Origin of the sequence: Enterobacter cloacae complex sp. IR53041 (assembly GCF_049238285.1) — a bacterium.
GTDB lineage: Bacteria > Pseudomonadota > Gammaproteobacteria > Enterobacterales > Enterobacteriaceae > Enterobacter > Enterobacter roggenkampii.
This window is the reverse complement of sequence record NZ_JBMKHB010000025.1, coordinates 1-55,723: the sequence shown is the minus strand read 5'-3', so window position 1 is coordinate 55,723 and position 55,723 is coordinate 1. Positions and strand designations below refer to the sequence as shown.

Annotated in this window: 56 protein-coding genes, 5 tRNA genes and 1 pseudogene (1 of these 62 cut by a window edge); 29 read left to right on the top strand and 33 right to left on the bottom strand. The window is 57.9% G+C overall.

The features are described from left to right. The 3 genes from ACOTXF_RS17360 to ACOTXF_RS17350 all read right to left on the bottom strand — a co-directional run. A protein-coding gene (locus ACOTXF_RS17360; protein ID WP_032675373.1) for a DUF6622 family protein crosses the window boundary here: on the bottom strand, window positions 1-458 show its 5' portion. The gene continues 52 nt to the left of window position 1, outside the view; the window shows 458 of its 510 coding nt (coding positions 1-458); it begins with the start codon at window positions 456-458; the stop codon falls past the left edge of the window. Between the two features lie 85 nt (window positions 459-543). Then, window positions 544-1,725: a PLP-dependent aminotransferase family protein gene (locus ACOTXF_RS17355; RefSeq protein ID WP_008502551.1), complete on the bottom strand. Its 1,182-nt coding sequence runs from the start codon at window positions 1,723-1,725 to the stop codon at window positions 544-546. A 19-nt stretch (window positions 1,726-1,744) separates the two neighbouring features. Continuing rightward, entirely contained in the window at window positions 1,745-2,632 is an 888-nt protein-coding gene (locus ACOTXF_RS17350) for a LysR family transcriptional regulator (protein ID WP_044597760.1), read from the bottom strand. A 97-nt stretch (window positions 2,633-2,729) separates the two neighbouring features. On the opposite strand from ACOTXF_RS17350, the gene ACOTXF_RS17345 reads away from it, so the two are divergent. Beyond that, on the top strand, window positions 2,730-3,332 hold the full coding sequence (locus ACOTXF_RS17345) for a short chain dehydrogenase (RefSeq protein WP_008502553.1): 603 nt from the start codon (window positions 2,730-2,732) through the stop codon (window positions 3,330-3,332). On the opposite strand, the gene ACOTXF_RS17340 is transcribed toward ACOTXF_RS17345, so the two are convergent. The 7 genes and pseudogenes from ACOTXF_RS17340 to ACOTXF_RS17310 all read right to left on the bottom strand — a co-directional run bounded on the left by ACOTXF_RS17340 (window position 3,326) and on the right by ACOTXF_RS17310 (window position 11,756). Next, the gene (locus ACOTXF_RS17340; protein WP_047746936.1) at window positions 3,326-4,060 is read right to left on the bottom strand and encodes a class I SAM-dependent methyltransferase; all 735 of its coding nucleotides are present in this window, start codon (window positions 4,058-4,060) and stop codon (window positions 3,326-3,328) included. The two genes, ACOTXF_RS17345 and ACOTXF_RS17340, sit on opposite strands and share 7 nt — an antisense overlap. 126 nt (window positions 4,061-4,186) lie before the next feature. Further along, window positions 4,187-5,566: an amidohydrolase family protein gene (locus ACOTXF_RS17335; protein WP_032653113.1), complete on the bottom strand. Its 1,380-nt coding sequence runs from the start codon at window positions 5,564-5,566 to the stop codon at window positions 4,187-4,189. Between the two features lies 1 nt (window position 5,567). After that, window positions 5,568-6,524 (bottom strand): annotated as a pseudogene (locus tag ACOTXF_RS17330) (carbamate kinase family protein). Then, window positions 6,521-8,074 carry a hypothetical protein gene (locus tag ACOTXF_RS17325; RefSeq protein ID WP_021241971.1) on the bottom strand — a complete coding sequence of 518 codons (1,554 nt, stop codon included), beginning with the start codon at window positions 8,072-8,074 and terminating at the stop codon, window positions 6,521-6,523. Before ACOTXF_RS17325 ends, ACOTXF_RS17330 begins: the two are co-directional and overlap by 4 nt. A gap of 11 nt (window positions 8,075-8,085) precedes the next feature. Beyond that, entirely contained in the window at window positions 8,086-9,501 is a 1,416-nt protein-coding gene (locus ACOTXF_RS17320) for a DUF1116 domain-containing protein (protein ID WP_047746932.1), read from the bottom strand. Continuing rightward, a complete protein-coding gene (gene fdrA / locus ACOTXF_RS17315; RefSeq protein WP_047746931.1) occupies window positions 9,501-11,042 on the bottom strand; it encodes an acyl-CoA synthetase FdrA in 1,542 nt (513 codons plus the stop codon). The genes ACOTXF_RS17320 and fdrA overlap by 1 nt, the downstream gene beginning before the upstream one ends. 108 nt (window positions 11,043-11,150) lie before the next feature. Then, window positions 11,151-11,756, bottom strand: coding sequence for an ankyrin repeat domain-containing protein (locus tag ACOTXF_RS17310; RefSeq protein ID WP_021241968.1), 606 nt, complete (start codon window positions 11,754-11,756; stop codon window positions 11,151-11,153). Window positions 11,757-12,075: 319 nt separating this feature from the next. On the opposite strand from ACOTXF_RS17310, the gene ACOTXF_RS17305 reads away from it, so the two are divergent. Then, window positions 12,076-13,005 carry a LysR substrate-binding domain-containing protein gene (locus tag ACOTXF_RS17305; RefSeq protein ID WP_047746930.1) on the top strand — a complete coding sequence of 310 codons (930 nt, stop codon included), beginning with the start codon at window positions 12,076-12,078 and terminating at the stop codon, window positions 13,003-13,005. Here ACOTXF_RS17305 and ACOTXF_RS17300 read toward each other — a convergent pair. After that, window positions 13,002-13,160, bottom strand: coding sequence for a YqaE/Pmp3 family membrane protein (locus tag ACOTXF_RS17300; RefSeq protein ID WP_008502562.1), 159 nt, complete (start codon window positions 13,158-13,160; stop codon window positions 13,002-13,004). The genes ACOTXF_RS17305 and ACOTXF_RS17300 overlap by 4 nt on opposite strands. A gap of 181 nt (window positions 13,161-13,341) precedes the next feature. Between ACOTXF_RS17300 and ACOTXF_RS17295 the strand changes: the two genes are divergently transcribed. The 3 genes from ACOTXF_RS17295 (at window position 13,342) to ACOTXF_RS17285 (ending at window position 14,431) form a co-directional block, all read left to right on the top strand. After that, window positions 13,342-13,641 carry an ArsR/SmtB family transcription factor gene (locus ACOTXF_RS17295; protein WP_008502563.1) on the top strand — a complete coding sequence of 100 codons (300 nt, stop codon included), beginning with the start codon at window positions 13,342-13,344 and terminating at the stop codon, window positions 13,639-13,641. A 9-nt stretch (window positions 13,642-13,650) separates the two neighbouring features. Further along, window positions 13,651-14,172: a rhodanese family protein gene (locus ACOTXF_RS17290; RefSeq protein WP_047746928.1), complete on the top strand. Its 522-nt coding sequence runs from the start codon at window positions 13,651-13,653 to the stop codon at window positions 14,170-14,172. 79 nt (window positions 14,173-14,251) lie between these two features. Further along, the gene (locus ACOTXF_RS17285) at window positions 14,252-14,431 is read left to right on the top strand and encodes a hypothetical protein (protein ID WP_008502565.1); all 180 of its coding nucleotides are present in this window, start codon (window positions 14,252-14,254) and stop codon (window positions 14,429-14,431) included. A 38-nt stretch (window positions 14,432-14,469) separates the two neighbouring features. Here the strand turns inward: ACOTXF_RS17285 and stpA are convergent, their stop codons facing one another. Beyond that, complete coding sequence (gene stpA, locus ACOTXF_RS17280; RefSeq protein WP_008502566.1) at window positions 14,470-14,874, bottom strand: DNA-binding protein StpA; 405 nt, start codon at window positions 14,872-14,874, stop codon at window positions 14,470-14,472. Window positions 14,875-15,367: 493 nt separating this feature from the next. Between stpA and alaE the strand changes: the two genes are divergently transcribed. Next, entirely contained in the window at window positions 15,368-15,817 is a 450-nt protein-coding gene (alaE, locus tag ACOTXF_RS17275) for an L-alanine exporter AlaE (protein WP_023294397.1), read from the top strand. A 32-nt stretch (window positions 15,818-15,849) separates the two neighbouring features. On the opposite strand, the gene ACOTXF_RS17270 is transcribed toward alaE, so the two are convergent. Then, a complete protein-coding gene (locus tag ACOTXF_RS17270) occupies window positions 15,850-16,194 on the bottom strand; it encodes a DUF2002 family protein (RefSeq protein ID WP_008502568.1) in 345 nt (114 codons plus the stop codon). A gap of 160 nt (window positions 16,195-16,354) precedes the next feature. Between ACOTXF_RS17270 and ACOTXF_RS17265 the strand changes: the two genes are divergently transcribed. From ACOTXF_RS17265 to leuA, 13 genes are all read left to right on the top strand, one after another. Further along, the gene (locus tag ACOTXF_RS17265) at window positions 16,355-16,681 is read left to right on the top strand and encodes a DUF883 domain-containing protein (RefSeq protein WP_234115349.1); all 327 of its coding nucleotides are present in this window, start codon (window positions 16,355-16,357) and stop codon (window positions 16,679-16,681) included. A 242-nt stretch (window positions 16,682-16,923) separates the two neighbouring features. After that, entirely contained in the window at window positions 16,924-17,163 is a 240-nt protein-coding gene (nrdH, locus tag ACOTXF_RS17260; RefSeq protein ID WP_008502570.1) for a glutaredoxin-like protein NrdH, read from the top strand. Further along, window positions 17,160-17,570, top strand: coding sequence for a class Ib ribonucleoside-diphosphate reductase assembly flavoprotein NrdI (nrdI, locus tag ACOTXF_RS17255; RefSeq protein WP_045353541.1), 411 nt, complete (start codon window positions 17,160-17,162; stop codon window positions 17,568-17,570). The genes nrdH and nrdI overlap by 4 nt, the downstream gene beginning before the upstream one ends. Then, window positions 17,543-19,687 (top strand): class 1b ribonucleoside-diphosphate reductase subunit alpha, encoded by a 2,145-nt coding sequence (nrdE, locus tag ACOTXF_RS17250; protein ID WP_048962284.1) that lies wholly within the window; start codon window positions 17,543-17,545, stop codon window positions 19,685-19,687. The genes nrdI and nrdE overlap by 28 nt, the downstream gene beginning before the upstream one ends. A gap of 9 nt (window positions 19,688-19,696) precedes the next feature. Beyond that, window positions 19,697-20,656 (top strand): class 1b ribonucleoside-diphosphate reductase subunit beta, encoded by a 960-nt coding sequence (gene nrdF, locus ACOTXF_RS17245; RefSeq protein ID WP_008502573.1) that lies wholly within the window; start codon window positions 19,697-19,699, stop codon window positions 20,654-20,656. Between the two features lie 330 nt (window positions 20,657-20,986). Beyond that, entirely contained in the window at window positions 20,987-22,189 is a 1,203-nt protein-coding gene (proV, locus tag ACOTXF_RS17240) for a glycine betaine/L-proline ABC transporter ATP-binding protein ProV (RefSeq protein ID WP_008502574.1), read from the top strand. Then, entirely contained in the window at window positions 22,182-23,246 is a 1,065-nt protein-coding gene (proW, locus tag ACOTXF_RS17235) for a glycine betaine/L-proline ABC transporter permease ProW (protein ID WP_047746955.1), read from the top strand. The genes proV and proW overlap by 8 nt, the downstream gene beginning before the upstream one ends. A 9-nt stretch (window positions 23,247-23,255) precedes the next feature. Continuing rightward, the gene (gene proX, locus ACOTXF_RS17230; RefSeq protein ID WP_047746958.1) at window positions 23,256-24,251 is read left to right on the top strand and encodes a glycine betaine/L-proline ABC transporter substrate-binding protein ProX; all 996 of its coding nucleotides are present in this window, start codon (window positions 23,256-23,258) and stop codon (window positions 24,249-24,251) included. A gap of 184 nt (window positions 24,252-24,435) precedes the next feature. Then, on the top strand, window positions 24,436-25,620 hold the full coding sequence (locus ACOTXF_RS17225; protein WP_008502577.1) for an MFS transporter: 1,185 nt from the start codon (window positions 24,436-24,438) through the stop codon (window positions 25,618-25,620). A gap of 314 nt (window positions 25,621-25,934) precedes the next feature. Next, on the top strand, window positions 25,935-26,465 hold the full coding sequence (gene mprA, locus ACOTXF_RS17220) for a transcriptional repressor MprA (RefSeq protein ID WP_008502578.1): 531 nt from the start codon (window positions 25,935-25,937) through the stop codon (window positions 26,463-26,465). A gap of 126 nt (window positions 26,466-26,591) precedes the next feature. Next, window positions 26,592-27,764: a multidrug efflux MFS transporter periplasmic adaptor subunit EmrA gene (emrA, locus tag ACOTXF_RS17215; RefSeq protein ID WP_021241959.1), complete on the top strand. Its 1,173-nt coding sequence runs from the start codon at window positions 26,592-26,594 to the stop codon at window positions 27,762-27,764. Window positions 27,765-27,780: 16 nt separating this feature from the next. Then, window positions 27,781-29,328 carry a multidrug efflux MFS transporter permease subunit EmrB gene (emrB, locus tag ACOTXF_RS17210; protein ID WP_028014182.1) on the top strand — a complete coding sequence of 516 codons (1,548 nt, stop codon included), beginning with the start codon at window positions 27,781-27,783 and terminating at the stop codon, window positions 29,326-29,328. Window positions 29,329-29,532: 204 nt separating this feature from the next. Then, window positions 29,533-31,188 carry a 2-isopropylmalate synthase gene (gene leuA / locus ACOTXF_RS17205; protein ID WP_047746960.1) on the top strand — a complete coding sequence of 552 codons (1,656 nt, stop codon included), beginning with the start codon at window positions 29,533-29,535 and terminating at the stop codon, window positions 31,186-31,188. On the opposite strand, the gene ACOTXF_RS17200 is transcribed toward leuA, so the two are convergent. The 19 genes from ACOTXF_RS17200 to mltB all read right to left on the bottom strand — a co-directional run bounded on the left by ACOTXF_RS17200 (window position 31,175) and on the right by mltB (window position 45,608). Then, entirely contained in the window at window positions 31,175-31,939 is a 765-nt protein-coding gene (locus ACOTXF_RS17200; protein ID WP_047746962.1) for an AraC family transcriptional regulator, read from the bottom strand. The two genes, leuA and ACOTXF_RS17200, sit on opposite strands and share 14 nt — an antisense overlap. Window positions 31,940-31,993: 54 nt before the next feature. Continuing rightward, the gene (gene luxS / locus ACOTXF_RS17195) at window positions 31,994-32,509 is read right to left on the bottom strand and encodes an S-ribosylhomocysteine lyase (protein WP_008499539.1); all 516 of its coding nucleotides are present in this window, start codon (window positions 32,507-32,509) and stop codon (window positions 31,994-31,996) included. A 153-nt stretch (window positions 32,510-32,662) separates the two neighbouring features. Next, complete coding sequence (gshA, locus tag ACOTXF_RS17190) at window positions 32,663-34,207, bottom strand: glutamate--cysteine ligase (protein ID WP_008499540.1); 1,545 nt, start codon at window positions 34,205-34,207, stop codon at window positions 32,663-32,665. Window positions 34,208-34,290: 83 nt separating this feature from the next. Beyond that, window positions 34,291-34,719 (bottom strand): YqaA family protein, encoded by a 429-nt coding sequence (locus tag ACOTXF_RS17185; protein ID WP_008499541.1) that lies wholly within the window; start codon window positions 34,717-34,719, stop codon window positions 34,291-34,293. Beyond that, complete coding sequence (yqaB, locus tag ACOTXF_RS17180; RefSeq protein WP_008499542.1) at window positions 34,716-35,282, bottom strand: fructose-1-phosphate/6-phosphogluconate phosphatase; 567 nt, start codon at window positions 35,280-35,282, stop codon at window positions 34,716-34,718. The genes ACOTXF_RS17185 and yqaB overlap by 4 nt, the downstream gene beginning before the upstream one ends. A gap of 117 nt (window positions 35,283-35,399) precedes the next feature. Then, window positions 35,400-35,476: transfer RNA gene (locus ACOTXF_RS17175), tRNA-Arg, on the bottom strand. Window positions 35,477-35,503: 27 nt separating this feature from the next. Next, window positions 35,504-35,580: transfer RNA gene (locus ACOTXF_RS17170), tRNA-Arg, on the bottom strand. Between the two features lie 29 nt (window positions 35,581-35,609). After that, window positions 35,610-35,686: transfer RNA gene (locus tag ACOTXF_RS17165), tRNA-Arg, on the bottom strand. A 64-nt stretch (window positions 35,687-35,750) separates the two neighbouring features. After that, a tRNA-Arg gene (locus ACOTXF_RS17160) sits at window positions 35,751-35,827 on the bottom strand. A 4-nt stretch (window positions 35,828-35,831) separates the two neighbouring features. After that, a tRNA-Ser gene (locus ACOTXF_RS17155) sits at window positions 35,832-35,924 on the bottom strand. A 342-nt stretch (window positions 35,925-36,266) separates the two neighbouring features. Next, a complete protein-coding gene (gene csrA, locus ACOTXF_RS17150) occupies window positions 36,267-36,452 on the bottom strand; it encodes a carbon storage regulator CsrA (RefSeq protein WP_000906486.1) in 186 nt (61 codons plus the stop codon). Window positions 36,453-36,693: 241 nt separating this feature from the next. Beyond that, window positions 36,694-39,321 carry an alanine--tRNA ligase gene (gene alaS / locus ACOTXF_RS17145; RefSeq protein ID WP_025912372.1) on the bottom strand — a complete coding sequence of 876 codons (2,628 nt, stop codon included), beginning with the start codon at window positions 39,319-39,321 and terminating at the stop codon, window positions 36,694-36,696. Window positions 39,322-39,452: 131 nt separating this feature from the next. Next, entirely contained in the window at window positions 39,453-39,953 is a 501-nt protein-coding gene (recX, locus tag ACOTXF_RS17140; protein ID WP_048962862.1) for a recombination regulator RecX, read from the bottom strand. A gap of 68 nt (window positions 39,954-40,021) precedes the next feature. Then, window positions 40,022-41,080, bottom strand: a complete 1,059-nt coding sequence (recA, locus tag ACOTXF_RS17135; protein WP_008499546.1) for a recombinase RecA — start codon at window positions 41,078-41,080, stop codon at window positions 40,022-40,024. A gap of 89 nt (window positions 41,081-41,169) precedes the next feature. Then, window positions 41,170-41,667 (bottom strand): nicotinamide-nucleotide amidase, encoded by a 498-nt coding sequence (gene pncC, locus ACOTXF_RS17130; RefSeq protein ID WP_048962863.1) that lies wholly within the window; start codon window positions 41,665-41,667, stop codon window positions 41,170-41,172. A 130-nt stretch (window positions 41,668-41,797) separates the two neighbouring features. Beyond that, window positions 41,798-42,682 (bottom strand): metal ABC transporter substrate-binding protein, encoded by an 885-nt coding sequence (locus tag ACOTXF_RS17125; protein WP_196343388.1) that lies wholly within the window; start codon window positions 42,680-42,682, stop codon window positions 41,798-41,800. Between the two features lie 14 nt (window positions 42,683-42,696). Beyond that, window positions 42,697-43,557 carry a metal ABC transporter permease gene (locus ACOTXF_RS17120; RefSeq protein WP_008499549.1) on the bottom strand — a complete coding sequence of 287 codons (861 nt, stop codon included), beginning with the start codon at window positions 43,555-43,557 and terminating at the stop codon, window positions 42,697-42,699. Further along, window positions 43,554-44,207: a metal ABC transporter ATP-binding protein gene (locus ACOTXF_RS17115; protein ID WP_048962864.1), complete on the bottom strand. Its 654-nt coding sequence runs from the start codon at window positions 44,205-44,207 to the stop codon at window positions 43,554-43,556. The genes ACOTXF_RS17120 and ACOTXF_RS17115 overlap by 4 nt, the downstream gene beginning before the upstream one ends. Before the next feature lie 300 nt (window positions 44,208-44,507). Further along, on the bottom strand, window positions 44,508-45,608 hold the full coding sequence (gene mltB / locus ACOTXF_RS17110) for a lytic murein transglycosylase B (RefSeq protein WP_232927274.1): 1,101 nt from the start codon (window positions 45,606-45,608) through the stop codon (window positions 44,508-44,510). A 251-nt stretch (window positions 45,609-45,859) separates the two neighbouring features. Between mltB and srlA the strand changes: the two genes are divergently transcribed. The 7 genes from srlA (at window position 45,860) to gutQ (ending at window position 50,794) form a co-directional block, all read left to right on the top strand. Then, the gene (gene srlA / locus ACOTXF_RS17105) at window positions 45,860-46,423 is read left to right on the top strand and encodes a PTS glucitol/sorbitol transporter subunit IIC (protein WP_045354347.1); all 564 of its coding nucleotides are present in this window, start codon (window positions 45,860-45,862) and stop codon (window positions 46,421-46,423) included. Continuing rightward, complete coding sequence (srlE, locus tag ACOTXF_RS17100) at window positions 46,420-47,379, top strand: PTS glucitol/sorbitol transporter subunit IIB (protein ID WP_232927276.1); 960 nt, start codon at window positions 46,420-46,422, stop codon at window positions 47,377-47,379. Before srlA ends, srlE begins: the two co-directional genes overlap by 4 nt. A 12-nt stretch (window positions 47,380-47,391) precedes the next feature. Next, on the top strand, window positions 47,392-47,754 hold the full coding sequence (gene srlB, locus ACOTXF_RS17095; RefSeq protein ID WP_008499554.1) for a PTS glucitol/sorbitol transporter subunit IIA: 363 nt from the start codon (window positions 47,392-47,394) through the stop codon (window positions 47,752-47,754). Between the two features lie 14 nt (window positions 47,755-47,768). After that, the gene (srlD, locus tag ACOTXF_RS17090; RefSeq protein ID WP_048962865.1) at window positions 47,769-48,548 is read left to right on the top strand and encodes a sorbitol-6-phosphate dehydrogenase; all 780 of its coding nucleotides are present in this window, start codon (window positions 47,769-47,771) and stop codon (window positions 48,546-48,548) included. Window positions 48,549-48,639: 91 nt separating this feature from the next. Then, window positions 48,640-48,999, top strand: a complete 360-nt coding sequence (gene gutM / locus ACOTXF_RS17085; RefSeq protein ID WP_008499556.1) for a transcriptional regulator GutM — start codon at window positions 48,640-48,642, stop codon at window positions 48,997-48,999. A 63-nt stretch (window positions 49,000-49,062) separates the two neighbouring features. Continuing rightward, window positions 49,063-49,836: a glucitol operon DNA-binding transcriptional repressor SrlR gene (srlR, locus tag ACOTXF_RS17080; RefSeq protein WP_008499558.1), complete on the top strand. Its 774-nt coding sequence runs from the start codon at window positions 49,063-49,065 to the stop codon at window positions 49,834-49,836. Beyond that, window positions 49,829-50,794 (top strand): arabinose-5-phosphate isomerase GutQ, encoded by a 966-nt coding sequence (gene gutQ, locus ACOTXF_RS17075; protein WP_048962866.1) that lies wholly within the window; start codon window positions 49,829-49,831, stop codon window positions 50,792-50,794. The genes srlR and gutQ overlap by 8 nt, the downstream gene beginning before the upstream one ends. Here the strand turns inward: gutQ and norR are convergent. Continuing rightward, window positions 50,791-52,302 (bottom strand): nitric oxide reductase transcriptional regulator NorR, encoded by a 1,512-nt coding sequence (gene norR / locus ACOTXF_RS17070; protein ID WP_047746981.1) that lies wholly within the window; start codon window positions 52,300-52,302, stop codon window positions 50,791-50,793. The two genes, gutQ and norR, sit on opposite strands and share 4 nt — an antisense overlap. A 188-nt stretch (window positions 52,303-52,490) precedes the next feature. On the opposite strand from norR, the gene norV reads away from it, so the two are divergent. The 3 genes from norV to ACOTXF_RS17055 all read left to right on the top strand — a co-directional run. Continuing rightward, window positions 52,491-53,933, top strand: a complete 1,443-nt coding sequence (norV, locus tag ACOTXF_RS17065; RefSeq protein ID WP_047746983.1) for an anaerobic nitric oxide reductase flavorubredoxin — start codon at window positions 52,491-52,493, stop codon at window positions 53,931-53,933. Next, window positions 53,930-55,063, top strand: a complete 1,134-nt coding sequence (gene norW, locus ACOTXF_RS17060) for an NADH:flavorubredoxin reductase NorW (protein WP_047746985.1) — start codon at window positions 53,930-53,932, stop codon at window positions 55,061-55,063. Before norV ends, norW begins: the two co-directional genes overlap by 4 nt. Window positions 55,064-55,170: 107 nt before the next feature. Continuing rightward, window positions 55,171-55,723 (top strand): helix-turn-helix domain-containing protein (locus ACOTXF_RS17055; protein ID WP_421635289.1); only part of this gene is annotated, 553 nt, incomplete at its 3' end.

The window sequence follows — 55,723 nt, the reverse complement described above, 5'->3', positions numbered from 1 at the left end:
ATAAAGACGCCGGCAAACACGCCGCCGGAGACGATCGCCAGCGCGCTCATGGCGGGCTGCTGCATCGTCTGGGGAGAGACCGCGCTCATCACGCCCAGCACATACTTCACCCCGAACGCCAGCATCATAAACGGCAGCGCGGTGTAGTCGGCCTGGCGGTAAAAGCTGCGCGGCGCCTCTGCGCGGGTAATCACAGCCTGCTTAATCAGGACATACCCCAGCGCGGCACCGGCAAGGATCCCCGCCGTCCACAATGCAACAGTCCCGGGAGTCAGCGTGCGATAGACTATCAGATCGTAAATATCCCAGATAAGAAAGATGCCCGGAATAATGGCAAGCCGCTCCAGCGTCACGGTGGCGGGCCGTCGGGCTTTAATGCCGCGGGAGATAAGGAAGATAAACAGCACCCACACCCAGACGGGCGTGTGCGTCACAACACCGATCAGAAATTCAAACATGGAGATCTCCATGGACGATTGCGGCCCGTGCCGCCCTGAACGCGTATTGCGCATAACGGCAAAACCACCGTTATGCGCAGGTCTTTTACAGCGATTTTTTCAGGCGTCGAACCGCTTCTATCAGCTGCTCATCCGTTGGGGTGACGAATGACATGCGCAGCGTTGTCTGGTCCGGCTCGTTGCAGTAGAAAAATTCGCCCGGTACAAAGACTACGCCGTTACTTAAGGTTTTTTCCAGCCAGCGGGTAGTGTTCATGCCGTTGTTCATTTTCGCCCACAGGAACATGCCCCCCTTCGGCTTGTGGAACGACATCACGTCGCCCAGCTCGGCTTCCAGCTCCGTGGCGAACGTCCGGTATTTCTGGCGATAGGCCTCGCGGATCGTTTTAATCTGATCGGCCAGACGGCCGGTCTTCAGGTACTCGTATGTCATCAGCTGCGACAGCGTGCTGGTGTGCAGATCGGTGGTTTGCTTAAGGTTCACCACCGCGCGCTTCAGCCACTCCGGTACCACCACCCAGCCCACGCGGGTACCCGGCGCGAGGATTTTAGAGAAGGTGGAGGTATACACCACGTTCTCTTCGTTGCCGATATCTTTGGCATGGGCAATTAACGGGCGGAAGACGTCATCGGTATAGTTAATTTCGCTGTACGGATCGTCTTCGATAATCACGAAGTCATAGCGCTTCGAGAGTGCCACCAGCTGTTTACGGCGCGCCTCAGACAGCGTAACGCCACCTGGGTTACCAAAGGTTGGAACGATATAGACCGCTTTGATGGTTTTCTTTGCCACCAACGCCTCAAGTTCATCGACCTTCATGCCGTCACCGTCGGTGCCGACGGATTCAAAGTTGGCCTGCGCCAGGCCAAAGACCTGCAGCGCAGCAAGATAGGTTGGACGCTCAACGACAACCGTATCGCCCGGATTCATTAACGCGCGGGCCAGCACGTCCAGAGATTGTTGAGAGCCGGAGGTAATGACGACATCATCGGCCTTACAGGTGATGCCGCGCCCCTCGCAGATGCGTTTAATTTCCTCGCGCAGCCCCGGCACGCCTTCCGTCAGGCCATACTGGAATGCTTCCCCAAAATGCTGCGATAAGACGGCATCAGAGGCAATTTTCAGCCCTTCGCGATCGAACAGGTCCGGGTTTGGGATCCCCCCACCCAGCGAAATCACGCCCGCCATTTTGCTATGTTTTAATAATTCACGGATGGCAGAGGATTGCAGGCCCTGCGCGCTGCGGGCGAGTTTGTTTGCAGACATTCTTTGATTACCTTCTTTTTTATATTGTGCCCAATCTTAGCAGAATATGGGCAATAAATTCCGTCAGCTTAGGCAGCGGCCGCAAATCCTGACGCCACAGTAAATGCACCGGCCTCGGCGCGGGCGTGAACGGTTCCATTACCCGAACCAGCCTGCCGCTTGCCAGCTCTTCCGCCACCAGCACCTCCGGCTGCAGCAACAGCCCCGCCCCCGCGCGCGCCGCCATGCGTAAGCCATAGCCGTCGTTACACCTTAATACAGCATCGCGTTTCCAGCGCACCTCCCCTTCCACGCCCGGCAGCCGCCACTCGTTGCGCGCGGTCCACACCGTGTGCGAAAGACAGAGGTGATCCACCAGATCGTCTGGCGTTTGCGGCGTGCCGTGTTGCGCTAAATAGTCCGGCGCGGCACAGATCACCATGTTGTAGGGGCACAGGTATTTCGCCACCAGATCGTCGTTGTGAATGTCGCCAATGCGAATGGCCAGATCGACGCCCTCTTCCACCAGATCGACCATCCGGTTAGTCAGATCCAGCTCGATGCGTACCTCCGGGTAGCGCTGCAAAAAGGTTGCCGTCAGCGGGGCGATCGCGCAGCCGCCAAACGACGTAGGCGCCGTGACGCGCAGGGTGCCTGACGGCGTGGCGCGCAGCCGTTCTACCGCGCTTTCGGCAATCGACACCTGCTCCAGAACCCGTCGGGCCTCTTCAAAATAGACGCGTCCGGCATCCGTCAGGCTCTGGCGGCGCGTGTTACGCTCCAGCAGTCGGGTGCCCAGCTGTGCTTCCAGCAGCGCAACGTATTTGCCCACCATCACCGCCGACATCTCCAGCCGCGCCGCCGCGCCGGTGAAGCTGCCGCTTTCCACCACGGCAATAAACGTCTCCATGCTGCGAAGCTTATCCATATTACAAACCTCTGGTTAGCAATCTTCTAACTTTAGCCCAGTTTATCCGACTTTTAATTTATTAAAGAATGAAGGCTCACAACATAAGGAGTCGGCTATGAAAATCGTCATTATTGGTGCCAGCGGTACGGTCGGTCGTGCGGTAACGGATGAGCTGAGTCGTCGCCACGAGGTCATCCGCGTGGGCCGCACGCAGGGCGACGAGCAGGTAGATATCACCTCGCAGGCGAGCGTTCAGGCGCTGTTTGAGAAAATCGGCCCGGTGGATGCCATTGTGTCCGCCAGCGGCGGCCTCTACTTCGGCCCGCTCGCGACCATGAAGGACAGCGACTTTAACCAGGGGCTGCAGGATAAGCTGCTCGGGCAGGTGCGCCTGGCGCTGACCGGCCAGCACTACCTGAACGAAGGCGGCTCGATTACGTTGATAAGCGGGATCGTGGCGCACGAGCCGATTGCGCAGGGGGTAAATGCCACCACGGTGAATGCCGCGCTGGAAGGGTTTGTTCGCGCCGCAGCCTGCGAACTGCCGCGCGGGATCCGCATCAACCTGATTAGCCCAACGGTGCTCACCGAATCGGTCGACACGTACGATGGCTTCTTCCCGGGCTTCGAAAGCGTGCCTGCCGCCACGGTGGCGCAAGCCTATCGTCGCAGCGTGGAAGGCGTGCAGACCGGGCGGGTGTACAAGGTCGGCTACTGAGCCTTGCGGGCGGCGATCAGCACCAGCATCGGGCGCTCCGCCTCTTCGGCCAGCGCGGGCCAGGCGTCAATCTGCGCCTGCGTTGGCCCCCATTCGTTGACGTTGCTTATCGTTAATCCGGCTTTAATCAGCGCGTTAAGCGTGGTGCCCAGCGTACGATGGTATTTGATCACCCCGTCCGCCAGCCAGTTGCTGACGCGCTGGCCTTCGTCCTGATAATGGTTCACGCCCCAGAACCGCTCGCCGTTATCGTCGGTCAGCCAGCCCTGACGCGAGGCGCAGGTGTATATCGGGTGCTCCATGGAAAAGACCAGGCTGCCGCCGGGCTTGAGCGCGCGCTGAACCCTGGCAAATAACGTGTCCAGTTCCGGAAGGTAATGCAGCGCCAGCGAGCTGTAGACGAGGTCGAGGCTGCTTTCGTCGAGCTTGAGAGCGTCCAGATCGCTGCGCTGATAGTGAATCTGTGGGTCCACCGTAAGCTCCGCTGCGCGGGCGAGCATCTTTTCGGAGATATCAACGCCCGTGACCTCAGAGGCGCCCAGTTCGCGCGCGGCGCGGCAGAACCAGCCGTAGCCGCAGCCGAGATCGACAACCGATTTGCCGGTTAAATCCGGCAGCATGGCCTTAAGCGCGGGCCACTCCGGCGCACCGTCCAGCCCCTGCACCGAGCGCGGAAGCTGGGCGTAGCCTTCGAAAAACGCCGGGTTGTCGTAGATGTTTTGTGCCATGGCAGATCCCTCTTTAATAATGTGACGCCCAGTATAAAACATTGCCGGGTGGCGCTGCGCTTACCCGGCCTACGATTTGAGGGTTTCAGTAGGCCGGGTAAGGCGAAGCCGCCACCCGGCTCGCTTCTAGCCCACCGTACCCCAGACCAGATTGCCCTTATGGAACGTCGCGGTGCGCGGGGAGATGCGCGCCACGGCTTCGGCGGAACAGGAGGCGTCCACCAGCACAAAGCTGGCGTCGTCCTGCGCTTTCGGCCACACGCGTTCGCCTTTGTCGTTCAGCGGCAGCACGTCGCCGGTGGCGATGCCGAGCGCGCGGGAGAGCGTCTGCTCGTTCGGGCGAATATAGAGCTGGGCGTAGAGATTCGCTTTTTCCAGCATGTCCCCCAGACCGTACGGCGACCAGTGGTCGATTACGCTGTCGGTGCCGGTCATCACAAACACGCCTTTATCGCGCAGCTGCTTCAGCGGCATGTGCAGGGTGCCAATCGGCACGGTGGAGGCGATGGTCACCTGCTGCGCCGCCATGCGGGTAGCAATCTCATCCACCTGCTGTTCGTTAAGCGTCGCCAGCGCGAAAGCGTGGCTGATGGTCAGCTTCCCCTTCAGCGCCGGCGTTTTCTCCACGGTTTCTACCATGTAGTTCACCGCCGCCACGCCCGCCGGGCTGGTTTCGTGCAGGTGAATATCCACTCCTTTGTCGTAATCCAGCGCAATCTGGAACATCAGATCGAGAGATTTCTCCATCGCCCCGTCGACGTTGGTCGGGTCCAGCCCGCCCACGTAGTGCGCCCCGGCCTGCATCGCCTCGCGCATCAGCTTTTCGGAATTCGACAGCAGCAGCCCGTGCTGCGGGAAGGCGACGATTTCGCAGTCAAATCCGGGCTTGCGGCGCGCCAGCACCGCCTGCAGGTTTTCGAGATTCTTCAGGCCGGAAACCGGCTCAATATTGCAGTGGCTGCGGGCGAGGGTGGAGCCTTTTGACTGGATCAGGTCGATCAGCTTTTCCGCACGCTCCTGGGTGTAGGGCTGCAGCTCAGGCAGGAGCTTCTGTTCCAGACGAATCATATCCTGAATCGTGGTGCCCGCCGGGCGGTTGAGGGAACGCCACGGGCCGCCGTAGAAGGTTTTATCCAGGTGAATGTGCATGTCGCGCATCGCCGGAAGCATCAGCTTTTTACCCGCGTCGTAGTGCGGCAGGGTCGCGTCGGCGTGGCTGCCGTTATCGCGCAGGGCGACAATTTTCCCGTCTTTGATCTCCAGCGTTTTCAGCTCGGTGCGGGTGCTCGTCGCCACGCTGCCGTCAAAATTAAACCCGGCTTCGAGCAGCACGTTGTCCAGATAGTAATGTTTCGCGGTGATGGTCATCGGTTTACCCGTCTCGCAGGTTGGTTTTGCGGAGTCGGCAGCATACGCGACGGAACCGGTCGCGCCAAACAGCGCGCAGGCGGTCACCATTTTGCCGCTCTGGCTGATGAATTCACGGCGGCTTTTATTTTCACTCATCTTATCTTCCTTCAGTCACAATATGGGTACCGGTTTCTCCGCGCAGCGCGGCGGGCAGGCAGTCCGGCGAGGTGATAATCACGCGCTTGCCGCCGTGGTGTAAAAACGCCAGCGAGGCGACGATTTTGGGCAGCATGCTGCCCGCCGGGAAGTGGCCCTCGTCTTTGTAGCGCGTCATCTGCGCCACGCTCACCGTGTCCAGCGCCTGCTGGTTTGGCTTGCCGAAGTTGACGCACACCTTCTCCACGCCGGTGGTAATCACCAGCACGTCGGCGCGGATCTCGCGCGCCAGCAGCGCGGTGGAGAGATCTTTATCAATCACCGCGTCGACGCTCTGGTAATCGCCCTGCTCAGTGCGCACCACCGGAATACCGCCGCCGCCCGCGCCAATCACCACAAACCCTTTTTGCGTCAATGTCTTGATCGCATCGGCCTCGACAATGCGCAGCGGCTGTGGGGAGGCCACCACGCGACGATAGCCCCGGCCCGAATCCTCAACAAAGTGCCAGTCCGGATGCGCACGCTGCAGCTCGTCGCGCTGCGCCTCGCTGAAGAACGCGCCGATCGGTTTTGTCGGATGCGTAAAGCCGGGATCGTTTTTATCCACCTCCACCTGCGTGACGACCGTGACCGCTTTTTGCTCCCCGCGTGCGGCCAGACGGTTGTTCAGCGCCTGCTGGATGAGGTAGCCGATGCCGCCCTAGGTGTCCGCCACGCAGTTTGCCAGCGGGGTCAGCGGGAGCCCTTCCCGCTCGTGGGCGATTTCGGCGCGGCGCAGATCCAGCCCCACCTGCGGACCGTTGCCGTGGGTGAGCACGATGTCATAGTCGGAGGCCAGCATTTCGAGCACCGACTCTGCCACCGCTTTAACCGCCTGCGCCTGATGTTCAATCGACTGGCTGGCGTTGTCTTTGATAATGCTGTTGCCGCCGATGGCAACGACCATAAGCTCTTTCATACGTGCTCCTTCGCAACAGTACCCGACGCAGCGCTCGTCACTTCCCGGCTGTCGAGAAAATGCTTCACCACAAACATGCCGCCCATCATCAGATACGCGGTGACGAACATCAGCGAACTGCCTTCGGCAAAGCCCACGACCGGCGCGTGGATCACCCCGAACAGCGCCAGCAGTGCCCCGCCCGCGGCAGCCACGGCGCCGCGCAGCGGTTTATTGATGATGGCGAAAATGGCGATACAGCCCCAGAGCATACTGGCGAGCGGTGCCCCGTTCCCCAGATGGACGAGTCCTTCGTAGTAGATCCCTTTGCTGTGCAGCACGTCGGTACCGATTTTGGCGGCATTCGTGCCCGCCGCCCCCATCACGCTGTTCATCATGGTCAACGCCCAGTTGGCGATCCACGGGAACAGGCAGATGAAGATCACCGGCACTTCCACTTTCGGCGTCTCTCTCACCACCTGGTTGGCGGTGACGACGCCGATAAACACCAGAATCGGCACGATGGCGGTCATCGGGATGATGGCGAGCATAAAGGCTCCCAGCCCGAACAGCGGCACGATGAACATGGTCACGCCGGATGCCAGGGTGTAGCCGATGCTGGCCCCCATCGCTTTCCAGCCGGGATGGCCGACGTAGACCGTCACCGGGAACGGGTTGCCCATCAGGCAGCCGAGCATGGAGGCCAGACCGTTCGCCAGCATCACCTTGCGCGTCGGGTATTCATCCCCCGCCGCGTGAGCGCTTTCGATGTTCTCCAGGTCAAAGATGTAGTTCGCCAGCCCCAGCGGCACGGCAGAGGCCAGATACGGCAGCGCGTGCGGCAAGCCCTGCAGGAAACCTTCCACGTGCACCTGCGGCGGGTTAAAGCCGAACGATGACATGGAGGCTTTGATCGCTTCCGGGCTCTGCAGGCCGGAGATCCACGCCAGGACCGTACCGGCAATCAGCAATAGCAAACCGGTCGGGATTTTGGCGAAAATCGGCTTTTTACCGAACCAGTTGATGAAGATCAGCAGCAGCACGATAAACGACACGGTGGGTGCTTCGAACGCTTGCAGCATCGGGTTCATCGCCAGCAGCAGCAGGCCCAGGCCGGAGAGGCACGACAGCAGCACGGTGCGCGGGATCATCTTGCGGATGGTTTCACCGAGGAACGAACCGCCCGCCAGGATCATCGCCTCAACAAAGCACCACACCAGGCCAATCTGAATCGCGAACTCCGCATCGCCCGTTTGCTGATAGACCGGCATCAGCACCAGGAAGGTCACGGTAAAAATGGACGGCGCGCTGGGGCCGGACGGCAGCGCGGTGACGTCCGTGCGCCCGGTGTGGCGCGCCATCTGCATGCCGAACCACGCATAGCAAATACTCGCGGCCAATACCGCCAGCCCGAAGGCTGGCGCAATGCGTCCATAAACAATCTCCTTCGGGATGCCGACGACAAAAATGAGCAACCCCATCATGGTCAGCAGATTGGTCAGGTTGTTGGTCATCAACCCGAAATACGCCGCCCAGTCACCTCTTTTCCACTCCAGTTTCATGTTTTTCATGGATGCATGCCTTATAAAAAGTAGCGATCGCGGAAGGTCAACAGCGCCTTTTCAAAACAGCTAAACGGCGGGTGAACGATGCCCGCCCCTATCATGCCGATGCCCGCGTCTTTGTGGGCAATGGCGGTATTAATGACCGGCAGAATGCCGCTGCCCGCGACCTTCGTGATGTCGATGGCGGTCGGGATCCCCATAAAGGAGAGCAGCGGAATGGTGACGTTCGGGTTTTCGCCAAGAGTGATTTCGCGCATCTGACGGGAGAAGTCGATGGCTTCCTCCACCGTGCCGCCCACCAGGGCGACAATCGCCGGGGCCGTCGCCATCGCAAAGCCGCCGATGCCGTAGGTTTCGGTGATCGCGCTGTCGCCGATGTCCAGCCCGGAATCCTCCGGCTTATAGCCCGCGAACATCGGGCCAATCACCTGCTGCGCCGGGCCGGTGAACCACTGCCCCGGCAGGCCGGAGACGCGCAGGCCGAACTCGTAGCCGTTGCGCGCCATGGTGGTAACCACGGTGCTGTATTCAATGCCGTGGGCAGCGTCCAGCGCGGCTTTACACATCGCCATCCACGTCGGGCCGGAGAAGTAGTCGCTGCTGGCGACAAACTCGAACACCTCGCGCTGCTGCGCCACCGGATAGCCCGCCTGAATTAGCCCCGGCGTCAGCGCCTGGATCAGCAGCGTGGTGCCCGCATTGTTGCGGTTGTGGCACTCGTCGCCCATGTGCAGCGCCTGGGCCAGCATCAGGCGCAGGTCGATTTCGCCGATAATGTTCATGGCGTCGCGCAGCATCGGGCCGAGCACGTCGCGCATCCAGTTCAGACGATCGATCACGCTCTGGTCGTTGGCCCCCATGCGCAGGATCTTCGCCATCTGCTCGCTGAGGTTGGTGAAGGCGCGGTTGCCGTAGGTTTTGTTCTCCACGATGTGCATAAACATCGACGCAGAGGTGACGCCCGCCATCGAGCCCACGCAGTCGTGCTCGTGGCACGGCGAGAAGGCGATCTCCCCGGAGGCGGCAAGCCTGGCCGCATCCTCCAGATCCGTCGCCAGCCCTTCAAACACCAGCGCCCCGGTGACCGCGCCCTTCATCGCGCCGCACATGTTTTCCCAGGAGACAGGCGGACCGGCGTGCAGAATGGTGGTGCGGGTCATCCCCGGCACAACGTTAATCGCCTGGTCATAGCCCACCAGCACCGGATGGGACTGAATAATGCGCTCAAGGGCGATTTGGTTAGCGGCGGCGATCTTCTCCGCCAGCGTTTTTTTCGCCAGCTGGTCGAGCGCTTCCACCACCTGCATATTGCCCTGCCCCGGCGGCGTCCAGTCGAGCGGGGTCACGGGTACGTGCTGCTTTTTAAGATCGTCGCTGAACATCGCAATGCCGACGTTAATGACGTTCAGCGGCTGGTTGAATAAGGTGGTCATTATGCGTTCTCCCCTTTGCAGACAAATTCGCGTGCCAGTAATCCGGTATTGGTGCTGCTGCTGGCCCAAATGACGCCTGCGTCGGTCAGCATCTGGCACTGCTGCGCCAGCGACTGCGGATCCTGGTCGGTGCCGAGCACGTAGCCGAGGATCTCCAGCGGACGGTTATCGGCCTTCGCGATGGCCTGCGCCTCTTTGATCGCCTCGATCATCACCCCTACCGGATCTTCGTGCGCGCCGAAGCCCAGCACGAAGTCCATCACGATGACGCCCACTTCCGGATCGCGCGCCTCCTGCAGCAGGCGGCTGATGCGGTTGGTCGGGTCGATCATCGGGTGCGGCTTGCCGTTGGTGAACTCATCGTCGCCAAAGTCGAGGAAGGTGTGGGCTTTACTGACGCTGACGTCCGGCAGGCGTTTAGCGGGATCCGGCTGGATATTGCTGTACACGTCGTCGAACTTCTCCAGCGCGGCAAACATCGCTTCGTCGCACAGGGTGCCGCCGCAGAACAGGCCGCGAATGTACTTCTGCTGCGGGGTCAGGCGGGCGCGCACCTCTTCGATCAATGGCCAGTTGAGCGGGTGCAGATCGAGGGACTCTTTTTTGATGCCGGTGAGCAGAACGGCCTTCAGCGCCGCCTCTTTGGTGCCGCGCGCAAACTGCAGTCCGTCCTCATCGGCGGGCGGTTCATTGCGCCCGAGGAAGCAAACAACCACCGGCTTGCGGCAGGCTTTGGCGCGAGCCAGCACCTTCTCTGCCACGGCTGGCGCAGGCGGCTTGGAGATCAGCGCAATCACCTCTGTGCCCTCGTCGGCTTCCAGCATGTCGATGGCGTCGAGCATCATCAGGCCGCCGATCTTCTCGCTAAGATCGCGCCCGCCGGTGCCAATCAGCTGCGACACGCCACCGCCGAATTCATGGATGCGCACGCTTAGCTCCTGGCTGCCGGTGCCGGACGCGCCGACGATGCCAATCGGCCCGCGACGCACCGCGTTGGCGAAGCACAATCCCGCGCCGTTGATGATGGCGGTGCCGCAGTCCGGCCCCATCATCAGCAGCCCTTTCTGGTGCGCCAGCTGCTTCAGCGCCAGCTCGTCGTCGAGCGACACGTTATCGGAGAAGAGCATCACGTTGAGATCGTGTTCCAGCGCCTGGCGCGCTTCGCGGGCAGCGAAGGTGCCGTTGACGGAAATCACCGCGAGGTTGCTCTCCGGGCGATGTTTTTTGGCGCTGGCAATCGTCGCGTAGCGCGCTTCATGGGAACCCGCGCTCTCTTTACGCGTAAACAGCGCTTCGATGGCCGCCAGGGTTTCATCATTTGCCGCATCGCCTTTAATGACGATCATCAGGTCGCCGTTTTTGGCCTCATTTAATTCCGGCGTTAACAGCCCGAGGTTTTTTAATACGCCCTTATTCATTTCCGTCGCCATGGCGACAAAGGCCTGCTCGACGCCCGGCAATTTATTGGCTTTGGTGGAAACGGACATTAATGACACGGAGTCAAAATACGTATTCTTTTTAATCACGATTTTCGTTGGCATTATTTGCACCTGTTTACGGATAAAAGGGGGCCGCCGTCGTGCAAAATGCACGTCGGTAAAAATGCTTTTTTAAATTAGCGGCCAGCCGGAACGGGCTGACCGGTCGTCTTACGCGCCCGCCGCAAGCAGCAGGTCGGCAATCTCAGAGAAGCCTTTCTCTCGCGCCAGTTCGAGCGGGGTTTTGCCGTATTTGTCGGTCATGTGCGGGTTCGCGCCGTGATCCAGCAGCAGCTTCACAATCTCTTGCTGTTTCGCACCGCCGTCGTTTAACACAATGGCTTCCAGCAGCGGCGTCCAGCCGACAAAGTTGGTGTGGTTAACGTTAATGTCGGTTTTTTCCAGCAGCTCGCGCACGATCTCCACGTGCCCTTTTTCACTGGCAGGGGTAATGCCCACGCCGCCGAAGCGGGTAAGGCGGTCGAGATCCGGATTCGCGGGTAATACCAGCCGCAGGAGGGTTAAATCGTTCGTCAGGCAGCTGATCAGGAAGGGGTTAAAACAGGTCTGGTCCTGTTTATCAATATCTGCCCCGGCGGCAATTAATAACGCCACGCAGGAATAGTGTTTTTTCAGGCTGGCAATCGTAACGGCGGTTCTTTTCTGGCGGTTAGTGGCGTTAATATCCACGCCTTTTTCCAGACAGGCTTTTAGCGCATCGCTATTTCCCTCTTCTGCCGCCAGCAGAAATTCCGTAACCAGTTCAGTTGCAGACATATTCAGACTCCCGATGTTTTATTGCTCTTGACCCGAGAATAGCAACAGCCTGGTCATAAAAGAATCCGCTTAAAAATGATTCATCGACAGTGAATTCATTGTTGAGATAAATTCAACAGTCGGGATAAAACGTGCGTCCGTGCAACCTTTTTCTTATGTTTAACCGCTTTTTAGCGCCTCAGGCTGCATTATTCTTATGGTTGAAAAAGCCTTGCATGACGGGGCTCTGCGTAAAGAGTCAGAACTGTGATCGGCTTCAAATGTGTTGTAAAGGCGTTGTTAAAATATGTTCAAAACTGATGACTGAGGAAGCTGTGATATGAATTCCATCTTTACCGAAGAGAACCTGCTGGCCTTCACCACCGCCGCACGCTTCGGCAGCTTCAGCAAGGCGGCTGCCGAGCTGGGGGTCACCACCTCCGCCATCAGTTACACCATCAAGCGGATGGAAACCGGGCTGGACGTGGTGCTGTTTGTGCGTAACACGCGCAGCATTGAGCTGACCGAGTCCGGGTTCTACTTTTACCGCAAAGCCACCGACCTGCTTAACGACTTCCACGCCATCAAGCGCGGGATTGATACCATTTCACAGGGCATCGAGGCGCAGGTGCGCATCTGTATCAACCAGCTGTTATATACGCCGCGCCATACCGCGCGGCTGCTGCAGGTGCTGAAAAAGCAGTTTCCTACCTGCCAGATCACCGTCACTACCGAGGTCTATAACGGAGTGTGGGATTCGATCATCAACAATCAGGCCAATATCGCCATTGGCGCGCCGGACACGCTGCTCGACGGCGGTGGGATTGACTACACCGAGATCGGCGCCATCCGCTGGGTGTTTGCCATTGCGCCGGCGCATCCGCTGGCGTTCGTTCCGGAACCGATAGCGGAGAGCCAGCTGCGCCTGTATCCCAACATCATGGTGGAAGATACCGCACACACCATTAACAAGAAGGTGGGCTGGCTGCTGCACGGTCAGGAGGCGATTCTGGTGCCGGACTTTAATACCAAATGCCAGTGTCAGATCCTGGGCGAAGGGATAGGTTTTTTACCGGAGTATATGGCGCGGGACGCGGTGGAAGACGGGCTGCTGGTGACGCGACGTATCAATAACCCGCGTCAGGACTCGCGCATGCTGCTCGCCACGCAGCATGCCGCGACAGGCCAGGTCACGCGCTGGATCAAACAGCAGTTTGGTCCAGCGGGTGTGCTGACCGATATCTACAGCGATTTACTGTGGCGCGCTTAGCTTTTGCTCTGTACCCAAAACGCGTGAATGAGGCCGGGGAAGTAGCCCAGCAGCGTCAGAAGAATGTTGATGATAAACGCCCAGCCAAGCCCTTTGCCCAACAGCACGCCCAACGGCGGCAGCAGGATAGTAAAAACAATACGCCAAAAACCCATATTAACACTCCGTGCAAGCTAATCCATTGAAAATAATAGAGAGAACCATTTCTAAGCATAGCCAGTTTACCTGTCTGCGCCAGATCCCTGCTCCGCGTTTACCCTCTTTTACGCTTTTTACGCTGGCGTAAGGCGCACAATTACTTTAGCATTGCCTTAATTAAGTAAACGCTAAAGTACTATGACTGAACTCGAACAGCTTCAGGCCAGCGCAGAGCAGGCCGCAACGCTTTTAAAAGCGATGAGCAACCCGCGTCGGCTGCTGATCCTCTGCACGCTGTGCGGCGCCCCCGGCACCAGCGCGGGGGAGCTGGCCCGCGCGACGGGCCTGAGTCCTTCCGCCACGTCGCAGCATCTGGCGCGCATGCGTGAGGAAGGCCTGATCGCCAGCACCCGCGAGGCGCAGCGCATTCTCTATTTCATTAAAAACGACGCGGTTCATCAGCTCATCAGCACCCTGAAAACCCTTTATTGCCCGTAAGGAGCCGCCATGTCACTTCCCCTTCTTTCGCCGCGCGAGGCCAATGCCCGCATCGCCGATGGCGCAAAACTGATTGATATTCGTGATGCCGACGAGTACGCCCGCGAGCATATTCCCGCCGCGCAGTCCGTGCCGCTGAATACCTTACCCGGCGGACTTAAAACGCAGGCGGGCGAAACGGTGATTTTTCACTGCCATTCTGGCGCCCGCACCTCAGGCAATGCCGATCGCCTTGCGCAGGCTGCCGCCCCCGCTCAGGCATTTGTGGTCGAAGGAGGCATTCAGGGCTGGAAGCAGGCGGGTCTGCAGACAGTCGAAGACAAAACCCAGCCGCTGCCGCTGATGCGTCAGGTGCAAATCGCTGCCGGGCTGCTCATTCTCTGCGGCGTAGTGCTGGGCTATAGCGTCTCAGACGGCTTTTTCCTGCTCAGCGGCTTCGTGGGGGCCGGGCTGCTGTTCGCCGGTGTAACCGGTTTTTGCGGCATGGCGCGGCTGCTGAAGGTGATGCCCTGGAACCGGCGTACCTCATAAGCAGTAATCGGTGAAATACGCTGTACCCGGTGTCATACGTGGGCTAAGGTGAAGATCGCTAAAACGATGAGGAGGTAATATGTTTTCTGTCGGTGATTATGTACAACCGCGTAAAGGCGGCCCGAAGCTGAAAGTGCTCGAAGTGAACGGTGAAAGCGTGGTGGCGGTACAGGCCAGCAATGAACAAGGCGAGAAATATACCCTGAAAGCCGCCGAGCTGGCGCCGTATACCGAAGACGGTGATTTCGGCGTCTGCTGAAAAGAGTGCCGGGCGGTATGTTCCGCCCGGTTCACGCATTAGATCAGAAAATCATCCAGTGATTTCCCCTCTGCCAGCGCGCTGGCAATAGGCTTCGGCGTACGGCCCTGGCCGGTCCATGTTTTCTCTTCACCATTCTGGTCAATAAAGCGGTATTTCGCTTCACGCGGCTTACGCTTTTTCGTGGATTTACCCGTCTGCGCCAGTTCAGAGCCCAGCAGATCGGTCGGTGAAATACCATCGGCTTTCATCCGCTCCAGCAGAGCATTAATTTTCTCCTGCTGCTCGGCTCTCTGCTGTTCTAATTCCGCCAGCTCACTACGTTTCTCTTCAGCAACGACCCTGACTTTTTCCAGCATTTCCTCAAGAACGTCCAGGGATAATTCGCGTGCCATGGCGCGCAGAGTTCGGATATTATTAAGATTCTGTAACGTCAAAGACATATTATTTGAAAACCTTTTGTTTAGGGTAAATAGATAAATCACCGACAGAATAATTCATTTGCGCTGAAATATCTACCCGCGGGCTGCCCTGCCAATAGCGTAAATATGTTTAACTGTCGCCGTTAATATTATCTTATAACGTCTGAGCGATACGCAGGGATTCAATCATCACTGCAATATAAATGGTCAACCTTAATCAAAATTTCAGCATTCTGCGCTCCCCACAAAAGCACTGACTCACCTTTCAACATCAAGATAGTTAAACTCATGATTTAAAACCAAAAACCCTCGAACGAGACAGATTATAACGAAGCGAACAAAAAACCATCAATTTTAGAGAATTTTGTGGACAAGACGCGATTAAATAAAAATTAATCACTAGTTGTTAGTTCAAACGTAGAGATATACGCTATACACGTCAAACAAACCAACCTAAAGCACTAACCGCTTCGGGAAAATCGTTTCTTTTGTGTTCTTCTCAAGGAGTTCAGACATGTTCTCACCGCAATCACGCCTTCGCCATGCTGTGGCGGATACTTTCGCGATGGTTGTCTACTGTTCCGTTGTGAACATGTTGATCGAAATATTCCTCTCCGGAATGTCCTTCGAGCAGTCACTTTCTTCTCGTCTGGTGGCGATTCCGGTCAATATTATTATTGCCTGGCCTTACGGTTTATACCGCGATGCCGTCATGCGCTTCGCGCGGCGTGTCAGCCCCGCAGGCTGGGTGAAAAACCTGGCAGACGTTCTGGCCTATGTGACGTTCCAGTCGCCGGTTTACGTGGCCATTCTGTTGACGGTGGGCGCGGACTGGCACCAGATCGCGGCGGCGGTCAGTTCGAATATTGTGATTTCAATGCTGATGGGGGCGGTGTATGGCTATTTCCTCGACTACTGTCGCCGCCTGTTTAAGGTCAGCCAGTACAGCCAGGCTAAAGCGTGATGTGAAGCGACTGGCGCAGGCCAGTCGCAAATTTACTGTACGTCGCCAAACAGTCCCTTCAAAAACCGTTCCAGCGCCATGCGTGAACTGAAACCATGCGGAATACCGTAATGCTCATGCGTCTCTCCGCCTAAATAGAGCGGAAATTGCTGATAATGATCGCAGGTTTTAATATCCGAGGCAGGCTCAGCAAATGACAGACTTCTGTCTTTCAGCGTCGGGTGAATAATGAGAGCGGTACGTCCCATTCTTGCTTCACGATTAACGTAAACATAATTCTCGCCACGGCGATATCCATACGCTTTTGGCGTCACCTCATCCATGGTGAATCCCTCTTTTTCAAGAACGCGTGCCACCTCGTCAGGTCGTAAATACATATCTTTTCCTCGTTATCTTTTCCTGCCCGGCAACCTTACAGTATTCAGCATTAGCAGGGCTTTCAGAATAGTCCATAAACTGGCGGATATCGCGTGATGCGCTTCAGATATTAAATTTCTGAACTAAACTGAACGGGAACACAAAATTACGGAGGATCGTATGTTTAACAGACCGAACCGAAACGATATTAACGACGACGCTCAGGATATTCGTAATGATGTCAGCCAATTAGCAGACACGCTGGAAGAGGTGCTGAAATCCTGGGGAAGTGACGCGAAGGACGAAGCGGATGCCGCAAAACGTAAGGCTCTGTCTCTGCTCCGTGAAACCCGCGCACGCCTAAATGGCCGCACGCGTACCACACAGGCTGCCTGCGATGCGGTCAGCTGCGCAACGACCTTCGTGCGCGAAAAACCGCTCTGCACGCTCGGCACGGTAGCGGCAGTCGGGATCTTCGTCGGCGCTCTGCTTAGCCTGCGTAAGTAAGCGCGAGCCATTAGCCCCGGTCGCCGCTGGCGCCGGGGCTTTTTAATGCCCGCAAGCCTGAAAACCCGTACAACACCCCCTGCCCCGCTGTGCTCATCATCAGGGCATCATCAATCTAAATTTCCCATATCTTGTATGGTTGAAACTCAAGACAACTACATCTAGTATTCCTTTTAGCAAGATACACACAACCTGACGCGATGATTCGCGCCGCTCTCTCATTTTAAATGGAAATACGAATCATGAGCATTATTATTTACACTCGTAACGATTGTGTTCAGTGCCACGCGACCAAACGGGCGATGGAAAGCCGCGGCGTGGCGTTTGAGATGGTGAATATTGACCAGCAGCCCGAGGCCGCCGATACCCTTCGCGCGCAGGGTTTCCGTCAGCTTCCGGTGGTGGTGGCCGGGGAGACCAGCTGGTCTGGCTTCCGCCCGGACATGATCAACCGCATCGCCGCGCAGGCCGCACGGGCATGAGTCGGCTGGTCTTCTTCTCCAGCAGCTCGGAAAACACGCTCCGTTTTATGGAGCGCGTCGGGCTGCCTGCGGTGCGCATTCCCCTCAACGAGCGGGAGCGCATCCGGGTAGAAGAACCGTACATTCTGGTGGTGCCCAGCTACGGCGGCGGCGGTACGGCGGGCGCAGTGCCTCGTCAGGTGATCCGCTTTCTGAACGATCCGCATAACCGCGGGCTAATCCGAGGCGTGATCGCGGCGGGTAATCGCAATTTCGGCGATGCCTTTGGCCGCGCCGGAGATGTCATCTCTCAAAAATGCGGCGTGCCGTATCTCTATCGCTTTGAGCTGATGGGGACGCAGCAGGACGTCGAAAACGTGCGTAAAGGAGTGAACGAATTTTGGCAACGACAACCGCAGAACGGGTAATACAGGCGACGCCGGATTACCACGCATTAAACGCGATGCTTAACCTCTATGACCGGGAGGGACGCATTCAGTTTGATAAAGACCGTGAGGCGGTGGACGCCTTTTTTGCCGCCCACGTGCGGCCCAACAGCGTGACCTTCGCGAGCCAGGATGAACGTCTCGACCACCTGGTTAACGAAGGTTACTACGACGCCCGCGTCCTCACCCGCTACGCACGCGCCTTCGTCGTGAAGCTGTTTGAACGCGCCCACGCCAGCGGCTTTCGTTTCCAGACGTTCCTTGGCGCGTGGAAGTTCTACACCAGCTACACCCTGAAGACCTTCGACGGTAAGCGCTACTTAGAAAGCTTTGAAGATCGCGTGGTGATGGTCGCGCTGACTCTGGCGCAGGGCGATGAAGCGCTGGCGCAACAGCTCACCGACGAGATCCTCTCCGGCCGCTTCCAGCCTGCCACGCCGACCTTTCTCAACTGCGGCAAAGCCCAGCGCGGCGAGCTGGTCTCCTGCTTCCTGCTGCGCATTGAAGATAATATGGAGTCGATAGGCCGCGCGGTGAACTCGGCGCTGCAGCTCTCCAAACGCGGCGGCGGCGTGGCGTTTCTGCTCTCGAACCTGCGTGAAGCGGGTGCGCCGATTAAGCGCATCGAAAACCAGTCCTCCGGCGTGATCCCGGTCATGAAGATGCTGGAAGATGCCTTCTCCTACGCCAACCAGCTTGGCGCGCGTCAGGGCGCGGGTGCGGTTTATCTGCACGCGCACCACCCCGACATTCTGCGTTTCCTCGATACCAAGCGCGAAAACGCCGATGAAAAAATCCGCATCAAAACCCTGTCGCTGGGCGTGGTGATCCCGGATATCACCTTTAAGCTCGCCAAAGAGAATGCCGAGATGGCGCTTTTCTCGCCGTATGACGTTGAGCGAATTTACGGCAAAGCCTTTGGCGACGTGGCGATAAGCGAGCTGTACGACGAGCTGCTGGCCGACGATCGCATCCGCAAAAAAACCATCAACGCCCGCGATTTCTTCCAGACGCTTGCCGAAATTCAGTTTGAGTCCGGCTATCCGTACATCATGTACGAGGACACGGTGAACCGCGCAAACCCAATTGCCGGGCGCATCAACATGAGCAACCTGTGCTCGGAGATTTTGCAGGTCAACAGCGCCTCCCGCTATGACGAGAATCTGGACTACGCGGAGATCGGCAAAGACATCTCCTGCAACCTCGGGTCGCTGAATATCGCCCACACCATGGATTCCCCCGACTTTGGCCGCACGATAGAAACCGCCATTCGCGGGCTGACGGCGGTGTCGGACATGAGCCACATCCGCAGCGTGCCGTCCATCGAGGCGGGCAACGCCGCGTCGCACGCCATTGGCCTTGGGCAGATGAACCTGCACGGCTACCTGGCGCGGGAAGGCATCGCCTACGGCAGCCCGGAAGGGCTGGACTTCACCAACCTCTATTTTTACACCGTCACCTGGCACGCGCTGCATACCTCAATGATGCTGGCGCGCGAGCGCAACCAGCGTTTCTCGGGCTTTGAACAGTCGCGCTATGCCAGCGGAGAGTATTTCAGCCAGTATCTGGAAGGCGACTGGCAGCCGAAAACGGCGCGAGTAAGGGAGCTGTTTGCCCGCGCCGGGATCGTCCTGCCGACGCGCGAGATGTGGCAGCGGCTGCGTGATGACGTGATGCGCTACGGCATTTACAACCAGAACCTGCAGGCGGTGCCGCCAACCGGCTCTATCTCCTACATCAACCACGCCACGTCGAGCATTCACCCGATCGTGTCGAAGATTGAAATTCGCAAAGAAGGCAAAACCGGACGCGTTTACTACCCTGCCCCGTTTATGACCAACGAGAACCTGGCGCTGTATCAGGACGCATACGAGATTGGCCCGGAAAAAATCATCGATACCTACGCCGAGGCGACGAAACACGTGGATCAGGGGCTGTCGCTGACGCTGTTCTTCCCGGATACCGCCACCACGCGGGACATCAACAAAGCGCAAATCTACGCCTGGAAGAAAGGTATCAAGACGCTCTACTACATTCGCCTGCGCCAGCTTGCGCTGGAAGGCACCGAAATCGAAGGCTGCGTGTCCTGCGCGCTGTAAGGAGAAAGGATGAAACTGTCACGCGTGAGCGCCGTTAACTGGAACAAGATCCAGGACGAGAAAGATCTGGAAGTGTGGAACCGCCTGACCAGCAACTTCTGGCTGCCGGAAAAGGTCCCGCTCTCCAACGATATTCCGGCCTGGCAAACCCTGAGCCACACCGAGCAGCAGCTGACGATCCGCGTCTTTACCGGCCTGACGCTGCTGGACACCATTCAGAATACCGTTGGCGCACCGGCTCTGATGGGTGACGCGCTGACGCCGCACGAAGAGGCGGTGATGTCGAACATCAGCTTTATGGAGGCGGTGCACGCCCGCTCCTACAGCTCGATTTTCTCCACGCTGTGCCAGACCAAAGACGTGGACGCGGCCTACGCCTGGAGCGAAGCGAGCGAGTCGTTACAAAGAAAGGCGGAGCTGGTACTGGCGTATTATCGGGCCGACGAGCCGCTGAAGAAGAAGATCGCCAGCGTGTTTCTGGAATCATTCCTCTTCTATTCTGGCTTCTGGCTGCCCATGTACTGGTCGAGCCGGGGCAAGCTGACCAACACCGCCGATTTGATTCGCCTCATCATCCGGGATGAAGCGGTACATGGGTATTACATCGGCTATAAGTATCAGAAAGGGCTGGAAAAGGTCAGCGACGCGGAGCGCGAGGAGCTTAAAGGGTTTGCGCTCGATTTGCTGATGGATCTGTACGACAACGAGCTGAGCTATACCGAGGAACTCTATGCCGGCACCGGCTGGGAGGAAGACGTCAACGCTTTCCTTTGCTACAACGCCAACAAGGCGCTGATGAACCTGGGTTACGAGGCGCTGTTCCCGCCGGAGATGGCGGAGGTTAACCCGGCGATTCTCTCCGCGCTGTCGCCCAACGCCGACGAAAACCACGATTTCTTCTCCGGGTCGGGTTCATCATATGTGATGGGCAAAGCGGTGGAAACCGAGGATGAAGACTGGGATTTTTAATGAACGTTAACGTTCGTTAATTTAATATAAACCCAACAATTTCCTCTCCAATATTTACAAAACAACTACACTGTCATTTCCGCGCCCTATTCGCCTGAATCAGCCGATTCAGGCGAAATTCCCCGATGCCGCAGCAAAAAATTGAGAAAAATTCAAATCCCGCTCAGCCCTTTACTCATGGGAAATTCAGCCGTTTCGCCTCCCTGTAAATTTACATCATAAGCAAACCCAGGGTTGTCTCAGATTCTCAGTATGTTAGGGTTATGCCCGTTAACAATTTACCATGGTAATCATATCGACATAAACAAATAACAGGACACTCTCTATTGCATGGCAATTAAATTAGAAGTGAAAAATCTTTATAAAGTATTTGGCGAGCATCCTCAGCGCGCATTCAAATATATTGAGAAAGGCCTTTCGAAAGAGCAAATTCTGGAAAAAACCGGGCTATCGCTTGGCGTTAAAGACGCCAGTCTGGCCATTGAAGAAGGCGAGATTTTTGTCATCATGGGATTATCCGGTTCGGGTAAATCCACTATGGTTCGCCTTCTCAATCGCCTGATTGAACCCACCCGCGGACAGGTGCTGATTGACGGCGTGGATATCGCCAGAATATCAGACGCCGAGCTTCGCGAGGTGCGCAGAAAGAAGATTGCGATGGTATTCCAGTCATTCGCGCTGATGCCGCACATGACGGTGCTGGATAATACCGCTTTCGGCATGGAATTAGCCGGTACACCCGCGCAGGAACGTCAGGAAAAAGCCCTTGATGCCCTGCGTCAGGTTGGGCTGGAAAATTATGCGCATGCGTACCCGGATGAACTTTCCGGCGGTATGCGTCAGCGCGTGGGATTAGCCCGCGCATTAGCCATTAATCCAGACATTTTATTAATGGACGAAGCTTTCTCCGCCCTCGATCCGTTAATTCGCACCGAGATGCAGGATGAGCTGGTAAAATTACAGGCGAAACATCAGCGAACCATTGTCTTTATTTCCCACGATTTGGATGAAGCCATGCGTATTGGCGACCGTATTGCCATTATGCAAAACGGTGAAGTGGTGCAGGTCGGCACGCCGGATGAAATACTCAATAATCCGGCAAATGATTATGTGCGCACCTTCTTCCGCGGCGTGGATATTAGCCAGGTCTTTAGCGCCAAAGATATTGCCCGTCGAACGCCAAACGGCATTATCCGTAAAACGCCTGGCTTCGGCCCGCGCTCCGCGCTGAAGCTCCTGCAGGACGAAGACCGTGAATACGGTTATCTGGTTGAACGCGGCAATAAATTTGTCGGCGTTGTCTCCATCGATTCTCTGAAAACCGCGCTCAGCGAAAACCAGGGCATCGATGCGGCGTTAATTGACGCTCCGCTTGCCGTGGACGCCGAAACGCCGCTCAGCGAGTTGCTGTCTCACGTGGGGCAGGCGCCGTGCGCCGTACCGGTCGTGGGTGAGGAACAACAGTACGTCGGCATCATCTCCAAACGGATGCTGCTGCAGGCTTTAGATCGCGAGGGGGCAAATAATGGCTGATCAAACTAACCCGTGGGGCACCACTGAAGCGGCGGACAACGCAGCGCAATCCGCCGACGCGTGGGGTTCCACGCCAGCACCCGCCGACGGTGGCGGTGCGGCAGTCTGGCTGAACAGCGCACCCGCGTCTGCGCCAGAGCACTTCAATATTATGGATCCGTTCCACAAAACGCTGATCCCGCTGGACAGCTGGGTCACGGAGGGGATCGACTGGGTGGTCACGCACTTCCGCCCGGTTTTCCAGGGGATCCGCATCCCGGTGGATTACATCCTGAACGGCTTCCAGCAGCTGATGCTGGGCATGCCGGCCCCGGTGGCGATTATCCTGTTCTCCCTGATCGCCTGGCAGTTTGGCAGCGCCGGGATGGGTGTCGCCACGCTGATTTCGCTGATTGCCATCGGCGCGATTGGAGCCTGGTCGCAGGCGATGATCACCCTGGCGCTGGTGCTGACCGCCCTGCTCTTCTGCATCGTCATCGGCCTGCCGATGGGGATCTGGCTGGCGCGCAGCCCGCGGGCCGCGAAGATTATTCGCCCGCTGCTGGATGCAATGCAGACCACCCCGGCGTTCGTCTATCTGGTGCCGATCGTCATGCTGTTCGGCATCGGCAACGTGCCGGGCGTGGTGGTCACCATTATCTTTGCCCTGCCGCCGATTATTCGTCTGACCATTCTCGGGATCAATCAGGTGCCTGCGGACCTGATCGAAGCGTCACGCTCGTTCGGCGCCAGCCCGCGCCAGATGCTGTTTAAGGTTCAGCTCCCGCTGGCGATGCCGACCATCATGGCGGGCGTTAACCAGACGCTGATGCTGGCCCTTTCGATGGTGGTGATTGCCTCGATGATCGCCGTTGGCGGTCTCGGTCAGATGGTGCTGCGCGGCATTGGCCGTCTCGACATGGGGCTGGCTACCGTCGGCGGCGTCGGGATTGTGATCCTCGCCATTATTCTTGACCGCCTGACCCAGGCCGTCGGTCGCGATTCACGCAGTCGCGGCAACCGTCGCTGGTATTCCACCGGCCCCGTCGGGTTACTCACCCGCCCCTTTAGAAAATAAGGAACAACGATGCGACATAACGTACTTTTTGCCACAGCGTTTGCCACCCTTGTCTCCACCAGCACGTTCGCGGCTGACCTGCCGGGCAAAGGCATTACCGTGCAGCCGGTGCAGAGCACTATTTCGGAAGAGAGCTTCCAGACCCTGCTGGTCAGCCGCGCGCTGGAAAAACTGGGCTATACGGTTAACACGCCGAGCGAAGTGGATTACAACGTGGGCTACACCTCGATTGCCTCCGGTGACGCCACCTTTACCGCCGTAAACTGGCAGCCGCTGCATGACGATATGTATGCCGCCGCCGGTGGCGATAAGAAATTCTACCGTGAAGGCACCTTTGTCAACGGCGCGGCGCAGGGGTACCTGATCGACAAGAAAACCGCCGACCAGTACCACATCACCAACATCGAACAGCTGAAGGACCCGAAGATCGCCAGACTGTTTGACACCAACGGTGACGGCAAGGCCGACATGATGGGCTGCTCGCCGGGCTGGGGCTGCGAAGCGGTGATTAACCACCAGAACAAGGCGTTCGATCTGGCGAAAACGGTCGACGTGAGCCACGGCAACTATTCAGCGATGATGGCCGACACCATTGCCCGCTTCAAAGAGGATAAACCGGTGATCTACTACACCTGGACGCCGTACTGGGTGAGCGACGTGCTGAAGCCGGGTAAAGACGTGGTGTGGCTGCAGGTGCCGTTCTCCTCCCTGCCGGGCGAGCAGAAAGATATCGACACCAAACTGCCGAACGGCATGAACTACGGCTTCCCGGTGAACACCATGCATATCGTGGCGAACAAAGCCTGGGCGGAGAAAAACCCGGCGGCGGCGAAGCTGTTCTCGGTGATGAAGCTGCCGCTGGCGGACATCAACGCCCAGAACGCGATGATGCACGCGGGCAAATCGTCTGAGGCGGATGTTAAAGGCCACGTCGACGGCTGGATCAAGGCCCACCAGCAGCAGTTTGACGGCTGGGTGAAAGCGGCGCTGGCGGCGCAGAAGTAAAACCTTTTCCCTCACCCTAACCCTCTCCCCAGACCGTACACTGGGAGAGGACCGGGGTGAGGGGATCAGACCGCACCCAACCTAAACCGCACAATCCAGCACGTAACAATCCCCCCACATTCACAATCATTGGCTATTATGGTTTCCGGAAAAATAATCACTTCACTAACGATTCCTGAAACTAATGACAAAAACCACTCAAGGGCTTAGCCCCGCACTCATCCTTTTAATGTCCGTGGCAACGGGTCTGGCCGTCGCCAGCAACTATTACGCGCAGCCTCTTCTCGACACCATCGCCCGCGCGTTCAATCTCTCCGCCAGTTCCGCAGGCTTTATCGTCACCGCCGCCCAGCTCGGCTATGCCGCCGGGCTGCTGTTCCTGGTGCCGCTCGGCGATATGTTTGAACGCCGGATGCTGATCGTCTCCATGACGCTTCTGGCCGCCGGCGGGATGCTGATCACCGCCAGCAGCCAGTCGCTGACGATGATGATTATCGGTACCGCGCTGACGGGGCTGTTCTCCGTGGTGGCGCAAATCCTGGTGCCGCTCGCCGCGACCCTCGCCTCACCGGAAAAACGTGGCAAGGTGGTGGGCACCATCATGAGCGGCCTGCTGCTGGGGATTTTGCTGGCGCGTACCGTCGCCGGGCTGCTGGCAAGCCTCGGCGGCTGGCGCACCGTATACTGGGTGGCGAGCGTATTGATGGTCGTCATGGCGCTGGCGCTGTGGCGCGGGCTGCCAAAAGTGAAGCAGGAAAATCACCTGAATTACCCGCAGCTGCTGGCCTCCGTTTTCAGCCTGTTTACCCAGGATAAACTTCTGCGCACCCGCGCCCTGCTGGGCTGCTTCACCTTCGCCAACTTCAGCATTCTCTGGACGTCGATGGCGTTTCTGCTGGCCGCGCCGCCGTTTAATTATTCCGAAGGGGTGATTGGCCTGTTCGGCCTGGCCGGTGCCGCAGGCGCACTGGGCGCGCGCCCCGCAGGCGGGCTGGCCGACAAGGGCAAATCCCATCTGACCACCTCCGCGGGGCTGGTGTTACTTCTGCTCTCCTGGGCGGCAATCTGGTATGGGCACGTCTCGGTGCTGGCGCTGATCGTCGGTATCCTGGTACTCGATCTCACCGTGCAGGGCGTTCACATTACCAATCAGACCGTCATCTATCGCGTGAAGCCAGAGGCGCGTAACCGCCTGACGGCCGGGTACATGACCAGCTACTTTATTGGCGGCGCGGCGGGCTCGCTCATTTCCGCCTCGGCGTGGCAGCATGCTGGCTGGTCAGGGGTATGTGCAATTGGTGCCATCGTCGCCACGATTAACCTGCTTGTATGGTGGCGCGGCTACCATCGCCAGGAGGCAATTCACTAAGTTTTACATTGCTTTGGGCCTCTTAGGGTGTAAAGGGGCCCTTCACTCTGTTAATGTAAACGTAATCATTTATCCCAGAAATTTTAATGTGGGTGACATATTTACAATCGGCATGAATAGTTCAGACCCCCGTCCTCACATCCTCTCTTCAGCGGGTTCATCCCCTACGCTTTCTGTGCTCACCGGGTCACGGACTTACCCGGCGCTTTCTGATGGTGACATTAATTTGGCGGATATAACCGCACAAATAATTCATTTACATTATTTGTCACTATCGTTACTATATCGGCTGTAATTAATGAGGTTATGCCCAAATGGATAGTTCGTTTACGCCCATTGAACAAATGCTTAAATTCCGCGCCAGTCGCCATGAGGACTTCCCGTATCAGGAAATCCTGCTGACTCGCCTGTGCATGCACATGCAGGGTAAGCTACTGGAAAACCGCAATAAAATGCTGAAAGCTCAAGGGATTAACGAGACATTGTTTATGGCGTTGATCACGCTGGAGTCTCAGGAAAACCACAGCATTCAGCCTTCTGAGCTGAGCTGCGCGCTGGGCTCCTCCCGCACCAACGCCACCCGAATTGCCGATGAGCTGGAAAAGCGCGGCTGGATTGAGCGCCGTGAAAGCGATAACGATCGCCGCTGCCTGCATCTGCAACTGACCGATAAAGGTCACGAATTCCTGCGCGAGGTGCTGCCACCTCAGCACAATTGCCTGCACAAACTCTGGTCCGCTCTCAGCACCGCCGAGCGCGACCAGCTTGAGCACATCACTCGCAAGCTGCTCACCCGTCTGGACCAGATGGATGAAGAAGGCGCCGTTCTTGAGGCGCTGCGCTAACGCGACGACACGCTCAACAATCCAGATTTATAAGAAAACCGACAGGCCAGCACGTCACACTGCTGGCCTTTCTGACAACAGGTCGGCTCAGCCGATGTGAAAATAAGAAGATCGTGGAGAACAACAATGAGCGCAAATGCGGAGAGCACTACCCCGCAGCAACCGGCCAACAAGAAAGGCAAACGTAAGAGCGCCCTTCTTCTGTTGACCTTGCTCTTTATCATTATTGCCGTGGCATATGGGATCTATTGGTTTTTAGTACTGCGTCATGCTGAAGAGACTGACGACGCGTACGTGGCAGGGAACCAGGTACAAATTATGGCGCAGGTGTCGGGCAGCGTGACGAAAGTCTGGGCTGACAATACCGACTTTGTGCAAAAAGGCGATGTGCTGGTGACGCTCGATCCAACCGACGCCCAGCAGGCGTTTGAAAAAGCGCAGACCGCGCTGGCCTCCAGCGTTCGTCAGACCCGCCAGCTGATGATCAACAGCAAACAGCTGCAGGCCAACATCGACGTGCAGAAAACCGCACTCGCGCAGGCGCAGAGCGATCTGAACCGCCGCGTGCCGCTCGGCACCGCCAATCTGATTGGCCGTGAAGAGCTGCAGCACGCCCGCGACGCCGTCGCCAGCGCTCAGGCACAGCTGGACGTGGCCATTCAGCAGTACAACGCCAACCAGGCGATGGTGCTGGGCACCAGCCTGGAAAACCAGCCTGCCGTTCAGCAGGCAGCGACTGAAGTCCGCAACGCGTGGCTTGCCCTGCAGCGTACTAAAATCGTCAGCCCAATGACCGGCTATGTCTCCCGTCGTTCCGTCCAGCCAGGGGCGCAGATCAGCCCAACCACGCCGCTGATGGCGGTTGTGCCGGCGGACAACCTGTGGGTCGACGCCAACTTTAAAGAGACGCAGCTTGCGCATATGCGTATCGGCCAGACCGCAACGGTTGTCAGCGACATCTACGGCGATGACGTGAAGTACACCGGCAAAGTGGTGGGTCTGGATATGGGGACCGGCAGCGCCTTCTCCCTGCTGCCTGCGCAGAACGCCACCGGTAACTGGATCAAAGTCGTACAGCGTCTGCCCGTGCGTATCGAACTGGATGCCAAACAGCTGGCGGATCACCCGCTGCGTATCGGCCTCTCCACGCTGGTGACGGTTGACACCGCCAACCGCGACGGTCAGATCCTGGCAAGCCAGGTGCGTAGCAGCCCGGTTTATGAAAGTAACGCCCGTGAAATTAGCCTCGATCCGGTCAACAAGCTGATCGATGACATCGTGAAGGCAAACGCCGGTTAATCCGAAGGTGAGCGTTATGCAACAGCAAAAGCCGCAAAAACCGCTGGAAGGCGCGCAGCTGGTCATTATGACCATCGCGCTGTCGCTGGCGACATTCATGCAGGTGCTGGACTCCACCATCGCAAACGTGGCGATCCCGACCATCGCCGGTAACCTTGGCTCGTCGCTGAGCCAGGGGACCTGGGTCATTACCTCGTTTGGGGTGGCAAACGCCATCTCCATTCCGATCACCGGCTGGCTGGCAAAGCGCGTCGGTGAGGTGAAGCTGTTCCTCTGGTCCACGGTGGCGTTTGTACTGGCCTCGTGGGCGTGCGGCATGTCCAGCAGCCTGACGATGCTGATTTTCTTCCGCGTCATTCAGGGGATTGTCGCAGGGCCGCTGATCCCGCTTTCCCAGAGTTTGCTGCTGAGCAACTACCCTCCCGCAAAACGTTCCGTCGCGCTGGCGCTCTGGTCGATGACCGTTATCGTCGCGCCTATCTGCGGACCGATTCTGGGCGGGTACATCAGCGATAACTACCACTGGGGCTGGATCTTCTTCATCAACGTACCGATTGGCGCCGTCGTGGTATTGATGACGCTGCAGTCGCTGCGGGGACGAGAGACGCGCACCGAACAACGGCGTATCGACAGCATCGGGCTGGCGCTGCTGATCCTGGGTATCGGCAGTCTGCAGATCATGCTCGACCGCGGTAAAGAGCTCGACTGGTTCAACTCGCAGGAAATTATCATCCTGACCATTGTCGCGGTGGTGTCGATCAGCTTCCTGATCGTCTGGGAGCTGACGGACGACAACCCGATAGTCGATCTCTCGCTATTTAAGTCGCGAAACTTCACCATCGGCTGCCTGTGTATCAGCCTCGCCTATATGCTCTACTTCGGCGCGATTGTTCTGCTGCCGCAGCTGTTGCAGGAGGTGTATGGCTATACCGCCACCTGGGCGGGTCTGGCGTCAGCACCCGTTGGGGTGATCCCGGTCCTGCTGTCGCCGATAATTGGCCGCTTCGCCCATAAGCTCGACATGCGTCGGCTGGTGACGTTCAGCTTCATCATGTATGCGGTGTGCTTCTACTGGCGTGCGTATACCTTTGAGCCGGGAATGGACTTTGGCGCCTCGGCGTGGCCGCAGTTCATTCAGGGCTTCGCGGTGGCGTGCTTCTTTATGCCGCTGACCACCATCACGCTCTCTGGCTTACCGCCCGAGCGTCTGGCAGCCGCCTCGAGCCTGTCGAACTTCACCCGTACGCTGGCGGGCTCCATCGGTACGTCGATCACCACCACCCTGTGGACGAACCGCGAATCGATGCACCACGCTCAGCTGACCGAAGCAGTGAACCCGTACAACCCGAATGCTCAGCAGATGTATAGCCAGCTTCAGGGGATGGGAATGACGGAGCAGCAGGCGTCCGGCTGGATTGCCCAGCAGATCACCAACCAGGGGCTGATTATCTCGGCCAACGAGATTTTCTGGATATCGGCAGGGATCTTTATCGTCCTGCTGGGGCTGGTGTGGTTTGCCAGACCGCCGTTTGGTGCCGGTGGTGGCGGTGGCGGCGCGCACTAGTCTTGTGCGCGGGTTGCTCGTTCTGTGCGACGGTTGCCCGGTGGCGCTACGCTTACCGGGCCTACGAACGTAGGCCGGATAAGGCGTAGCCGCCATCCGGCAAAAAACCGCACTGTGTCCAGAACGCGACAGCCATTGTCAGTGCCGATAAAGCAGCGCGCCTGAAATCGATTCACGATAGTGAAAAGACAACAGGAGCGCATCATGCTGAACACACCCGCCGACAAGTACCAACCCTTTCCCACCCTTTCCCTGCCCGACCGTCGCTGGCCGGAGCAACGCATCACCCGCGCGCCGCGCTGGCTCTCGACCGACCTGCGCGACGGCAACCAGGCTCTGGCCGAACCGATGGACAGCACGCGCAAGCTGCAGTTCTGGGATCTGCTGTTAAGCTGCGGGTTTAAAGAGATTGAAGTTGCCTTTCCTTCCGCCTCGCAGACGGATTTCAACTTTGTTCGCCAGCTGATTGAAGAGAACCGCATCCCGGATGACGTGACGATTCAGGTGCTCACTCAGGCACGGGAAGATCTCATCCATCGCACTTTTAAATCCCTGCGCGGCGCGAAGCAGGCGACCGTGCATCTGTATAACGCCACCGCTCCGCTGTTCCGCCGCCTGGTATTCGGCATGGAGAAAGCACAAATCGTTGAGCTGGCCACCCGCGCCACGCGGCTTATCCGCCAGCTTTGTGAAGAGAACCCTGAAACCCGCTGGCAGTACGAATACTCTCCGGAAACCTTCTGCTTTACCGAGGCGGAATTTGCGCTGGAGATTTGTGAAGCCGTGGCGGAGATCTGGCAGCCTTGCGACGAACGCCCGATGGTGATCAACTTACCCGCCACCGTCGAAGTGAGCACGCCGAACGTCTATGCCGACCAGATCGAGTACTTCTGTCGCCACTTCAGCCGCCGCCGCGATGTCTGCATCAGCGTGCATCCGCATAACGACCGCGGTACCGGCGTCGCCTGCGCGGAGCTGGCCGTAATGGCGGGGGCTGACCGCGTGGAGGGCTGTCTGTTCGGTAACGGCGAGCGCACGGGCAACGTCTGCCTGGTGACGCTGGCGATGAACCTCTACAGCCAGGGTATCAGCCCGACTCTGGACTTTAGCGATATGAACCGGGTGGTGGAAGTGGTAGAAACCTGCAATCAGCTGCCGGTGCACCCGCGCCATCCGTGGGCAGGACGGCTGGCCTATACCGCCTTCTCCGGCTCGCACCAGGACGCAATCAAAAAAGGCTTTGATGCCCGCAGGCCTGGCGATCGCTGGGAGATGCCTTACCTGCCCGTCGATCCCCAGGATATCGGCTGCACCTACGAAGCGGTGATCCGCGTGAACAGCCAGTCAGGGAAAAGCGGCAGCGCGTGGCTGATCGAACAGAATCATGGTCTGAAACTGCCCCGCGCCCTGCAGCAGGATTTCAGCCAGCACGTGCAGCAGGAAACCGACCGTCACGGAAAAGAGATGACGCAAAATGCGCTGTGGCAGCTGTTCCGCACCCGTTACGGCCTGGTAGCCACGCCGCACTATGCGCTGCAATCCTACCGCAGCGACGGCCAGCAGGACGGCCAGCTGCGGCTGACGGCAAGCGTCGTCACGCAGGGAGGAACGCGCCAGTTGGAAGGTCACGGCAACGGTCTGCTCTCCGCCGCCGCTCACGGCCTGAGCCGCTGGGTCAACGCGCCGTTTGTGATTAAGGATTATCACGAGCATACGTTAGGCGAACGCAGCGACAGCCGCTCGGTGGCCTACATCCGCTGCCTGTTCCAGGACGGCAGCAGCCGATGGGGCGTGGGCATTGATAGCGACGTGGCGCGCGCGTCGCTTCAGGCGCTCTTTAACGCCGTCAGTCGTTCTTAAAGTAATCGCTGGGGGAGACGCCCATCACCCGACGGAACATTGCCGTAAAGGCGCTGTGGCTGCCGTACCCCAGATCCAGCGCCACGCGCAATACCGGCTGGCCCTGCGCCAGCCGCACTAAGGCTTCCAGCAGACGCGCCCTTCTCAACCACTCGCCGTAGCTTAAACCCGTCTGCTGATGAAAATGGCGGTTCAGGGTGCGCTCGCTCATGTTCATCAGGCTCGCAGCCTGCGCGCTGCTCCAGCTTTCCCCCGGGTTTTGCCGGATTTGCAGACACAGGCGACGTAGCGCCTCGCTTTCCGGCTCCGGCAGGTGAAACGGCAGCACCGGCATAGTGCGGATTTCATCGAGAATCAGTTCATAGACGCGTTCATCCCGGCTTCCGGGTGAGTACGATTCAGGCAACGCAAGGGAGACGAGGATCAGCTCGCGCAGCAGCGGCGCGATCTGGACGATCTGGCAGGTGGCGGGAAGATCGGCCCGCGCCAGCGGATCGATAAACAGCGTTCGCGCCGCCACGTTGCCGGTAATGCGCAGGGAATGCCGCGTGCCCGCAGGCAGCCAGACGCCGCGACCGGGAGGCACAACCCAACAGCCCGATGCGGTATCCACCCGTACCACGCCGCTCAGGGTATGCAGCAGCTGCGCGCAGTCGTGCTCATGCCACGGCTCGCTGTCACCATGAGCGTAATCATGGGCGAACGGAACGAGGGGACGGTGGATAAAGGAGAAGGTTAAGGTTGTGGTCATGGGATTAAACCACCCTCACCCTACCCTCTCCCTGAGGGAGAGGGAAAAGGTGCACTAGATGTGCAGTTCCTGCAGTTTTTCTTTTGGCAGGGCCAGCTCTTCGTTGCTGTTCACGCGAACGTCGCGTTCGATGATGTGGCGCGCGATCTCCTGCGCTTCTTCCAGAGAGTGCATCTGGTAGGTGCCGCACTGGTAAACGTTCAGCTCAGGGATCTGGTTCTGCTCTTTCACCTTCAGCACGTCTTCCATGGCCGCTTTCCAGGCATCTGCCACACGTTTCTCTTCAGGCTGACCAATCAGGCTCATGTAGAAACCGGTACGGCAGCCCATCGGAGAGATATCGATGATCTCAACGCCGTTGCCGTTCAGGTGGTCACGCATGAAACCAGCGAACAGGTGTTCCAGCGTATGAATGCCTTTCTCCGGCATCACTTCTTTGTTTGGCACGCAGAAACGCAGATCGAAGACGGTGATCGTGTCGCCGTGCGGGGTGTGCATGGTCTTCGCCACGCGGACTGCAGGTGCTTCCATACGGGTATGGTCGACAGTAAAGCTATCTAATAACGGCATACGTCACCTCCGATAGTGATTTTTTTTAAAATAAACTGAACTCTTCTACAGAATGCGCGTCTGAGTATATGAAAGACGCGCATTTGTTATCATCATCCCTGAATTCAGAGATGTATATTTTGGCCACAGCGATGTGGCCTTTTTCTTTTCTGCTTAAGCCTGCTTCGCCAGAAACGCCTCAAACGACTCGGTATCCGCCGCTTCAACCTCTTTCTGACGCACAACGGACGCTTCGCGTTCCGCGACAAAATCTGATTCGCTCAGGATTTCTAACGGCTCCTGGATCAGCATTTCACGGTACTCCGCCGAGAGTGAGCGCCCCGTACCACCAATGCCCTGATCAATCATAGAACGCAGAATGCGCGCTGAGAACGTCAGTTCCGGGTTATCAAAGCACGCCACCAGCTGGTCGCAAATCTGTTGATACGCGTCGCCGCCGTCGATGCTGTCCATCGTCCGGGCAACACGCTTCAGGTCACGGAACAGATCTTTGCCGACTTTCGTCAGCGGGAACTGTGCCGTTTCGCAGCCGATACCCAGCGTCAGGCCAGGTTTACGCCCTTCCAGAATCACGCGGTTCCAGTTTGTACGGGTGCAGAGCAGTTCGTCTGAACTCATTTCCGGCGCATCCGCCAGCACGCACCAGACCATAAACAGATCCAGGAAGCGAATCTGCTGTTCATCAACGCCAATCGGTGAGAACGGGTTGATATCCAGCGAGCGCACTTCAATGTATTCGATCCCGCCGCGCTGCAGCGCATCCGACGGGGTTTCGCCGCTGCGCGTCACGCGCTTAGGACGAATTGGCGCATACAGCTCGTTTTCAATCTGCAGGACATTGCTGTTGATCTGCAGACGCTTACCGTCTTTTTCGAGGCCGATTTTTTCGTACTCTTCCGACGGGGTTTTGATCGCCCGCTTCAATCCTGCCACATATTCGTGCAATTCGTTAAACGTAATACCGAGATTGCTTTGCGATTTATTGGTATAGCCGAGATCGCTCAGACGCAGAGAGGTGGCGTACGGGAGATAGTACATTCCGCAGTCGGTCTTCTCGAACGGCAGCGTGGTCGGTTTCCCCTGCAGGAACGAAGAACAGATCGCCGGGGAGGCACCAAACAGATACGGGATCACCCAGCCGAAACGGTAGTAGTTGCGGATCAGGCGGAAGTAGCCTGCTGAGATGGCGTCTTTATCCGTTTCACCGCATTTCGCCTGCCAGAACGCCATTGGCAGCGAGAAGTTGTAGTGCACGCCAGAGATGGTCTGCATCAACGCGCCGTAGCGATTTTTAAGACCTTCGCGATAGAGCGTTTTCAGCCGACCAATGTTTGACGTGCCGTACTGCGCCAGCTCAATCTCCTGGCCCTGCTCGATATAGCACGGCATGCTGAGCGGCCACATACGCTCATCGCCGAGATTGCGCGCGGTGTAGCGATGGATATCGCGCATAATCGTCAGCATATGATCAATATCACCCTCTACTGGGGTGATGAACTCCAGCAGCGCTTCAGCGAAATCGGTTGTGATCCATTTATGTGTCAGCGCCGAGCCTAACGCCTTCGGGTGACCCGTCGTCGCTAAACTGCCGTCCGCGTTAACGCGCAGCGTTTCACGCTCAAGACCACGCTGAATACCCTTCAATGCCTGAGGGTGGTTTTCCAGCCAGGCCAGCGCCTGAGATACGTCCGGGATCAAATTGACCTCCCGCCTGTCAAAGTAATGTTACTCAGCATAATTGTAATGGTTGACGATTGAAGGTCGCGTATTCATTCCACCAATTAGTGCCACCACGTCATACCCTGTAGTGTTGCCCACGCCACGAGAACATAGCGCAACGCCTTGCCAAGGCACAAAAAAAAGAGCACCGGTCCCCAGGAGATGCGCATCCATCCCGCCAGCAGACACAGTAAATCGCCTATTACAGGCATCCAGCTTAATAACAGCGTGGCAGCGCCATAGCGTTTTAGCCAGCCGACTGCCTTTTCCTGCCAGCGCGATTTTTCACGCAGCGGAAAGAAACGCCCAAGAATAACGTTAGTCAGCCCTCCAAGGCTATTACCCATTGTTGCTATTAATACAAGTAGCCAGGGCTGACTCACGCCGGACAACAGCATCGCCACCAGCACCACTTCCGAATTGCCCGGTAACAGCGTGGCGCTGAGAAAACTGCTGGCGAATAATGAGGCAAGTGACAGCGCGTCACTCACAGTAAGCGTACATCCACCGCATCCATTCCGGCATCACGCGCGGCCTGGATCCCAAAATCGGCATCTTCAAACACGACGCACTTTGCCGCCGGGACGCCCATTAATTCTGCGCAAAGCAGGAAGGTGTCCGGTGCGGGCTTGTGACGTTTAACATGATCGGCGGCGACCACGGCAGAAAAATAGTGGCGCAGGCCAAGATGATTGAGCAAGGCTTCTGCAATCGCGCTTTCGCTGCCCGTCCCCACCGACATCGGGCGACGCCCGTGCCACTCTTTTACCACATCAATCAGTGGTAACGGACGTACCGTATCTAAAAGCATGGCTTTTACCGCATCGGTTTTTTCGCGCGCGAGCAGGTGCGGGTCGAGATCGGCCTGATTCAGTTCAATCACGGCCTGCGCAATACGCCAGGTGGGGGAGCCGTTGAGGGCGATCATCGCCTGAAGGTCGAAACGCATGCCGTAGCGGCCCAGGACGTCGGTCCAGGCTTGACGATGCGTGGGTTCGGTGTCCAGGAGGGTACCATCCATATCGAAGATCAAACCGTCATACTGTGCGTACATCGTGCTCTCGCTAACCGATTAACAAAGCATTACTTTATCGTAAATGGTGGTTTTTGTCGCTGACAGAGAGTGTGATTGCTGACGGAACGTCGAAGGAATAGACAAAGAAGGAGAAGATGGTGCATCCGGGAGGATTCGAACCTCCGACCGCTCGGTTCGTAGCCGAGTACTCTATCCAGCTGAGCTACGGATGCATCGGGAAATGCTTTTAGAAACAGTAATGGTGCATCCGGGAGGATTCGAACCTCCGACCGCTCGGTTCGTAGCCGAGTACTCTATCCAGCTGAGCTACGGATGCATCAGGGTACTGCTTTCAGAAATAGTAAATGGTGCATCCGGGAGGATTCGAACCTCCGACCGCTCGGTTCGTAGCCGAGTACTCTATCCAGCTGAGCTACGGATGCATCGGGATTTACTACTGTACTGCTCGATATTCATATCACTTCTAAAGCAATATGAAGTAATAGATGGTGCATCCGGGAGGATTCGAACCTCCGACCGCTCGGTTCGTAGCCGAGTACTCTATCCAGCTGAGCTACGGATGCAAAATGGCGGTGAGGCGGGGATTCGAACCCCGGATGCAGCTTTTGACCGCATACTCCCTTAGCAGGGGAGCGCCTTCAGCCTCTCGGCCACCTCACCACACAACGCCTCTTTCGAGTGCTTCGAGCAACTCGTTAAGAGCTTCTCGTCGCTGCGTGGCGCATATATTACTTTCTGGGACTTATAAGTCAAACAATTTTCCAAAAGCTTTTATCGTTTGCACAAATCACACGCAATTCGCATGTAAAAGCCGCAAAGAGGGTGTTTTATAAGCGGATTTTGCAGGCATCTTCGCAGAAAACTGATGCGGAAAGAACAGTGTTGGGACGAGATAAGGGTAGCGGAGTGGTCAAAAAGAGAGCGATTGAAATTAAACGGTAACTTTGAGCAGGAAAAATAGCGGGAGGGTTGCGTCTCGCCCGACAGCGAGACGCGACAATATCAGTAACTGGACTGCTGGGATTTTTCAGCCTGGATACGCTGGTAGATCTCTTCACGGTGGACAGATACTTCTTTAGGAGCGTTAACACCAATACGTACCTGGTTACCCTTTACCCCTAAAACTGTCACGGTGACCTCATCCCCAATCATGAGGGTCTCACCAACTCGACGAGTCAGAATCAGCATTCTTTGCTCCTTGAAAGATTAAAAGAGTCGGGTCTCTTGTATCCCGGCATTATCCATCATATAACGCCAAAAAGTAAGCGATGACAAACACGTAAAGTGTAAGCAGTCACGGCATCACATTCTGTTAAACGTAAGTTTAGCCGATATACACAAACTCAACCTGACTTTATCGTTATCGATAGCACAGTGAACAAGACGCCATAACGTTACCGCTATGGCGTCTGCTTGTGCTTTGTAGTTATTACAGTTTCGCGCTTACCCAGCTTTCAACGCTGGCTAATGCCGCAGGAAGTGCCGCCGCATCCGTACCACCGGCTTGCGCCATGTCCGGACGACCGCCCCCCTTGCCGCCCACCTGCTGAGCGACCATACCAATCAGTTCCCCTGCTTTTACGCGGTCAGTCACATCCTTAGAGACGCCCGCAATCAGAGAAACCTTACCTTCTGCCACTGTCGCCAGCACGATAACGGTAGAACCAAGCTGGTTCTTGAGATCGTCGACCATAGTACGCAGCATCTTAGGCTCAACGCCCGCCAGATCGCTGACCAGCAGTTTGACGCCCTTAATGTCTACAGCCTTGCTGGAGAGGTTTGCACTCTCCTGCGCCGCAGCCTGCTCTTTCAGCTGCTGCAGCTCTTTTTCCAGCTGACGCGTGCGTTCCAGCGCAACGCGCACTTTCTCGCCCAGGTTCTGGCTATCGCCTTTCAGAAGCTGCGCGATGTCGTGCAGCTGATCGCTCTGCGCATGCAGGCTGGCAATCGCGCCTTCACCGGTCACCGCTTCAATACGACGCACACCCGCCGCCGTTCCCGACTCGGAAACGATGCGGAACAGGCCGATGTCACCGGTGCGCGAGGCGTGTGTACCGCCGCACAGTTCGGTAGAGAAGTCGCCCATGCTCAGCACGCGAACACGTTCGTCGTATTTCTCGCCAAACAGCGCCATCGCACCTTTTTTCTTCGCGTCTTCGAGATCCATGATGTGGGTCTCGATTGGCAGGTTACGACGGATCTGCGCGTTCACCAGATCTTCCACCGCGCGGATTTCAGACGGCTTCATCGCTTCAAAATGCGAGAAGTCGAAGCGCAGCACTTTATCGTTAACCAGAGAACCTTTCTGTGCAACGTGGGTACCGAGCACGTCGCGCAGGGCAGCGTGCATCAGGTGGGTTGCCGAGTGGTTCAGACGAATGCGCGCGCGGCGAGCTTCATCAACGTTAGCCTGGACGCCCTCGCCCACTTTCAGAGAACCGGAAACCAGTTTGCCCTGGTGGCCAATCGCCTGACCGTATTTCTGGGTGTCGGTCACGCTGAAGCTAAAGCCATTGCCTTTCAGCTCGCCTTTATCGCCAACCTGGCCGCCGGATTCGGCGTAGAACGGCGTTTTGTCCAGAATGACTACGGCTTCCTGACCTGCGCTGATGCTGTCCACGGCTTTACCGTCAACAAACAGAGCGGTCACTTTGCCGGTCAGTTCCAGCGCCTCATAGCCTTTGAATTCAGACGCGCTGTCAACGCGGATCATCGCGTTGTAGTCTGCACCGAAACCGCTGGACTCGCGCGCACGACGGCGCTGCTCTTCCATCGCGGCTTCGAAGCCCGCTTCGTCAACTTTGATGTTACGCTCGCGGCAAACGTCCGCCGTCAGGTCAACCGGGAAGCCGTAGGTGTCGTACAGGCGGAAAGCAGTTTCGCCGTCCAGGGTGTCGCCCTTAAGCTTCGCCAGCTCTTCGTCCAGCAGCGCCAGACCGCGCTCCAGCGTACGGGCAAACTGCTCTTCTTCGGTTTTCAGAACCTGCTCAACCTGCGCCTGCTGGCGTTTCAGCTCGTCACCGGCTGACCCCATCACGCCAATCAGTGGCCCAACGAGTTTATAGAAGAAGGTGTCCTTCGCGCCCAGCATGTTGCCGTGACGGATAGCACGACGAATGATACGACGCAGCACGTAGCCACGGTTTTCATTCGACGGGATAACGCCGTCGGCAATCAGGAACGCGCAGGAACGAATGTGGTCTGCGATAACGCGCAGCGATTTGTTGTTCAGGTCGGTCGCGCCGGTGACTTCCGCAACGGCTTTGATCAGAGTGCTGAACAGGTCAATCTCATAGTTGGAGTTAACGTGCTGCAGTACCGCGGCAATACGCTCCAGACCCATACCGGTATCAACGGAAGGCTTCGGCAGCGGCTCCATGGTACCGTCGGCCTGACGGTTGAACTGCATGAAGACGATGTTCCAGATCTCAATGTAGCGATCGCCGTCTTCTTCCGGGCTGCCTGGAGGGCCACCCCAGATGTGGTCGCCGTGATCGTAGAAGATCTCGGTGCACGGACCGCAAGGACCGGTGTCACCCATCTGCCAGAAGTTGTCAGACGCGTATGGCGCGCCTTTGTTATCACCGATGCGAATAATACGCTCGCGCGGGATACCGACCTCTTTTTCCCAGATTTCGTAGGCTTCGTCATCGGTTTCATAGACGGTAACCCACAGACGCTCTTTCGGCAGGTTGAACCAGTTTTCACCGGTCAGCAGTTCCCACGCGTATTGAATGGCATCGTGTTTGAAGTAGTCGCCGAAGCTGAAGTTACCCAGCATTTCGAAGAAGGTGTGGTGACGCGCGGTGTAACCGACGTTTTCCAGGTCGTTGTGTTTACCGCCCGCACGCACGCAACGCTGTGAGGTTGTGGCGCGGGAATAATTACGCTTGTCGAGACCAAGGAACACATCCTTGAACTGGTTCATCCCGGCGTTGGTAAACAGCAGAGTCGGATCGTTGTTCGGTACCAGGGAGCTGCTGGCAACAACCTGGTGTCCCTTACTATGGAAAAAATCGAGAAACGCCTGACGGATCTCAGCGGTGCTCTTGCTCATAATTATCCTGAAATCAAGCTAACGAAATGTCGTAGCCAGCCTGTATCGGTAAACCGTTGGACAGACCAGCTACTGGAAAAAGTGGGAATAAGATAAGTTTTCTTTAGTGGGAAGTAAAATCCCGCATGCGTTCAATCGGCAAAATTACGCCAGATATCCTGAATATCTTCCATCAGGAAGCCGCGGTAGAGCAAAAAGCGCTGGATTTTGACTTTTTCTGAAAATTCACGCGGCAGCGGTTCGCCGTACTTACGAATGGCCTGCTCTTTTGCCAGCTCGCACCAGTCAATGTCGCACTCGCGCATCGCTTTTTCGATGGACTCCCGGGCCACCCCTTTCTGGTTCAGCTCCTGCCGGATGCGCGCAGGACCGTACCCCTTGCGGCCGCGGCTGGCGAGAAAGCGCGAGGCAAAGCGGTCATCGTCCAGGTAATGATGCTCATAGCACCAGGCCACCACGCGGTCGTAGTCTTCCGCCGTGGCATCAATCTCTTCCGGCCCGTTTTTGCTCATGACGGGCGCTGTCAGCTTCCGCCGCAGCTCCTGCTCACTGTGGTCACGCACGGCCAGGATGCGCACCGCACGATCCAGCAAGCGCGCGTAGGCGGGTCGGCGTGATGTCGGTTCACTCATAAAAAACCTGTAGAATCAGAAATGCAAAAAGGGCCGCATCAGCAGCCCTTCATCTTTACACGAGAGACTTAAAAGTCTTCGTTGGTTTCTTCAGCATCCGCAGCATCGACTACGAAATCAGGTTTGGAGTCCTGGTTGTTCAGCAGAAGCTCGCGCACCTTCTTCTCAATCTCTTTCGCCGCAGCCGGGTTCTCTTTCAGCCAGGAGATAGCATTCGCTTTACCCTGACCAATCTTGTCACCGTTGTAGCTGTACCAGGCGCCCGCTTTTTCAATCAGCTTCTCTTTCACGCCCAGGTCAACCAGTTCACCGTAGAAGTTGATCCCTTCACCGTAGAGGATCTGGAACTCAGCCTGTTTGAACGGTGCAGCGATTTTGTTCTTCACCACCTTCACGCGGGTTTCGCTACCGACGACGTTTTCACCCTCTTTCACCGCACCGATACGGCGGATATCCAGACGGACAGACGCGTAGAATTTCAGGGCGTTACCACCGGTTGTGGTTTCCGGGTTACCGAACATCACACCAATTTTCATACGGATCTGGTTGATGAAGATCAGCAGCGTGTTGGACTGCTTCAGGTTACCGGCCAGCTTACGCATCGCCTGGCTCATCATACGTGCCGCGAGGCCCATGTGAGAGTCGCCGATTTCACCTTCGATTTCCGCTTTTGGCGTCAGTGCGGCAACGGAGTCAACAACGATAACGTCAACCGCACCGGAGCGCGCCAGCGCGTCACAAATTTCCAGGGCCTGTTCACCGGTGTCCGGCTGAGAACAGAGCAGGTTGTCGATGTCCACGCCCAGCTTACGCGCATAAACAGGATCCAGCGCGTGCTCGGCATCGATGAACGCACAGGTTTTACCTTCGCGCTGTGCCGCAGCAATCACCTGCAGCGTCAGGGTAGTTTTACCGGAGGATTCTGGCCCGTAGATCTCTACGATACGACCCATTGGCAGGCCGCCCGCGCCCAGCGCGATATCCAGAGAAAGCGAACCGGTGGAGATCGTTTCCACATCCATGGTACGGTCTTCACCCAGGCGCATGATGGAGCCTTTACCGAATTGCTTTTCGATCTGGCCCAGTGCTGCCGCCAACGCTTTCTGTTTGTTTTCGTCGATAGCCATTATTACTCCTGTCATGCCGGGAGAAGCGACTGTGCTTCACCGTGGATTTCTGTTCTGTTGGTGCAATTATACTGTATGGTCATACAGTATCAAGTGTTTTGTAGAAATTGTTGCCAGAGCGTTTTTAACGCATATTCCGTTGCCTGACGGCGCACGCTTTCGCGATCGCCGCTGAAGCACTCCCGGCGGGTGATCCCTTCCCCTTTAGACGTGGCAAACCCAAACCAGACGGTGCCAACAGGCTTCACGTCGCTGCCGCCGTCCGGCCCCGCGATGCCGCTAATGGAAATCGCGTAATCTGCCCGCGCCGTCTTGAGCGCGCCAATGGCCATTTCAATGACCACCGGTTCACTGACCGCGCCATGCTGTTCCAGCGTGGCTTCACGTACGCCAATCATTTGTGCCTTAGCTTCGTTACTGTAGGTCACAAAACCGCGTTCAAACCAGGCGGAACTGCCGGCAATATCGGTAATCACTTTCGCCACCCAGCCGCCGGTGCAGGATTCCGCGGTGGTCATTGTCGCCCCACGCTGCTTAAGCGCCAGGCCAACGATCTCGCTAAGCTGCATCAATTCATGGTCAGTCATTCTCGCTCCAGGCATCAGAAAAACGTGCTGCACAAGATAGCACTTTCTCGTCAGATGTGGGGATGCGCTTCAGGTTTTACGAGGGGGCTTCAGAAAAAAGCCGGTGCAAACGCCCCGGCCGTGGAAGAGGTTATTTCATGCTGTCGGCGAGCGTATTCACGTTGTGGCGGAACGCCTTGACGTAGGTGTCTGCCACGCCGCCTTTTGCTGACAAGGCCTCCGGGTAAAGTTCTCCCCCTGGCTGCGCGCCCGTCGCCGAGGCAATCTGCTTCACCAGACGCGGATCGAGCTGGTTTTCCATAAACCAGGTTTTTACGCCGTCGGCTTTGATCTGATTGATGATCTCAGCAACCTGCGCCGCGCTGGCCTCGCTCTCTGAAGAGAGTCCTTGAGGTGCCATGAAGGTTACGCCATAAGCGCGGCTGAAATAGCCGAAGGCGTCATGGCTGGTCAGCACCTTGCGCTTCGCCTGCGGGATCTGGCTAAAGCGCATTTTGGCCCAGCTATCCAGCTGGTTGAGCTGCGTGATATAGGGTTTACCGGAGGCTTCCAGCGCGGCTTTGTCCTGCGGATCGGCTTTCACCAGCCCGTTCAGAATATTTTGTGCATATAACGCCCCGTTCGCCGCGCTGTTCCACGCGTGCGGATCGGTCACGGTCTTTCCATCTTCCTCAAGCGTGTGCGTTTTCACGCCTGTTGAGGCGATGACCAGTTGCCCTTTGAACCCGGAGGCTTTCACCAGGCGGTCAAGCCAGCCCTCCAGCCCCAGACCGTTCACCACCACCACATCGGCCTTGCTCAGCGCCGCGCTGTCCTTCGGCGACGGTTCGAAGGTATGCGGATCGCCGTCCGGCCCCACCAGCGTCGTCACCTTCACATGATCGCCGCCCACCTCCTGGGTGATGTCCCCCAGTATCGAGAAGCTGGTGACCACATTCAGCGTTTTCGCCATCACGGCCTGCGACATCATCCCCAGCGCGAGCGCCACTGCCACTACTAGTCCTGTACGTTTCATCGTTTCCCCTTGCGTTAAAAATACGCCCGCAGACTGCCAGCGAGCCTGCTTCGCGTACCCAATAAAATGGAAATAAAGAACTGCGCGCTGGCGGTGAGCACAATGGATGGCCCGGCCGGGAGACTCATCGCCCAGGAGAGGCTCAACCCCAGCCATGCGCAGACAATACCGCTGATGCCCGCCATCAGGAGTAACGCCGGTAGCGTGCGTACCCAGCAGCGTGCCGCCACGGCTGGCAACATCATCAGACCGACGGCCATCAGCGTGCCGAGCACCTGAAAACCGGCCACCAGGTTAAGCACCAGCAGCGCCAGAAACAGTCCGTGCAGCAGGCCGGGCAGCCAGCGGGCGTTCACCTGTAGCCAGGCGGTGTCAAACGCTTCGGTAACCAGGCCGCGATAAAACATCGCCAGCACGATAAGAGTGAACATGCACACGCCCGTGACAAACAGCGCGGCGTCGTTGTCCACGGCGAGGATGGAGCCAAACAGCAGATGCAGCAGATCGACATTCGACCCACGAAGCGATACCAGCGTGACCCCCAGCGCCAGTGAGCCAAGATAAAATCCGGCAAAGCTGGCATCTTCCTTAAGCGGCGTGCGTCGGCTGACCAGACCGGCCAGCAGCGCCACGGTAATGCCCGCGACAAAACCGCCGATACTCATTGCCAGCAGCGACAGGCCGCTGAGCAGGTATCCCACGGCGACGCCCGGCAAAATAGCGTGAGAAAGGGCATCGCCCATCAGGCTCATCCGGCGCAGCTGGAGGAATACGCCGAGCGCGGTGGTGCTGATAGAAAGCGCCAGGCAAACCACCAGCGCGCGGCGCATAAAGCCGTACTCGATGAACGGCTGGAAGAATGTGTGCCAGATCATGCCACCCTCATCCGCTCGGTTTTCCACTGAGGCACGTCAGCATCCAGCCGCAACGTCTGCGGGAAGTGGCGCGACACGCGCTCGCTGTCGTGCAGTACCGCGAGCAGCGTTTGCCCCTGCATATACATCTCCAGCATCACATCCATCAGCACGTTACAGGTGGCTTCATCGATGCCGGTAAAGGGCTCGTCCAGCATCACCAGCGGCGCTTGCTGTACCAGGACGCGGGCAAACAGCATGCGCTGGAACTGGCCGCCGGAGAGCTCATCAATGGTGGATGATGCCATGGATTCCAGCCCGACCCGCTCAAGCGCGCTGGCAATACGCAACCGCGTTTCGCGACGAAACCCGGAAAGCAGCGAAATGCCCGGCCAGCAGCCCATACTGACGACATCGCGCACGGTCAGCGGAAACTGCGCCTCCAGCGCGTGACGCTGTGCCAGCCAGCCAATCACCGGGCGCTTCCTCTGCCAGCGAAAACCGCCGCTTACGGGTGGGATAAAACCGGCGAGCGTTTTCAGCAGCGTGGATTTGCCGCAGCCGTTGGCCCCAACAATGGCGGTCATGCTGCCGCGTTCAATGACGCCCGAAAGCGCGCGCGTGACGGGCTGGTGGTCGTAACCCGCAACCAGTTCATTCATCACGATCATGGCAATGCCACCGCCCAGCGCACGGCCAGGCCGAGAAAGAAGATAAGCACCAGCGCCAGCAAAAGCCGAACCGGCGCAGAAAGAGAGAAAAGGGACATTGACATCTCGGCACCAATTTAAATGTTATAACATAACAATAATGAAAGGTGATTAGGATGTAAATGGCAGGTTTGAAAAGGGAGTGTGGCGAAATGTTTCTGCAAAACGCCCTCTCCCATGGGAGAGGGCAACAGGCCGCACCGTGCGCGCAGCCAGGCCGGGTGGCGGCGTTGCCTTACCCGGCCTACCCGTCGGGGTAACTTACTGACTAAACGGTGACGCCGCCGGCACGCGGGCCTGCGATACCGCCAGCCCCAGCTGCCACACGGCCATCGCATAGTGGGTGCTGTGGTTATAGCGGGTGATGGTGTAGAAGTTCGGCAGCCCGTACCAGTACTGATAGCCCGTTCCGACATCGAGACGCAGCAGACTCGCCTGCTGTGCATTGCCCAGCGGCTGCGTTGGCGTTAGGCCTGCCGCGGACAGCTGCGAAATGCTGTAGTTGGTTTTGAAGCCGTTTTCCAGCCCCGGCGCCTGACCGTTCGCCTGCACCGCCACCTGGCCGCCCGGCACCCAGCCGTGCGCCTTGAAGTAGTTCGCCACGCTGCCGATGGCATCCACCGGATCCCACAGATTGATATGGCCATCGCCGTTAAAGTCGACGGCATACTGTTTATAGGAGGACGGCATAAACTGGCCGTAGCCCATCGCGCCGGCAAACGACCCTTTCAGATCGAGCGGATCGTCCTGTTCGTTGCGCGCCATCAGCAGGAAGGTTTCCAGCTCGGAAGAGAAATACTCCGCGCGGCGCGGGTAGTTAAAGGAGAGCGTCGCCAGCGCGTCAAGGATGCGGGTTTTGCCCATCACGCGGCCCCAGCGGGTTTCCACGCCGATAATCCCGACGATAATTTCAGGCGGCACGCCGTACACCTGCCACGCGCGGTTAAGCGCATCTTCATACTGATTCCAGAACGCCATGCCGTTTTGCACGTTGTCCGGGGTAATGAACTGTTTGCGATAGCGCAGCCACGCCCCGTTTGGCCCGCTCGGCACCTGGGCCGTCGGCGCCTGTCTGTCCATCAGGCGCAGCACGTAATCCAGACGCTTGGCCTGAGACAAAATTTCGTGCAGCTGCTGTCTGTCAAAGCCGTGCTTGCTCACCATTTTATCGATGAACTGCTCGGCCGCCGGGTTATTCGCGAAGTCGCCGCCCATCTGCATCATATTGTGCTGCGGCTCCAGCAGGAATCCTCCGGAAGGCGCACCCGCCGTTTGCTGAACGGCTTCGGTCTTAGGTTTGCTACTACAGGCAGACAGCAGAATAAGCGCAGGCAACAGCGCTGCATAACGACGCTTGAACATGAGACATCCATTTAACGGGTTCGATAAGAACCCAGTATGGTAAAGCATCCGCAACACCTCAAGGAAGCGGTACGCACCTCCCCAACGCAAATCCGTGCTTTTTTCCCCCGAAAATCATTCACCACGTCAATTATCTTTCAAAATAATCCATTTTTCTTTCATTGTGAGATCTAACTAACACTTTAAAACCTTTCAAAGTGATTATTATTAGCCACAGATAGACAAAAACAAACGCCCTACAGGAGAGAAGAATGATAGAAACCATCACCCACGGCGCCGAGTGGTTCATCGGGCTGTTTCAGAAAGGCGGAGACGTGTTCACCGGCATGGTGACCGGGATCCTGCCCCTGCTGATCAGCCTGCTGGTGATCATGAACGCGCTGATTAACTTTATCGGCCAGCAGCGCATTGAGCGCTTCGCCCAGCGCTGCGCCGGAAACCCGCTGTCCCGCTACCTGATACTGCCCTTTATCGGCACCTTCGTGTTCTGCAACCCGATGACCTTAAGCCTCGGCCGCTTTATGCCAGAGAAGTACAAGCCGAGCTATTACGCCGCCGCCTCCTACAGCTGCCATTCCATGAACGGCCTGTTCCCGCACATCAACCCCGGCGAGCTGTTCGTTTATCTCGGGATCGCCAGCGGCCTTACCACGCTTGGCCTGCCGCTCGGCCCGCTGGCGGTGAGCTACCTGCTGGTCGGTCTGGTGACCAACTTCTTCCGCGGCTGGGTGACCGACCTCACCACCGCTATTTTCGAGAAAAAAATGGGCATCCAGCTTGAACAGAAAGTCCATCTTTCAGGAGCCACAGCATGAACCGGATCCGCATTGAGAAAGGCACGGGCGGCTGGGGCGGCCCGCTGGAGTTCGACGCCACCGAAGGCAAAAAGATTGTGTACATCACCGCGGGCACGCGCCCGGCGATCGTCGACACGTTGCGCGATCTGACCGGCTGGGAAGCGGTCGACGGCTTCAAGGAAGGCGAACCGCCGGAAGCGGAAATTGGCGTGGCGGTGATCGACTGCGGCGGCACGCTGCGCTGCGGCATCTATCCGAAGCGCCGCATTCCGACGGTAAATATTCACTCCACCGGGAAATCCGGCCCGCTGGCGCAGTACATCCTCGAAGACATTTATGTCTCAGGCGTGAAGGAAGACAACATCACCCTGGTGAAGGGGACGTCTGCACCGCAAAAAGCGGCCCCGCGCGAGTACGACACCAGTAAGAAAATCACCGAGCAGAGCGATGGCCTGCTGGCAAAGGTCGGGATGGGAATGGGGTCCGCCGTGGCGGTGCTGTTCCAGTCCGGGCGCGACACCATCGACACGGTGCTGAAGACCATTCTGCCGTTTATGGCGTTCGTCTCGGCGCTGATCGGCATCATCATGGCCTCCGGCCTGGGGGACTGGATTGCCCACGGCCTCGCCCCGCTCGCCAGCCACCCGCTCGGGCTGGTGACGCTGGCGCTGATCTGCTCCTTCCCGCTGCTGTCGCCGTTCCTCGGCCCGGGCGCGGTGATTGCTCAGGTCATCGGCGTGCTGATTGGCGTGCAGATTGGTCAGGGGAATATTCCTCCGCACCTCGCCCTGCCCGCCCTGTTTGCCATTAACGCCCAGGCAGCGTGCGACTTCATCCCCGTGGGGCTGTCGCTGGCGGAAGCACGCCAGGACACCGTGCGCGTGGGCGTGCCGTCCGTGCTGGTCAGCCGCTTCCTGACGGGTGCGCCGACGGTGCTGATTGCCTGGTTTGTCTCCGGCTTTATTTATCAATAAGAGGTTCCTGCCATGACCGTGATTTACCAGACCACCATTACCCGCATCGGCCAGAGCGCGGCGGATGCGCTGAGCGACCAGATGCTGATCACCTTTCGCGAAGGGGCGCCTGCGGATATCGAAGAGTTTTGCTTTATCCACTGCCACGGCGAGCTGAACGGTGAGCTGAAGGCCGGGAGCCAGCTGGAGCTGGGCGAGGCGCGCTATGCCGTGACCGCCGTCGGCGACGTCGCTGAACAAAACCTGCGCGAGCTGGGCCACATCACCCTGCGTTTCGACGGCCAGCCGCAGGCGGAATATCCCGGCACGGTTCACGTAGCGGGCCCGGTTCCGCAGGCTGTCACCCCAGGCTGCACGTTAAAATTTGTTGCGTAATTAAGGAGATAGACATGAGTCAGGTTGCCGTTGTCATTGGTGGGGGACAAACCTTAGGCGAGTTCCTCTGCCGTGGGCTTGCCGCTGAGGGTTACCGCGTGGCGGTAGTGGATATTCAGAGTGAAAAGGCCGCCCGCGTGGCGGACACCATCAACACCGAGTTTGGTGAAGGAATGGCGTACGGGTTTGGCGCCGACGCCACCAGCGAGCAGAGCGTGATGGCGCTCGCGCGCGGCGTGGACGACAATTTTGGGCGTACCGACCTGCTGGTTTACAGCGCCGGCATTGCGAAAGCGGCCTTTATCAGCGACTTCGAGCTGGGGGATTTTGACCGCTCGCTGCAGGTCAATCTGGTGGGCTATTTCCTCTGCGCCCGCGAGTTTTCCCGTCTGATGATCCGCGACGGCATTCAGGGGCGCATCATTCAGATCAACTCAAAATCGGGGAAAGTGGGCAGCAAGCACAACTCCGGCTACAGCGCGGCGAAGTTTGGCGGCGTGGGGCTGACGCAGTCTCTGGCGCTGGATCTGGCCGAATACGGCATTACCGTCCACTCGCTGATGCTGGGCAATCTGCTGAAATCGCCGATGTTCCAGTCCCTGCTGCCGCAGTACGCCACCAAGCTCGGTATTAAAGCGGAAGAAGTGGAGCAGTACTACATCGATAAAGTGCCGCTCAAGCGCGGGTGCGACTATCAGGACGTGCTGAACATGCTGCTGTTTTACGCCAGCCCGAAAGCCTCGTACTGCACCGGACAGTCGATTAACGTCACCGGTGGGCAGGTGATGTTCTGAGTTCATTCCCCGGTGGCGCTGCGCTTACCGGGGCTACCATCCCCGTAGGCCGGGTAAGGCGCAGCCGCCACCCGGCAATTAAGGAGCCGATATGGTCACCGCACTCATTACCGTCGCCGCCCTCGCCTGGCTCTGCCAGATGGCGTTTGGCGGCTGGCAAATCCATCGGTTTAACCGCGCGTTTGACGCCCTGTGCCAGAAAGGCCGCGTGGGCGTCGGGCGTTCCGGTGGACGCTTCAAGCCGCGGGTCGTCGTGGCTGTTGCGCTGGATGAAAACAACAAGGTCTGCGATTCCCTCATCATGCGCGGCATGACCGTCTTTGCCCGTCCGGTGAAAATCCAGGCAATCAACGGCATTTCGCTGCAGGAATTGCAGCCCGATGTGATCTTTCCCCATGATCCACTTTGTCAGAATGCACTATCATTAGCGCTTAATCTGAAACATGGATAATTTCGTTGTGAAAGATATAGACTTGCGAAATTATCATTTCGCAACCTAAGGAACGAAGCGCCTATGAAACCTCGTCAGCGGCAGGCGGCCATTCTTGAGCATCTGCAAAAGCAGGGAAAATGCTCGGTAGAGGATCTGGCCCACTACTTTGACACCACCGGCACGACGATACGCAAGGACCTCGTATTGCTCGAAAACTCTGGCGCCGTCATTCGAACCTACGGCGGCGTGGTGCTCAATAAAGACGAAGCGGACCCGCCTATCGACCACAAAACGCTGATCAATACCCACCAGAAAGCGCTGATTGCCGAAGCCGCCGTAAAATTTATCCACGATGGCGACTCGATCATTCTGGATGCAGGCAGTACCGTCCTGCAGATGATCCCCCTGCTCAGCCGCTTTAACAACATCACGGTGATGACCAACAGCCTGCACATCGTCAACGCCCTGTCGGAGAACGACTGCGAGCAGACCATCCTGATGCCCGGCGGCACCTTCCGTAAAAAATCCGCGTCGTTCCACGGGCAGCTGGCGGAGAACGCCTTCGACCACTTCAGCTTTGATAAACTGTTCATGGGCACCGACGGCATCGACCTGAACGCGGGCGTCACCACCTTCAACGAGGTGTTCAGCGTCAGTAAAGCCATGTGCAACGCCGCGCGGGAAGTGATTCTGATGGCGGACTCGTCGAAGTTTGGCCGTAAAAGCCCCAACATTGTCTGTAGCCTGGAGAGCGTCGACAAGCTGATTACCGACGCGGGTATCGACCCGGCGTTCAAAAAAGCGCTGGAAGAGAAAGGCATCGACGTGATCGTAACCGGAGAGAGAGATGAGTGATTTTCTGTTAGAAACGGGCCGCCAGACGCTAATGCTGGAGCTGCAGGAAGCCAGCCGCCTGCCGGAACGTCTGGGCGAGGATTTTGTCCGCGCGGCCAACACCATTATCCACTGCGAAGGCAAAGTGATCGTGGCGGGCATCGGTAAATCCGGCCATATCGGCAAAAAGATTGCCGCGACGCTGGCCAGCACCGGCACCCCGGCCTTCTTCGTGCACCCTGCCGAAGCGCTGCACGGCGATCTGGGAATGATTGAGAGCCGCGATGTGATGCTGTTTATCTCCTACTCCGGTTCGGCGAAAGAGCTGGATCTCATCATTCCGCGTCTGCAGGAAAAATCGGTTGCCCTGCTGGCGATGACCGGGAAATCCCGCTCGCCGCTGGCGCTGGCCGCCAAGGCAACGCTGGATATTTCCGTTGAGCGTGAAGCCTGTCCGATGCACCTCGCCCCCACCTCCAGCACCGTGAATACCCTGATGATGGGCGACGCGCTGGCGATGGCAGTAATGCAGGCGCGCGGGTTTAACGAAGAAGATTTCGCCCGCTCGCATCCGGCTGGGGCGCTCGGGGCGCGCCTGCTCAACAAAGTCCACCACCTGATGCGCACTGACGATGCGATTCCACAGGTCAAGCTCAATACCAGCGTCATGGACGCGATGCTGGAGCTGAGCCGTACCGGTCTGGGGCTGGTTGCGGTGTGCGATGACGACGGATACGTCAAAGGCGTGTTCACCGACGGCGACCTGCGCCGCTGGCTGGTGGGCGGCGGTAAGCTGGAAACAGACGTGTCTGACGCCATGACCCAGGGCGGGCTGACGCTGAACGCCGAGAGCCGCGCCATTGAAGCCAAAGAGGTGCTGATGAAGCGCAAAATCACCGCCGCACCGGTGGTTGATGACACCGGCAGGCTGTGCGGTGCCATCAACCTGCAGGATTTCTATCAGGCCGGGATTATCTAACCCTTCAGCCCGAGACGCTTCGCCAGCCGGTGCAGGTTGGCGACGTCCATCTCCAGCGCCCGGGCGCACGCCGCCCAGTTGCGGTTATTCTGCTCCAGCGCGCGGGTAATCATCTGACGCTGAAACGCCTCCGTGGCGTCACGCAGATTTTCATGCGCTCTCTCTGGTACAGCCTGCGCAATAGACGCAATTTCATCATGCTGCGCAAAATGCCGGGCATGTATAACCACTTCATCACCCGAACGCGTCGCTCGCGCCAGCACCACCGCGCGGTGAATCGCGTGTTCCAGCTCGCGCACGTTGCCCGGCCAGCCGTAGCTCAGCAGATGCGCCCTCGCCCCAGGGCTTAACACCACGCGGGAAAGCCCCATCCTGAGACGGCACTGCTCGCAGAAATAGCCCGCCAGCAGCACCACGTCGTCCCCGCGCTCGCGCAGCGGCGGCACGGTAAGCGGGAACACGCTCAGGCGGTGGAACAGGTCGGCGCGGAACTGCCCGGCAAGCACCGCTTCACGCAGGTCGCGGTTCGTCGCCGCCAGCACGCGAACGTCCACTCTGTGACTGCGGTCGTCCCCCACGCGCTGGATATCGCCGTACTGCAATACGCGCAGGAGTTTGGCCTGGAGCGACAGGGAAAGCTCGCCAATTTCATCCAGAAACAGCGTGCCGTTATCGGCCATTTCGAACTTGCCGCTGCGGTTGCTGATGGCGCCGGTAAACGCCCCTTTGACGTGACCAAACAATTCGCTTTCCGCCACGCTTTCCGGCAGCGCGGCGCAGTTGAGGTACACCAGCGGATTGACCGCGCGCGGCGACGCTTCGTGAATCGACTTCGCCACCAGCTCCTTGCCGGTGCCGGTCTCCCCGAAGATCAGCACGTTCAAATCGGACGCGGCAACAATCTCAATCTCTTTTTTGAGCTGCGCCATGCCCGGCGAGAGGCCAATCATCTCCGTGTGCGTCACCTGCTCAAACGCCGCCGGGCTGCCGGGAGAAATATTCTGACTCTCCAGCTGTTCAATCAGCAGCGCATTGTTCAGCGCCCCGGCGGCCAGGGCGGCAATCAGGCGAAGCTCCTCATCGCTGAAGGTATCGAACTGGTCCGGCGACAGGCCGTCGAGGGTCAGCGCCCCAATCAGATTCTGCCCGGCAAACAGCGGCAGGCCAATACAGGCGTGCACCTTCAGGCTCTCCTGTCCGGGAATCAGCCCGTCGTACGGGTCGGGCAGATCGCTGTCCGCCGGGAAACGCACCACGTCACCCGCGCGGGCGATAGTTTCCAGACGCGGATGGCCTTCAAGGGTAAAGCGCCGCCCGAGCACGTCCTTCGCCAGGCCGTCGATGGCCAGCGGAATAAACTGCCGTCCTTCGTAGCGCAGCAGCGCCGAGGCGTCGCACGCCAGCACGTGGCGCAGCGTGGAGATCAGCCGCTGGAAGCGGTCCTGATGACCAATACCGGTTTGCAGTTCAATGGCGATTTTCGCCAGCACGTCTACGGAAAAGCTCATCTCTACCTCGCTGTCATTTTGACAATGCATGTTGTCATAGTGACACTGTTTTTAATAGTCATAATGACTACCCATTTCGGATCATCAAAACTTTAACCCATAAAAATCAATATATTAAAAGTTGGCACGCGGCTTGATATAAGCAAACCATCCTATTTGAAAAACGCGATATTACGCTGAGGTTTGCTATGTCTATTCTGGTTAAAAATAACATTCATTGGGTGGGTCAACGTGACTGGGAAGTACGCGATTTTCACGGCACGGAATACAAAACGCTGCGCGGCAGCAGCTACAACAGCTATCTCATTCGTGAAGGTAAAAATGTGCTGATCGATACCGTCGATCACAAGTTCAGCCGCGAGTTCGTGCAGAACCTGCGCGGCGAAATCGATCTGAATGCCATCGACTACATCATCATCAACCACGCGGAGGAGGATCACGCCGGGGCCCTGACCGAGCTGATGTCGTATATTCCGGACACCCCGATCTACTGCACCACCAACGCCATCGACTCGATCAACGGCCACCACCACCATCCGGAGTGGAACTTCCACACCGTTAAAACGGGCGACGCGCTGGATATCGGCAACGGCAAGCAGCTGATCTTCGTGGAAACGCCCATGCTGCACTGGCCGGACAGCATGATGACCTACATGACCGGCGACGCGGTGCTGTTCAGCAACGACGCCTTCGGCCAGCACTACTGCGACGAACGCCTGTTTAATGACGAAGTGGATCAGACCGAGCTTTTCGAGCAGTGCCAGCGTTACTACGCCAACATCCTGACCCCGTTCAGCCGTCTGGTGACGCCTAAAATCACCGAGATCCTCGGCTTTAACCTGCCGGTGGAGATGATTGCCACCTCCCACGGCGTGGTGTGGCGTGAAAACCCCACCCAGATCGTGGAGCTGTACCTGAAGTGGGCGACGGATTATCAGGAAGATCGCATCACGATCTTCTACGACACCATGTCCAACAACACCCGCATGATGGCGGACGCCATTGCCCAGGGCATCAACGAAGTGGACCCGAACGTGGCGGTGAAGATCTTCAACGTGGCGCGCAGCGATAAAAACGAGATCCTCACCAACGTCTTCCGCTCCAAGGGCGTGCTGGTGGGCACCTCCACCATGAACAACGTGATGATGCCGAAGATTGCCGGTCTGGTCGAAGAGATGACCGGCCTGCGCTTTCGCAACAAGCGCGCCAGCGCCTTTGGCTCCCACGGCTGGAGCGGCGGTGCGGTCGACCGCCTTTCCACCCGTTTACAGGATGCAGGGTTTGAGATGTCGATGAGCCTGAAGGCGAAATGGCGGCCGGATATCGACGCCCTGGAAATCTGCCGCCAGCACGGCCGCGACATCGCCCGTCAGTGGGCGCTCGCACCGCTGCCGGAAACCGCCCCCGCCGCGGCGGTTGCGCCGGAAGCCGTAGCTGAAGCCGCCGCTGCCGACCTCGGTCCTTGCATGCAGTGCAGCGTGTGCCAGTGGATTTACGACCCGGAACGGGGCGAGCCGCTGCAGGATGTCGCTCCGGGCACGCCGTGGAGCGAGGTGCCGGACACCTTCCTCTGCCCGGAATGTTCCCTCGGGAAAGACGTTTTTGATGAACTGGCAACGGAGGCAAAATGAGCCACGGTATCGTCATTATCGGCTCGGGCTTTGCCGCCCGCCAGCTGGTGAAAAATATCCGCAAGCAGGACGCTAACGTGCCGTTGACGCTGATCGCCGCCGACAGCATGGACGAGTACAACAAGCCTGATTTAAGCCACGTCATTAGCCAGAACCAGCGCGCCGACGATCTCACCCGCCAGACGGCGGGGGCGTTCGCAGAACAGTTTAACCTGCGTCTGTTTCCGTACACCTGGGTCACCGATATCGACGCCAACGCCCGTCTGGTGAAAGCGAAAGATAAAACCTGGCAGTACGACAAGCTGGTGCTGGCCACGGGTGCCTCTACGTTTGTGCCGCCGGTTGAGGGCCGCGAGCTGATGGTCACGCTCAACAGCCAGCAGGCGTATCAGGCCAGCGAAACGGAGCTTCGCGACGCCACGCGGGTGATGATTGTCGGCGGCGGGCTGATCGGTACCGAGCTGGCGATGGACTTCTGCCGGGCGGGAAAATCCGTGACCCTGGTCGACCACGCGGCGAGCATTCTGTCAGCGCTGATGCCCGCGGAAGTGAGCAGTCGCTTACAGCATCGTCTGACCGACATGGGCGTCCATCTGCTGCTGAAATCGCAGCTGCAGAGCCTGAGCAAAACCGGCAGCGGCATACGTGCAACGCTCGACCGCAGCCGCAGCGTGGAGGTGGATGTGGTGATTGCGGCGACGGGGCTGCGCCCGGAAACGGCGCTGGCGCATCGCGCAGGGGCCGAAATCAACCGCGGCGTGAAGGTTAACAGCTACCTGCAAACCACGCAGCCGGACATGTATGCCCTGGGCGACTGCGCGGAAATTAACGGCCAGGTGCTGCCGTTCCTGCAGCCGATTCAGTTAAGCGCCGTGTGTCTGGCGAAAAACCTGCTCGGCGGCAACGCCCCGGTGAAATTACCCGCCATGCTGGTCAAAGTGAAAACGCCGGAATTACCGCTGCATCTCGCAGGCGAAACGCAGCGTCAGGATCTGGACTGGCAGATTGCCCTTTCGCCGCAGGGCATGGTGGCGCGCGGCACCGATACCGACGGTCAGATGCGCGCCTTTGTCGTCAGTGAGGACAGAATGAAGGAGGCCTTCGCCCTGCTGAAATCGCTCCCTGCTTAACCCTCGTATTGCCGGGTGGCGCTCCGGTATGAACCGGAAACATGGGTAACACTTTAGACCGGATACATGGGTAACAGTTATAACTGGCATAGAAGAGGAGACTCGCTATGCCCTGGACTGAGACCCGACCTATGCAACGCCTTGATTTTATCCGTGCCTGCCATGCAGGTACGGACTCCTTCTCCGCTCTTTGCCGTCTTTTTGGTATCAGCCGCAAAACTGGCTACAAATGGCTTCAGCGTTTTGACCCTTCTGACCTGTCCTCTCTCTCTGACCGGTCGCGCGCACCATGCTCTCACTCCCGGACGGTTCCTGACGAGGTCGTCGGACACCTGACTGCCCTGCGTCAGAAACACCCTGACTGGGGCCCGAAAAAACTGCGGATGTGGCTCCTCAATCATCACGTCGATTTTACCGTTCCTGCTGCCAGCACTGTCGGCGATATCCTCAAGCGTGAAGGCCTGGTACCTGACAGAAAGAGAAAGCGCAGAACGCCGGGGAATCGCCGGCCCCTGACCAGCATCAGTGAAAACAATCAGGTCTGGAGCGCTGATTTTAAAGGCAAGTTCAGGCTGCTGAGCAGAGAGTACTGTCATCCCTTTACCCTGACCGACAACCACAGCCGGTATCTGCTGAGCTGCCGTGGAACGGACCGTGAGA

Coding starts and splice junctions, on each gene's coding strand:
- ACOTXF_RS17355 (WP_008502551.1), bottom strand. CDS start 1,725: ATGTCTGCAAACAAACTCGCCCGCAGCGCGCAGGGCCTGCAATCCTCT.
- ACOTXF_RS17350 (WP_044597760.1), bottom strand. CDS start 2,632: ATGGATAAGCTTCGCAGCATGGAGACGTTTATTGCCGTGGTGGAAAGC.
- ACOTXF_RS17345 (WP_008502553.1), top strand. CDS start 2,730: ATGAAAATCGTCATTATTGGTGCCAGCGGTACGGTCGGTCGTGCGGTA.
- ACOTXF_RS17340 (WP_047746936.1), bottom strand. CDS start 4,060: ATGGCACAAAACATCTACGACAACCCGGCGTTTTTCGAAGGCTACGCC.
- ACOTXF_RS17335 (WP_032653113.1), bottom strand. CDS start 5,566: ATGAGTGAAAATAAAAGCCGCCGTGAATTCATCAGCCAGAGCGGCAAA.
- ACOTXF_RS17325 (WP_021241971.1), bottom strand. CDS start 8,074: ATGAAAAACATGAAACTGGAGTGGAAAAGAGGTGACTGGGCGGCGTAT.
- ACOTXF_RS17320 (WP_047746932.1), bottom strand. CDS start 9,501: ATGACCACCTTATTCAACCAGCCGCTGAACGTCATTAACGTCGGCATT.
- fdrA (WP_047746931.1), bottom strand. CDS start 11,042: ATGCCAACGAAAATCGTGATTAAAAAGAATACGTATTTTGACTCCGTG.
- ACOTXF_RS17310 (WP_021241968.1), bottom strand. CDS start 11,756: ATGTCTGCAACTGAACTGGTTACGGAATTTCTGCTGGCGGCAGAAGAG.
- ACOTXF_RS17305 (WP_047746930.1), top strand. CDS start 12,076: ATGAATTCCATCTTTACCGAAGAGAACCTGCTGGCCTTCACCACCGCC.
- ACOTXF_RS17300 (WP_008502562.1), bottom strand. CDS start 13,160: ATGGGTTTTTGGCGTATTGTTTTTACTATCCTGCTGCCGCCGTTGGGC.
- ACOTXF_RS17295 (WP_008502563.1), top strand. CDS start 13,342: ATGACTGAACTCGAACAGCTTCAGGCCAGCGCAGAGCAGGCCGCAACG.
- ACOTXF_RS17290 (WP_047746928.1), top strand. CDS start 13,651: ATGTCACTTCCCCTTCTTTCGCCGCGCGAGGCCAATGCCCGCATCGCC.
- ACOTXF_RS17285 (WP_008502565.1), top strand. CDS start 14,252: ATGTTTTCTGTCGGTGATTATGTACAACCGCGTAAAGGCGGCCCGAAG.
- stpA (WP_008502566.1), bottom strand. CDS start 14,874: ATGTCTTTGACGTTACAGAATCTTAATAATATCCGAACTCTGCGCGCC.
- alaE (WP_023294397.1), top strand. CDS start 15,368: ATGTTCTCACCGCAATCACGCCTTCGCCATGCTGTGGCGGATACTTTC.
- ACOTXF_RS17270 (WP_008502568.1), bottom strand. CDS start 16,194: ATGTATTTACGACCTGACGAGGTGGCACGCGTTCTTGAAAAAGAGGGA.
- ACOTXF_RS17265 (WP_234115349.1), top strand. CDS start 16,355: ATGTTTAACAGACCGAACCGAAACGATATTAACGACGACGCTCAGGAT.
- nrdH (WP_008502570.1), top strand. CDS start 16,924: ATGAGCATTATTATTTACACTCGTAACGATTGTGTTCAGTGCCACGCG.
- nrdI (WP_045353541.1), top strand. CDS start 17,160: ATGAGTCGGCTGGTCTTCTTCTCCAGCAGCTCGGAAAACACGCTCCGT.
- nrdF (WP_008502573.1), top strand. CDS start 19,697: ATGAAACTGTCACGCGTGAGCGCCGTTAACTGGAACAAGATCCAGGAC.
- proV (WP_008502574.1), top strand. CDS start 20,987: ATGGCAATTAAATTAGAAGTGAAAAATCTTTATAAAGTATTTGGCGAG.
- proW (WP_047746955.1), top strand. CDS start 22,182: ATGGCTGATCAAACTAACCCGTGGGGCACCACTGAAGCGGCGGACAAC.
- proX (WP_047746958.1), top strand. CDS start 23,256: ATGCGACATAACGTACTTTTTGCCACAGCGTTTGCCACCCTTGTCTCC.
- ACOTXF_RS17225 (WP_008502577.1), top strand. CDS start 24,436: ATGACAAAAACCACTCAAGGGCTTAGCCCCGCACTCATCCTTTTAATG.
- mprA (WP_008502578.1), top strand. CDS start 25,935: ATGGATAGTTCGTTTACGCCCATTGAACAAATGCTTAAATTCCGCGCC.
- emrA (WP_021241959.1), top strand. CDS start 26,592: ATGAGCGCAAATGCGGAGAGCACTACCCCGCAGCAACCGGCCAACAAG.
- emrB (WP_028014182.1), top strand. CDS start 27,781: ATGCAACAGCAAAAGCCGCAAAAACCGCTGGAAGGCGCGCAGCTGGTC.
- leuA (WP_047746960.1), top strand. CDS start 29,533: ATGCTGAACACACCCGCCGACAAGTACCAACCCTTTCCCACCCTTTCC.
- ACOTXF_RS17200 (WP_047746962.1), bottom strand. CDS start 31,939: ATGACCACAACCTTAACCTTCTCCTTTATCCACCGTCCCCTCGTTCCG.
- luxS (WP_008499539.1), bottom strand. CDS start 32,509: ATGCCGTTATTAGATAGCTTTACTGTCGACCATACCCGTATGGAAGCA.
- yqaB (WP_008499542.1), bottom strand. CDS start 35,282: ATGTACGCACAGTATGACGGTTTGATCTTCGATATGGATGGTACCCTC.
- csrA (WP_000906486.1), bottom strand. CDS start 36,452: ATGCTGATTCTGACTCGTCGAGTTGGTGAGACCCTCATGATTGGGGAT.
- alaS (WP_025912372.1), bottom strand. CDS start 39,321: ATGAGCAAGAGCACCGCTGAGATCCGTCAGGCGTTTCTCGATTTTTTC.
- recX (WP_048962862.1), bottom strand. CDS start 39,953: ATGAGTGAACCGACATCACGCCGACCCGCCTACGCGCGCTTGCTGGAT.
- recA (WP_008499546.1), bottom strand. CDS start 41,080: ATGGCTATCGACGAAAACAAACAGAAAGCGTTGGCGGCAGCACTGGGC.
- pncC (WP_048962863.1), bottom strand. CDS start 41,667: ATGACTGACCATGAATTGATGCAGCTTAGCGAGATCGTTGGCCTGGCG.
- ACOTXF_RS17125 (WP_196343388.1), bottom strand. CDS start 42,682: ATGAAACGTACAGGACTAGTAGTGGCAGTGGCGCTCGCGCTGGGGATG.
- ACOTXF_RS17120 (WP_008499549.1), bottom strand. CDS start 43,557: ATGATCTGGCACACATTCTTCCAGCCGTTCATCGAGTACGGCTTTATG.
- ACOTXF_RS17115 (WP_048962864.1), bottom strand. CDS start 44,207: ATGATCGTGATGAATGAACTGGTTGCGGGTTACGACCACCAGCCCGTC.
- mltB (WP_232927274.1), bottom strand. CDS start 45,608: ATGTTCAAGCGTCGTTATGCAGCGCTGTTGCCTGCGCTTATTCTGCTG.
- srlA (WP_045354347.1), top strand. CDS start 45,860: ATGATAGAAACCATCACCCACGGCGCCGAGTGGTTCATCGGGCTGTTT.
- srlE (WP_232927276.1), top strand. CDS start 46,420: ATGAACCGGATCCGCATTGAGAAAGGCACGGGCGGCTGGGGCGGCCCG.
- srlB (WP_008499554.1), top strand. CDS start 47,392: ATGACCGTGATTTACCAGACCACCATTACCCGCATCGGCCAGAGCGCG.
- srlD (WP_048962865.1), top strand. CDS start 47,769: ATGAGTCAGGTTGCCGTTGTCATTGGTGGGGGACAAACCTTAGGCGAG.
- gutM (WP_008499556.1), top strand. CDS start 48,640: ATGGTCACCGCACTCATTACCGTCGCCGCCCTCGCCTGGCTCTGCCAG.
- srlR (WP_008499558.1), top strand. CDS start 49,063: ATGAAACCTCGTCAGCGGCAGGCGGCCATTCTTGAGCATCTGCAAAAG.
- gutQ (WP_048962866.1), top strand. CDS start 49,829: ATGAGTGATTTTCTGTTAGAAACGGGCCGCCAGACGCTAATGCTGGAG.
- norR (WP_047746981.1), bottom strand. CDS start 52,302: ATGAGCTTTTCCGTAGACGTGCTGGCGAAAATCGCCATTGAACTGCAA.
- norV (WP_047746983.1), top strand. CDS start 52,491: ATGTCTATTCTGGTTAAAAATAACATTCATTGGGTGGGTCAACGTGAC.
- norW (WP_047746985.1), top strand. CDS start 53,930: ATGAGCCACGGTATCGTCATTATCGGCTCGGGCTTTGCCGCCCGCCAG.